Source organism: Bacillus nitratireducens (assembly GCF_036320425.1).
GTDB classification, from domain to species: Bacteria; Bacillota; Bacilli; order Bacillales; family Bacillaceae_G; genus Bacillus_A; species Bacillus_A nitratireducens.
This window is the reverse complement of sequence record NZ_JAUMJO010000002.1, coordinates 1,019,403-1,077,073: the sequence shown is the minus strand read 5'-3', so window position 1 is coordinate 1,077,073 and position 57,671 is coordinate 1,019,403. Positions and strand designations below refer to the sequence as shown.

At 33.5% G+C, this 57,671-nt stretch carries 40 protein-coding genes and 10 pseudogenes (1 of these 50 only partly in view); 12 read left to right on the top strand and 38 right to left on the bottom strand.

Annotation, left to right across the window (positions count from 1 at the left end; genetic code table 11):
- Positions 1-1,059: the 5' portion of an MFS transporter gene (locus tag Q3V31_RS11740; RefSeq protein WP_329765168.1), read on the bottom strand. Its footprint begins 135 nt before the window's first position; the window shows 1,059 of its 1,194 coding nt (coding positions 1-1,059); its start codon is at positions 1,057-1,059; its stop codon lies off the left edge, out of view.
- Between the two features lie 104 nt (positions 1,060-1,163).
- On the opposite strand from Q3V31_RS11740, the gene Q3V31_RS11735 reads away from it, so the two are divergent.
- A complete protein-coding gene (locus Q3V31_RS11735; protein ID WP_098403801.1) occupies positions 1,164-2,039 on the top strand; it encodes a LysR family transcriptional regulator in 876 nt (291 codons plus the stop codon).
- A gap of 547 nt (positions 2,040-2,586) precedes the next feature.
- On the opposite strand, the gene Q3V31_RS11730 is transcribed toward Q3V31_RS11735, so the two are convergent.
- The 11 genes and pseudogenes from Q3V31_RS11730 to Q3V31_RS11680 form a co-directional block, all read right to left on the bottom strand.
- Complete coding sequence (locus tag Q3V31_RS11730; RefSeq protein ID WP_071734948.1) at positions 2,587-2,952, bottom strand: YxeA family protein; 366 nt, start codon at positions 2,950-2,952, stop codon at positions 2,587-2,589.
- A 384-nt stretch (positions 2,953-3,336) separates the two neighbouring features.
- Positions 3,337-3,834 carry a DUF4358 domain-containing protein gene (locus Q3V31_RS11725; RefSeq protein WP_329765167.1) on the bottom strand — a complete coding sequence of 166 codons (498 nt, stop codon included), beginning with the start codon at positions 3,832-3,834 and terminating at the stop codon, positions 3,337-3,339.
- A 163-nt stretch (positions 3,835-3,997) separates the two neighbouring features.
- Positions 3,998-5,134 (bottom strand): DHHW family protein, encoded by a 1,137-nt coding sequence (locus Q3V31_RS11720; protein ID WP_329765165.1) that lies wholly within the window; start codon positions 5,132-5,134, stop codon positions 3,998-4,000.
- A 33-nt stretch (positions 5,135-5,167) separates the two neighbouring features.
- Positions 5,168-6,574, bottom strand: coding sequence for an MBOAT family O-acyltransferase (locus Q3V31_RS11715; protein ID WP_071734951.1), 1,407 nt, complete (start codon positions 6,572-6,574; stop codon positions 5,168-5,170).
- 80 nt (positions 6,575-6,654) lie between these two features.
- Positions 6,655-7,344, bottom strand: coding sequence for a GDSL-type esterase/lipase family protein (locus Q3V31_RS11710; protein WP_329765163.1), 690 nt, complete (start codon positions 7,342-7,344; stop codon positions 6,655-6,657).
- Positions 7,345-7,957: 613 nt separating this feature from the next.
- Positions 7,958-8,800, bottom strand: a complete 843-nt coding sequence (locus Q3V31_RS11705) for a polysaccharide deacetylase family protein (protein WP_071734953.1) — start codon at positions 8,798-8,800, stop codon at positions 7,958-7,960.
- 270 nt (positions 8,801-9,070) lie between these two features.
- Entirely contained in the window at positions 9,071-9,754 is a 684-nt protein-coding gene (locus tag Q3V31_RS11700; RefSeq protein WP_329765161.1) for an N-acetylmuramoyl-L-alanine amidase family protein, read from the bottom strand.
- A gap of 126 nt (positions 9,755-9,880) precedes the next feature.
- Positions 9,881-11,665, bottom strand: coding sequence for a sensor histidine kinase (locus Q3V31_RS11695; protein ID WP_329765160.1), 1,785 nt, complete (start codon positions 11,663-11,665; stop codon positions 9,881-9,883).
- Positions 11,662-12,348, bottom strand: a complete 687-nt coding sequence (locus tag Q3V31_RS11690) for a response regulator transcription factor (RefSeq protein WP_016129841.1) — start codon at positions 12,346-12,348, stop codon at positions 11,662-11,664. Before Q3V31_RS11690 ends, Q3V31_RS11695 begins: the two co-directional genes overlap by 4 nt.
- 384 nt (positions 12,349-12,732) lie before the next feature.
- A complete protein-coding gene (locus Q3V31_RS11685; RefSeq protein WP_016129842.1) occupies positions 12,733-13,155 on the bottom strand; it encodes a DUF1801 domain-containing protein in 423 nt (140 codons plus the stop codon).
- A 304-nt stretch (positions 13,156-13,459) separates the two neighbouring features.
- A pseudogene (locus tag Q3V31_RS11680) lies at positions 13,460-13,725 on the bottom strand (IS200/IS605 family accessory protein TnpB-related protein); the annotation flags it as partial.
- Between the two features lie 1,009 nt (positions 13,726-14,734).
- Here Q3V31_RS11680 and Q3V31_RS11675 point away from each other — a divergent pair.
- Positions 14,735-15,044 (top strand): annotated as a pseudogene (locus Q3V31_RS11675) (DDE-type integrase/transposase/recombinase); the annotation flags it as partial.
- Positions 15,045-15,631: 587 nt separating this feature from the next.
- On the opposite strand, the gene Q3V31_RS11670 reads toward Q3V31_RS11675, so the two are convergent.
- From Q3V31_RS11670 to Q3V31_RS11655, 4 genes are all read right to left on the bottom strand, one after another.
- Positions 15,632-16,021 (bottom strand): YidH family protein, encoded by a 390-nt coding sequence (locus Q3V31_RS11670; RefSeq protein ID WP_061675783.1) that lies wholly within the window; start codon positions 16,019-16,021, stop codon positions 15,632-15,634.
- 490 nt (positions 16,022-16,511) lie between these two features.
- The gene (locus tag Q3V31_RS11665; RefSeq protein WP_090814383.1) at positions 16,512-17,696 is read right to left on the bottom strand and encodes a serine hydrolase domain-containing protein; all 1,185 of its coding nucleotides are present in this window, start codon (positions 17,694-17,696) and stop codon (positions 16,512-16,514) included.
- 28 nt (positions 17,697-17,724) lie between these two features.
- On the bottom strand, positions 17,725-18,960 hold the full coding sequence (locus tag Q3V31_RS11660; RefSeq protein ID WP_071734956.1) for an MFS transporter: 1,236 nt from the start codon (positions 18,958-18,960) through the stop codon (positions 17,725-17,727).
- Positions 18,961-19,185: 225 nt separating this feature from the next.
- A complete protein-coding gene (locus Q3V31_RS11655) occupies positions 19,186-20,367 on the bottom strand; it encodes a CaiB/BaiF CoA transferase family protein (protein ID WP_061675786.1) in 1,182 nt (393 codons plus the stop codon).
- A 129-nt stretch (positions 20,368-20,496) separates the two neighbouring features.
- On the opposite strand from Q3V31_RS11655, the gene Q3V31_RS11650 reads away from it, so the two are divergent.
- From Q3V31_RS11650 to Q3V31_RS11640, 3 genes and pseudogenes are all read left to right on the top strand, one after another.
- On the top strand, positions 20,497-21,399 hold the full coding sequence (locus Q3V31_RS11650) for a LysR family transcriptional regulator (protein ID WP_090814382.1): 903 nt from the start codon (positions 20,497-20,499) through the stop codon (positions 21,397-21,399).
- Between the two features lie 245 nt (positions 21,400-21,644).
- Positions 21,645-22,211, top strand: coding sequence for a recombinase family protein (locus Q3V31_RS11645; protein WP_090814381.1), 567 nt, complete (start codon positions 21,645-21,647; stop codon positions 22,209-22,211).
- Between the two features lie 65 nt (positions 22,212-22,276).
- Positions 22,277-22,517, top strand: a pseudogene (locus Q3V31_RS11640) (DDE-type integrase/transposase/recombinase); the annotation flags it as partial.
- Between the two features lie 214 nt (positions 22,518-22,731).
- Here the strand turns inward: Q3V31_RS11640 and Q3V31_RS11635 are convergent.
- On the bottom strand, positions 22,732-24,777 hold the full coding sequence (locus Q3V31_RS11635; protein ID WP_071734959.1) for a sigma 54-interacting transcriptional regulator: 2,046 nt from the start codon (positions 24,775-24,777) through the stop codon (positions 22,732-22,734).
- A gap of 269 nt (positions 24,778-25,046) precedes the next feature.
- Here Q3V31_RS11635 and Q3V31_RS11630 point away from each other — a divergent pair, with 269 nt between their 5' ends.
- Together Q3V31_RS11630 and iadA are read left to right on the top strand one after the other, a co-directional pair.
- Complete coding sequence (locus Q3V31_RS11630; protein WP_097872470.1) at positions 25,047-26,459, top strand: YfcC family protein; 1,413 nt, start codon at positions 25,047-25,049, stop codon at positions 26,457-26,459.
- 36 nt (positions 26,460-26,495) lie between these two features.
- Positions 26,496-27,668, top strand: a complete 1,173-nt coding sequence (gene iadA / locus Q3V31_RS11625) for a beta-aspartyl-peptidase (protein ID WP_090814379.1) — start codon at positions 26,496-26,498, stop codon at positions 27,666-27,668.
- Between the two features lie 411 nt (positions 27,669-28,079).
- Here the strand turns inward: iadA and Q3V31_RS11620 are convergent, their stop codons facing one another.
- On the bottom strand, positions 28,080-31,361 hold the full coding sequence (locus Q3V31_RS11620; RefSeq protein ID WP_090814378.1) for a VaFE repeat-containing surface-anchored protein: 3,282 nt from the start codon (positions 31,359-31,361) through the stop codon (positions 28,080-28,082).
- A gap of 501 nt (positions 31,362-31,862) precedes the next feature.
- Here Q3V31_RS11620 and Q3V31_RS11615 point away from each other — a divergent pair.
- Positions 31,863-32,108, top strand: coding sequence for a hypothetical protein (locus Q3V31_RS11615; protein WP_000286236.1), 246 nt, complete (start codon positions 31,863-31,865; stop codon positions 32,106-32,108).
- 464 nt (positions 32,109-32,572) lie between these two features.
- On the opposite strand, the pseudogene Q3V31_RS11610 reads toward Q3V31_RS11615, so the two are convergent.
- From Q3V31_RS11610 to Q3V31_RS11565, 10 genes and pseudogenes are all read right to left on the bottom strand, one after another.
- Positions 32,573-33,262, bottom strand: a pseudogene (locus tag Q3V31_RS11610) (IS6 family transposase).
- A gap of 204 nt (positions 33,263-33,466) precedes the next feature.
- Positions 33,467-34,954 carry a sodium:solute symporter family protein gene (locus Q3V31_RS11605; protein ID WP_001017592.1) on the bottom strand — a complete coding sequence of 496 codons (1,488 nt, stop codon included), beginning with the start codon at positions 34,952-34,954 and terminating at the stop codon, positions 33,467-33,469.
- Positions 34,951-35,151, bottom strand: coding sequence for a DUF3311 domain-containing protein (locus Q3V31_RS11600; RefSeq protein WP_000691319.1), 201 nt, complete (start codon positions 35,149-35,151; stop codon positions 34,951-34,953). Before Q3V31_RS11600 ends, Q3V31_RS11605 begins: the two co-directional genes overlap by 4 nt.
- Positions 35,152-35,163: 12 nt before the next feature.
- Entirely contained in the window at positions 35,164-36,351 is a 1,188-nt protein-coding gene (locus Q3V31_RS11595; RefSeq protein ID WP_090814377.1) for an amidohydrolase, read from the bottom strand.
- 168 nt (positions 36,352-36,519) lie between these two features.
- Positions 36,520-37,818: a helix-turn-helix domain-containing protein gene (locus Q3V31_RS11590; RefSeq protein WP_000276611.1), complete on the bottom strand. Its 1,299-nt coding sequence runs from the start codon at positions 37,816-37,818 to the stop codon at positions 36,520-36,522.
- A gap of 659 nt (positions 37,819-38,477) precedes the next feature.
- Complete coding sequence (locus Q3V31_RS11585) at positions 38,478-40,292, bottom strand: acyltransferase family protein (RefSeq protein ID WP_145930528.1); 1,815 nt, start codon at positions 40,290-40,292, stop codon at positions 38,478-38,480.
- Between the two features lie 114 nt (positions 40,293-40,406).
- Positions 40,407-40,742 (bottom strand): annotated as a pseudogene (locus Q3V31_RS11580) (IS6 family transposase); the annotation flags it as partial.
- A 303-nt stretch (positions 40,743-41,045) separates the two neighbouring features.
- On the bottom strand, positions 41,046-41,786 hold the full coding sequence (locus Q3V31_RS11575; protein WP_000529728.1) for a YrrS family protein: 741 nt from the start codon (positions 41,784-41,786) through the stop codon (positions 41,046-41,048).
- Positions 41,787-42,012: 226 nt separating this feature from the next.
- Positions 42,013-42,248: pseudogene (locus tag Q3V31_RS11570) on the bottom strand (sodium:proton symporter); the annotation flags it as partial.
- Between the two features lie 155 nt (positions 42,249-42,403).
- Positions 42,404-42,592, bottom strand: coding sequence for a hypothetical protein (locus Q3V31_RS11565; RefSeq protein ID WP_000632552.1), 189 nt, complete (start codon positions 42,590-42,592; stop codon positions 42,404-42,406).
- Positions 42,593-42,843: 251 nt separating this feature from the next.
- Here Q3V31_RS11565 and Q3V31_RS11560 point away from each other — a divergent pair, with 251 nt between their 5' ends.
- Together Q3V31_RS11560 and Q3V31_RS11555 are read left to right on the top strand one after the other, a co-directional pair.
- Positions 42,844-44,244 carry a zinc dependent phospholipase C family protein gene (locus tag Q3V31_RS11560; RefSeq protein WP_090814376.1) on the top strand — a complete coding sequence of 467 codons (1,401 nt, stop codon included), beginning with the start codon at positions 42,844-42,846 and terminating at the stop codon, positions 44,242-44,244.
- Positions 44,245-44,388: 144 nt separating this feature from the next.
- Positions 44,389-44,574: pseudogene (locus Q3V31_RS11555) on the top strand (CDP-alcohol phosphatidyltransferase family protein); the annotation flags it as partial.
- 13 nt (positions 44,575-44,587) lie between these two features.
- On the opposite strand, the pseudogene Q3V31_RS11550 reads toward Q3V31_RS11555, so the two are convergent.
- From Q3V31_RS11550 to Q3V31_RS11535, 4 genes and pseudogenes are all read right to left on the bottom strand, one after another.
- Positions 44,588-44,827 (bottom strand): annotated as a pseudogene (locus Q3V31_RS11550) (DDE-type integrase/transposase/recombinase); the annotation flags it as partial.
- Positions 44,828-44,850: 23 nt separating this feature from the next.
- Positions 44,851-45,345: a hypothetical protein gene (locus Q3V31_RS11545; protein ID WP_329765158.1), complete on the bottom strand. Its 495-nt coding sequence runs from the start codon at positions 45,343-45,345 to the stop codon at positions 44,851-44,853.
- A gap of 53 nt (positions 45,346-45,398) precedes the next feature.
- Positions 45,399-45,797: pseudogene (locus tag Q3V31_RS11540) on the bottom strand (collagen-like protein).
- 308 nt (positions 45,798-46,105) lie between these two features.
- Positions 46,106-46,339, bottom strand: a pseudogene (locus Q3V31_RS11535) (IS4 family transposase); the annotation flags it as partial.
- A gap of 669 nt (positions 46,340-47,008) precedes the next feature.
- On the opposite strand from Q3V31_RS11535, the gene Q3V31_RS11530 reads away from it, so the two are divergent.
- Positions 47,009-47,650 (top strand): lysozyme family protein, encoded by a 642-nt coding sequence (locus Q3V31_RS11530; protein WP_000792295.1) that lies wholly within the window; start codon positions 47,009-47,011, stop codon positions 47,648-47,650.
- A 393-nt stretch (positions 47,651-48,043) separates the two neighbouring features.
- Here the strand turns inward: Q3V31_RS11530 and Q3V31_RS11525 are convergent, their stop codons facing one another.
- The gene (locus tag Q3V31_RS11525) at positions 48,044-48,328 is read right to left on the bottom strand and encodes a hypothetical protein (RefSeq protein WP_000383520.1); all 285 of its coding nucleotides are present in this window, start codon (positions 48,326-48,328) and stop codon (positions 48,044-48,046) included.
- Between the two features lie 587 nt (positions 48,329-48,915).
- Positions 48,916-49,947, bottom strand: a complete 1,032-nt coding sequence (locus Q3V31_RS11520) for a hypothetical protein (protein ID WP_000668249.1) — start codon at positions 49,945-49,947, stop codon at positions 48,916-48,918.
- 832 nt (positions 49,948-50,779) lie between these two features.
- Between Q3V31_RS11520 and Q3V31_RS11515 the strand changes: the two genes are divergently transcribed.
- Entirely contained in the window at positions 50,780-51,853 is a 1,074-nt protein-coding gene (locus Q3V31_RS11515) for a DUF5105 domain-containing protein (protein WP_329765157.1), read from the top strand.
- A gap of 219 nt (positions 51,854-52,072) precedes the next feature.
- Here the strand turns inward: Q3V31_RS11515 and hblB are convergent, their stop codons facing one another.
- The 4 genes from hblB to hblC all read right to left on the bottom strand — a co-directional run bounded on the left by hblB (position 52,073) and on the right by hblC (position 57,616).
- Positions 52,073-53,473 (bottom strand): hemolysin BL regulatory component HblB, encoded by a 1,401-nt coding sequence (gene hblB / locus Q3V31_RS11510; RefSeq protein ID WP_329765156.1) that lies wholly within the window; start codon positions 53,471-53,473, stop codon positions 52,073-52,075.
- 390 nt (positions 53,474-53,863) lie between these two features.
- A complete protein-coding gene (gene hblA / locus Q3V31_RS11505) occupies positions 53,864-54,991 on the bottom strand; it encodes a hemolysin BL binding component B (RefSeq protein WP_000976168.1) in 1,128 nt (375 codons plus the stop codon).
- 36 nt (positions 54,992-55,027) lie between these two features.
- A complete protein-coding gene (gene hblD, locus Q3V31_RS11500; protein WP_000714427.1) occupies positions 55,028-56,248 on the bottom strand; it encodes a hemolytic enterotoxin HBL lytic component L1 in 1,221 nt (406 codons plus the stop codon).
- A 48-nt stretch (positions 56,249-56,296) separates the two neighbouring features.
- On the bottom strand, positions 56,297-57,616 hold the full coding sequence (hblC, locus tag Q3V31_RS11495; RefSeq protein WP_000791011.1) for a hemolysin BL lytic component L2: 1,320 nt from the start codon (positions 57,614-57,616) through the stop codon (positions 56,297-56,299).
- Positions 57,617-57,671 lie beyond the last annotated feature (55 nt).

The following is a 57,671-nucleotide window of genomic DNA, read 5'->3' as shown; positions in this document are numbered from 1 at the left end:
AATTGTGGTCCCTAAATTACAAGAAGTTAAAAATAATCCATTAGCGAAATCAGGTGAATTAGGTGCTGAAGACATCATCCAATATTGGTTGACATTACCCCCAATCCCGCCAAAAATACCCCAAATTACAATAATAATTGCCGTTGGAATCGCAAGGTCTGCTACAAAGTAGAAGACAATATATAATGCAATTAGAGCAATTGGATAAATGATTACCGTACGGACAGGAGCTACTGTCAGTAATCTCCCTGCAAGAATATTACCGATAATATTCGCCAATCCATAAACAAATAACATAATACTTATCATATACGGCGACATTCCCGTTACAACATCTAAATATTCAGCTAGATAACTGTAAATTCCAAATACTGCTCCATTTAAGAAAGTTACAGCAAGTATTGATAGCCATGTGATGCCTTTTGTTAAAATCTTAAGCTGCGAACCATAAGAAAGCTTTTCCTGAACAGGCATAGAGGGAATAAATAAGATCGTCATAATAAACGCAAAAATATTAACAAGTGCAAAAAAAGCTAACGATATTTCAAGTGTAAATACATTTGCTAAGAAGTTGACAATCGGTACACCTAAAACCATACCAGCTGATACCCCAATAAACACTTTGGCAACTGCTTTTGGAGCTTCTTTTGTACTAACTGAAGTTGCTGCTACTGATAAAGCCATCGATACGTACACTGGATGGAAGAAAGCCGGAATTACCCGTGCAACTAAAGCAACTGTAAAATTCGTTGTGAAAATTGAAATAATGTTACCGATAATAAAGATTGCTAGTACGAACAACATAACTGTTTTTCGATTTACACTCGAAAAAACTAAAGGAAGCGTTGGAGCCGCAATGGCAATGGCGAGTGCAAACAGGCTAATCATTAAGCTTGCCTTCGAAACACTTACATCAAAATGATCTGATAATGCCGGAAGCAGGCCAATGTACCCCATTTCAGTATTAAGAATACCGAAAACCCCTACTGCTAATATAAAAATTAATACACTTTTTGAATTCTTCATAAAAAACACTTCAACTCCTCTTTCATTTCTCATCAATGCTTTTGGTAATGTGATTATAAAATGGTATTATCGATATAACAAATACCTATATTGAATACATTCCTATAACAAATAAGCATACAAAGGAGAAGAGTTTTTTGGACATACGTGTATTACGCTACTTCATTGCGGTAGCAACTCAAGAAAATATATCTGCTGCTGCAAATTCATTACATTTATCACAACCTACATTATCAAGACAATTAAACAACCTTGAAGAAGAGCTTGGAACTACTTTGTTTGTAAGAGGAAATCGAAAAATCACTTTAACAGACGAAGGTATGTTTTTATTAGAGCGAGCAAAAGAAATTGTGGATTTAGTAGAAAAAACAGAAGCTAATTTTAATCAACAATCTGAAATTATTAGTGGAGAAATTCATATTGGAGCTGGAGAAACAGAGGCAATGCAGTTCATTGCACAAACTATAAAAAAAGTTGTTGCCCATCATCCCGGCATTAAATTTCATTTATATAGCGGCAATGCTGATGACATTACAACCAAATTAGATAGTGGTTTATTAGATTTTGGTATCGTTATTGAGCCAACAAATAAACAAAAATATGATTACTTAAAGTTGCCAGCTACTGATGTATGGGGCGTACTTATGCGAAAAGACAGTCCCTTAGCTGAAAAAGCTTATATCCATCCAACAGACTTACTAAATAAACCTCTTATCATATCAAGACAAACCGCTGTAAGTAATGAATTATCAGGATGGCTTGGAGAGGAAATTGAAAACTTAAATGTTATAGGTACATATAACTTACTCTACAATGCCTCCTTACTCGTAAAAGAAAATATAGGCTACGCATTGTGTATTGATAAGCTTATGAATACTTCTGAGGAAAGTACGCTTTGCTTCCGCCCCCTATCTCCTAAGCTAGAGGCTGGACTAAATATTCTTTGGAAAAAACATCAAACATTTTCAAATGCTACAAAGATTTTTCTAACATATTTGCGGGAAGGTATGTAAATATGTTCTTGCAAAAACTGCATGTATGATAAGCGGTATAACCTTATTTTCAGGATACATCTGTCTAGGAAAAAGAAAAATTTCAGTTGAATTCATTCTTATTTAAGCTAAACTTATACAACGTCAAGTATAGTAGTTATTTCTTTTTCTAAAAGCCAGGTGTAGAGATTTTAAAGACTTGCATGCGAAATAGCCCCTATCGAGTTTCATATTTTGAATTAGGCCACTTGATCATCAGAAATAGTATAATTGTAAACGATACCTAATATATCAAAGGCTGTTATTTCTCATAAATGTTGCTTAGAAATAACATTGTTTCTGTAATAATTAAAGAACAACATTAAATAAAGGTTTCCTTCAAAAGAAGAGAGAATAATTCTTACGGTTTTCTTTTGAAGGCTGGAGTTAATATTTTATACAGGATGAATTTTTAGAATGAAACACATATAAACGAAGTGAATACATCAGTGAGATGAAAAAGGATTCCTCCACAAACGGGGAACCCTTTTTATTATATACATCTGGTCTTGAAGTAACTATTTCTTGATTATTTTTTTAATTTTTCTTTAGCCTTTTCTGGAATATCACTTTCTTTTACTTCCTCTAATGAGAAAACATATTTTCCTTTTACTCGAACTTTTATATATGTGTCTTGATATTCAGTTTCGCCAGCAACCCCTACTTTAATTTCCGATTCATTTCCTGATTCATCCACTCCATTTAACACGTACATAAATCTTCTAGGCAAATCAGGATCAGGTTCTGCTGGGCCCTTAGTAAGGACATACACATCTTTTTCTTTCACAAGTGGATTATATCTATCTATAATCTCGTTTTCTGTAAAAGTTAATCCCCAAAATCCTATGATTAGCACTACAATTACTCCAGCAATTTTAAATAATAATTCTTTCATGTGTAAATTTCACCTTTCGTTAATTAATATATTTATGACAACATTTATATCTTTGAATTTTGAAAGGATAAATATGTTGTATAAGACATTTCTAAAGATAATGGGTATATCTTAATAAAAAGTGAATAAATAACTTAAGTTTTTCTTAATATCCCATTTTAATTTTTCAAAAGAATCATTATCATAACGGAAATAGACACTGTAATGGTGAATGAAAACTATCGAAAAAATTAGCGAGCTTCTCAAAGTAGATATCAGTAGCGAAAGAAAAAGCCGATTTCCTTATCGTATAGGAAATCGACTTTTGGCTTAGCTGTTGATTTAGTAATAAAAAATCACGATATGAAAAGGTTTTTATTTAATCCCTTGTTTTTCAAATTCATATTACTTAAAAATTTCATCGAACGTTTTTTCAACTTTATCAGCATCTTTTGATATTGCTAAAAGGATATAATTATCTTTTGTTTTTAAGACACGTTTTTCTATTAAGAAATATTCTTCTGGAAGATAGTCTTTAAAACTTTTTGATTTTTTTTCAATCCTATTTGAAATTTCCTCTTTAATGCTTTCTACATTTTTCATATCTTTTACTTTAATCGCAGCAATTTCATCAGCTTTGATATTTGTAGGAGCAGTATATAGCACAAAACTTTCGACTTCATCAGCATTTATGTTATATAGCTTTTGAAGTTTTTTACTATCTCCTTCTTTCATTTCTTCTAAGTTAGTAACATGTTTCATTTTCTCCCCTATTTCTGTAGCTGAAAGGCTATTGGCACTTTCTTTTTTTCCAAAACAACCACTTAAAGCTCCTAAGGTAATCGTACAAACAATAATAGTAATAACGAATTTTATATTAAAAGGTTTCAACAAATTTATCATTAGTTTAAATTCTCCTTTTCGTTTAGTTGGGTCAAACATTTAATTTGAACCAGGATTGTAACGATTTATATTTAATGAATACGGCCATTGACATAAATAAATTAAAGACGAGGATACTGCTCGTTATAGATAGGATATACATTAAATATATTCAATTCATTTATTAAGATAAATCATTTATGGATACATCTTCAAAGAAGGTATTTCCATTATAAAGCACTAACATATCATTGATTTTATTTTTCTGTACCAACATATTTAGACTATCTGTATAGTATCTAAGGTCGACTATATGAATTTCACTAAAATGCGGTAGTAAAAAAGGCAGTAAAGAATTTGCATAAGAATCTTTGACAACTAATAATTTTTTTCCGTTCGTATTATCAGTTTTTATTTTTATTAATGGATGATTCCCATTGAAAAATACAGTATATTTATCTTTTTTCTTAATGTTTTCCATTTCATAAAGAGATGTTGACGTTTTGCTTTCATCTATATACTCTACTTTATATTTGGTCGCTTTCTTTTGTTCATATAATTCAATACTATCAGGATCTATATTTTTAAAGCCTGCTTTTGAATATAGGGATCCATAAAAGCTATTTGTAATTTGTTTAATGTTGAATGAACTATCTTGATTAGGAGCAAAATTCATATTTTTACCTAGCTCTTGATAGGCATAATATGCGCCTTTAGTAGTCCAATGATGATCGGTTTTATAATATATATATTCATCCTTTTTAGAACTCAATACAGGATATACATCAATAAAGTTTATATCCTTATCTAAAGATTTTTTTACTTTATTAATATACGTAAGCTCATCACTATGAGAAACATAGTTTGGGAGTTTATTTTCTAAAATACTAGTTGCTGTAGGTACTAACATGACTTGCATTTTCACATCAGGATTTGCAAGATGAAAATCATTTATTGCTTCTATTTTGCTATTTACATCTTGTTCTTTAGGCTTACTAAACTTTTGAAGTAAAAAACCATCTTTACCGATATACACACCATTATTCTCTTTCTTTCCTAGTGTGTAGTCCATATCAGACTTCACGTTTATCCAAAAGTCCCTGAATGCAAACTGATCAGAAATATATTTTTCGTAGTTAGAAGTGAACTTTTTCTCTATAAGATTTTGGAAAGAGAACGCCGGAAACTGTTCTAGCTTTCTATTCTCTTCATCTGAAAATGTTTTATTGGGAGTTAGTAAATTTACACTGAACATTCCCACTATAAAGAGTGTCAATAACCCTGCCATTGTGTGTTTGTATATTTTTTCATACTGATTCAAGTAACTCACCCCTTTCAAACTAATGCGATATCATTAAAACCTAAAGTATAAGAATGGATTATATGTGTCATTCACTAAATACGCCGTTGAAAGCACTGCTAGTATGACATACAAAACTGGAATGCCAATAGCACCTAGTAACTTTAGCTTTTCTCTAACATATACAAATGCTCTTTTTGGGAATGGTGTTGAACAAATCGCTAAGACAATAAACAGTATAAAATTAGTTGTTACGTAATATAGAGTTGTATTATCCAAGAAAATGGATTGATTAAAACCAAACATCGTTCCTATGAAATTCATTGCTACCGATAAGTTTTCAAATTCAAAAAATACCCATCCGATTAAAACAATGATAAGTGTATATACATGTCCGATAAAGCTCATTCTATTTTTTAGCCATTTTAAAAGGAATAGTTTTTCTATTGTTACAAATAATCCAAAATACAATCCCCAAATAATAAAATTCCAGTTTGCTCCATGCCATAATCCTGTTAAGAACCAAACTATAAACAAATTTCTAAGTTGTTTGAGCAACCCAGTCCGATTTCCGCCAAGAGGAATATATACATACTCTCTAAACCATGAGCCTAACGATATGTGCCATCTACGCCAAAACTCAGTTACACTTTTTGATATATAGGGATAATTAAAGTTTTCTGGAAAATCAAACCCAAACATTTTGCCTAACCCTTGAGCCATAGCTGAATATCCTCTAAAGTCAAAATATATTTGGAAAGCAAAAGCAATAATCCCAATCCATGCTGTAAGGATCGTAAGTTCTGATATAGAAGTTGTTTTTACACTTGTCCAAAGAAGTCCTATATTATTAGCTAAAAGTACTTTTAATGCAAGGCCTCTAATAAACAATTCCATTCCTTCACCAAAACGATCAAATGTTACTTTTCTTTCTTGTAATTGCTTGTCAATATCACTGTATTTTACAATAGGTCCTGCAACAAGTTGAGGGAACATCGTAACATAAGTACCAAAAGAAATAATATTTTTTTGCGCTTGTACTTTCCCTAAATAAACATCAATCACATAAGACATCGTTTGGAAAGTATAGAATGAGATTCCCACCGGAAGAGGAAGCGCCTCGACCTGAATATTTAAATTGAAAAGGGTATTGATATTCTCTATTACGAAACCATAATATTTGAAGAATCCCAGTATTCCTAAGTTTATTACAATAGAGTTAATAAATATCGCCTTTTTAATACCTTTACGATTTCTATACTTATCGATAAGTATGCCATTAACATAGTCAAATATGGTAGAGAATATCATAATGACTATATACACCGGCTCACCCCATGCATAAAAAATGAGACTAACGATAAATAATATCAAATTTCGAAGAACTTTAGGTGATACGTAATAAACAATAAGTGCTAATGGTAAGAACATGAAAAGAAAAATCAAACTACTGAACACCATTGTTCTTTCACCTCCTACAATTATTTTTTCTTAAAAATTTACAGTCCTTGCATAAGAACTGTAAATTTTAAGTATAGGTACTACTTAACAGAACCTTTCAATTGTTCAAGTAGCATCTTGTAATAATCCGCTTTAAAATGCACACCATCTGAATCATGAACATCTTTGTTTTTTTCAAAGATTGGGGATAAATCAATGTACTCTACTTTCTCAGTTTTTGCTAATTCTTTAAGTTTCACGTTATATTCATCAATATGTTTATATTGCGGATATTCCTGTAATACCTTATCTGCAACTGGTGTAACAGATAAAAGGTGTATGCTTACATTTGGAAGTTTCCCCTTTATTTTTTGTATTAATTTGGAATAGTTATCTATTGAAAACTTAATTGGATTTTCGATAGGTTTTCCTTCGAGGTCCATAGGCATCAGTAAATCATTTGTTCCAAAGCTCATAAAAATATGTTCAGGGTTTTGTTCTACTACTTTGTTAACATCTTCCTCTATAGCCATTGCTGTAACTTTCCCCTTGTCAGCAATAATATTTTTATCTTCGATTAATTCTTGATCAATCATTCCTTCAGTAATAGAATCTCCAAAGAATAAACTGTTTTTAAAAATAGGTTTATACGCACTATCTTTCGATGTTTTTTCATGCGTAGCATTTTGAGTAACCTTATTTGATGGTTTTTCAGCCCCGTTATTTACACAGGCTGCGGAGGTCAATGCAACGGCCCCCGTAAGTAGACAAACACATACTTTCTTTAACATTTCTATCTTCCTCTCAAGTCATTATTTCGTAAGCGATGGTGTATATAGCAATGTTATTTTTGTTTTCAATGCGAACCTTTCGTTTACAAAATATAGATTAAGCGTTATAGGTAAAGATGAGATGCAGATTATATAGATATAATTTAAAGAATCAACAGTTTAAAAATTAGTTATTAAATAACCTCGTAAAAAGAATAGGTAAACGCTTATTTTTTTGAAATTAGGTATAAGGAAATACGTTTTATAATCAATGCAGCGGTTTGTTAATGAATGATTTCAATATAGTAAATACGAGCCAAATAAAGAGGAAATGAAATGTACCAATTGCAATAGTTCACTTCCCTTTATAAATTAGATTTATATAAATTAACAGAAGTCATTTGATAATAAAAACATACTTTTCCTTCGCCAGGCAATTCTCAACAAAAAAAAGCTAATTCCCTGTACACTAAGGAAATTAGCTTTTAGCTTATTTATTGACTTATAAGTTGTTCAAAAAATGTAGTAACATGTACGGTTTTTATGTTTCAGAAAATAATCATACTCCTTGAGAAGTGAATCGGTTACCTACGATAAATCAATACACTACCCTATAACAATCCCTATTCATATGTTATAGACGTTGATCTTTCTGGAAGTTTAGTCCAAAATGATCCGCATCATTGTAAACACCAAATTCATACCCTTGCTCTTTATAAAATTTAATAATTTCAGGAAGAGCTTGTAATGTTTGCGCCTTTTCATGCATTAAAACAACTTCTACTTCTTCTGTTGTCTGTTTCTTTATATTTTCGATAATCTGAGTTGGATTATCTTTTAATTTCCAATCATTTGAGTCTATTGTCCAATCCCAAACTTTTATTGCTGCTTCTACAATTTGATTACGAATTTCCTCTCCCTTTAATCCTGGTGCAGATCCATATGGTGGACGGACTAGTTTAGGAGTTGTACCCGTAATATTATGGATAAGAGCTAGCGTTTCTTTCATCTCTGGTACAAATTGTCCCTTTTTGTATAGTTTATCACTATTGTGTGTCATACTATGAGCACCAATATAATGTCCCTCTTTTACTGCTCGTTTTACGTTTTCCTGAAAACCTGTATTTTGTAAATTACTACCTTGCATAAAAAATGTTGAAGCAACATTTTGCTCTTTTAGTACATCTAAAAATTTCCCAGTCAGTTCGCTAGGGCCATCATCAAATGTTAAATAAACAACTTTTCCTACTGGCTTTCCATCAGGTCTTTTCTGTTTTGCCGGTGATGTTTCTTTTTTCTTTTCTTGTTGTTGCGTATTAACTTGTTTCATACTTTCATTAGCTACTCCCTTCGCTGGGGTAGAGTGCCATTTTCCAATTAAAAAGAATGTGAAAAAGGTCGTTGCTAAAACAACTCCTAGAGATATTATTACCTTAGTTAATCGACTTGTTTTTTTCTTACTTTGTGATTCTTTCATTATTTTCCGATCCTTTCCCTATTAATTTTCATATTCATTATTTATAAGGCTGAGCCTTTACTCGACTGAATCATTCGTTTCAACCGATGTTTACAATAAATAGATTAATAGAGATGGATAAAGATAAAATGCAGATAATGTCGAAATCAGTTAAAGAATAAGGTTAAGTTAATTCTTAAATTTGAAAACTGGATATACACCCAAAATAAAAAATACTACTCTTCCTAATTAAGATTTAGAAAGAATAGTATTTTTCTATTTGTCCATTTATTACATCGTAAAATAATTAATAATGCCATCCACAATACCTTTTTGCGATTTTGTTTGGAATTCTTCTGAATTCATTCTTTTTTCATCACTGGAATTAGATGTAAATCCTAACTCAATTAAGATAGATGGAGAAGGATTTTCTCGTAAGACAAGAAAATCACTTCCATGAATGCCTCTATCACGGCTGTCTATATTTTGATCAAAAATAGCTTCTTGTACGGTCTTAGCTAACTTTTTATCTTTCCTTTTATTAGCTCCATAATGAGTTGTTATTCCTTTTACATTTGTATCCTCAAAAGCATCATGATGAATGCTGATATACAGGTCTGCCGAATGGTCGTTAGCTACTTTGACACGCGCTTGTAATTCTTCCTTTTGCTTCGTTTCTGGAAGTAAGCTTGTATCTTTTTCGCGTGTTAGTATCACTTTTGCATCCGTTCTTTCCTCTAATTCTTTTTTTATATTTTGTGCTACTTTTAAATTAAGATCTTTTTCAATCGTTCCAAATTTCTTTCCTTTCGTCCCTCTATCTCCTCCACCATGCCCCGGATCAATTACAATTGTTTTTCCTCTTAATCGTAAATCCTCTTTTGATATATTTTTATGCCCCTTAGCATGTATGAAACTAACGCCTGTACCCATTATTAATATAATAAACAAAAGCAATATCGCTCTTTTTTTCATTTTAACAATCTCCTTATCAGCTTCTCATTCTGTTTCTAATGAAAATAGTAATGAATGCTGATAAAGATAAAATGCAGACAATGTCGATTTTGTTTAAAATCGACAAAAACGTGTAGAACGAAAATTCTACACGTTTTTATTTAAATAGAAGAAAAATAATACTCCATCTTCTGTATTCAAAACACCATATTCCACGCCATGCAGTTCTAATATATTTTTTGAAATAGCAAGACCCAATCCTGTTCCACCTTTGGAGCGTTGACGAGACGTATCTCCTCGATAAAAACGATCCCATATTTTCTCTAAATGTTCTAGTTCAATATGTGCTCCTTTATTTTCTACACATACTTTTACACGTTCATTCTCTTCTATTGTAGAAATAATAATATTCTCATGTTCTGGTGTATAACGAATCGCATTTGTAATAAAGTTAGTAACCACCTGTTCTATTCGATGTGGATTTGCAACAACTTCAATTTTAGAAAGTTGTTTATGCACATGTAATTGCTTAGCTGTTATATCCGAGGTTAATTGCTCACATATATAATCAATCATCTCGTCAATATGGAAAACATCCATTTCCATTTTATACGTACCAGATTCGAATTTTGCTAACTCCAGCATATCAATAATGAGCATATCCATTTTATCTACTTCTTTTGACATTGCTTTAAAGTAATAATCCTTTTTATTACTAGCAACACCATCCTCCAAAATTGAAATACAGCTCTTCATAATACTTAAAGGTGTTTTTAACTCATGTGAAACACCCGCAATAAATTCTTTACGTGTATTTTCTAATTGCTTTTCTTTCTCTATATCTTGCTGCAATTGATGAATATACGAATGCAACGCTTTAGAAAGTGTATTAATATTTTGTGATAAATCACCTATTTCATCCTTTGTAGTAATAGGTATCATCTCTGAGAAATCTAAGCCTGCGATTTTTTTTGTAGTATCATTTATTTGTAATAGTGGTTTGGCAATTTTCTTTGAGTAATAGAACGATATCAACACGATTAGAATCAATACAAATAGAATTAAATATACATAATAATCCTTTATCATTTGCACAGCTTCATCAACTGGTTGCAATGATGTCATAGCAAATATGTAATTTACCTTACCATCTGCATCTTTTGTTGGTTTGATTAATAGTTTATATTTAATATCATTTTCTTCATAATCGACTATTTCTGTAGAAGTAATATTACTTGATTTTTGATTTAATATTAAATCAACCTGAAATTGTTTTATTCTATCTATTAACACACGATTTCCATAAATAGAGTTAGTTCCTACAGTACCCTCCGGTAACTGCACGTTCTTAATGCTTCCTGCTAAATATAATTGCGAACTTTCTTTTGAAGATGCGTTTTTTTGTCCATATAACATTTCTGATAGTTGCTTGTTCTCCAGCCCAACATTCTTCTCTTTTATTGTTAACATCGCAGGGACCACTATATCCCCCTTCTGTACTCCGTCGATAATAATATGATTCCCCTGTTCTAAACTATATTTTATCCTTTGTATATCTTCTAAATTAATAAAACTATACAACGGTATCTGAATTAAACGTTCAGAAAAGGTCTTATTTTCGTTAGGATCTAACTGAATTTCTAAAGAAAAATCATTTGCATATTTTATATTTCCTACACTATCTAACGTTGTAATCCATGTCGCATTATCTTGGTAGAAATTTTGTTCCAACTCTTGAATCCTTTTCGCGTCATCTCCAGCTTTTATATATGCCTTTTCAAAGGATTGAATATTCGTTTTAATATCATTAACTTTTCGATTCGAATAATATTGCTTAAAAAATATGGTTTGTCCAATAAAAATAGTCACTAAAATAAGTGTGCATAATGCCGTTGTTAATATAAATAGTTTTAATACAATTCCTTTTTTCATACCTGTCCCTCAAATTTATAACCAGTTCGCACAACGGTTACAATACAAGTCGCTTTTTGCCCTAATTTATGACGCAAATTACGAATATGACTATTAACAGTACGATCATCCCCAGCGAATTCATAACCCCAAATTTTAGTGATTAGTTGTTCTCTCGAAATTACAATCCCTTGATTTTGCATGAAATACGTTAATATTTCAAATTCTGTATGTGTCATACTTATGTCTTCCCCATCTACAGTTACTGTACGAGAAGGGAAATGTACATGGATACCACTACTAGTTAATGTGTCTGCAGTAGATACATTAACAGTGGAAGAATATCGGCTTTCAATTAATCGTTTTGCCCTTGCCAATAAAATAGGAGGACTATATGGCTTGGTAACATAATCATCCGCTCCCAGTTCAAATCCGAGTAAGGTATCATCCTCATCCACCCGAGCCGTTAGCATAATAATAGGTACATTAGATTTCTTCCGAATTCGCCGGCAAACCGACCAACCATCTAATTCCGGTAACATAATGTCTAAAATAATTAAATGTACCTCATGTTCTTCAAATATAGATAACGCTTCTTTCCCATCAATCGCCTCTAAAACGTTATACCCTTCGTTTAGTAGGTAATCCTTCATAATTTCACGTAAAATATCTTCATCTTCTACAATTAAAATTGTTCTTTGCATATTTCATCTTCCCCACGATTCATTTTATTTTTATGAAGAAATAGTTCATTTTATATGTTAACCAATTAGAAATCTTTCACTATTTCTGTCACCACTAAATGCAACATAGTTATATAAAGATAATAGTATGCTGATATAAAGATAAAATGCAGAGATAGCCTTAACATTGAAATTCTATTATGAATTTTGTATTTGTAGGTAATGGGCTACCGCCACATCCCCATCAAGCTAAGACAATGAATAATCCCCAAAACGAAATAAATAGTTTGGGGATGTTTATGTTTTATAATTGCTAGATATAAAACATGAATTTTTAAGGACAGTATATAGAAATCTAAAAGAGCTCCTTCCTATTTTATTTTTTAATTTCACCTATAAATTTTATTAATGATTTGGATACGTTTCTTTCAAAAAACTTATAGATTGTTTAATTAGCGCTTTTAGAACATTACTATCAATATCTGCTATTTTATTAATATAAATACACGATTTTCCAGAGGTATACTTTCCAAAGTTTTTTAATAGTTCTTCTCGCTTAGGGTCACCAGTAGCAAAATATAGACTAATTTTAGCTTTTCTCGGGGAAAATCCTACTAATGGAGCATCTCCCTCATGACCGGATGCATATTTATAATGGTACGTACCAAATCCTATAATGCTTGGTCCCCACATTTTTGCTGTATAGCCTGTTGTTTCAGTAAATATATCTAATAATTGATATGCGTTTTCTCGTTTTTTAAGATTTTCAACACTTTCAATAAATTCAATTACACTATTGTTAGTTTCTTTTGTTTTAAGTTTGTACATATTAAAATCACTCCTTTTTAGATATAGGTTTCATAACATATTTAATTATTATATATGGCTCATCATACATGTCTCTCGACTTTAAATGTTTTATGACCCTTAAATACACAAAATCTTTATTATTATGGGGTGGATATGGGAGACGTATATAGTGTAGTAAGATATTTGTTTGTTTTCTACTTGTATCAGTATTTGGTCTGGGATCTTTCGTGAATATCTTACTTTTATTTAGCCGCAGCTTCAAGTGTTTTGCCTTTCTTTTCAAGGTTACCAATCTTTCCTATGACTTTTCGAATAACACTTAATGTGTAGCACAAGAAGTGCAATCCCACTCACGACGATTTAGATTTTTAACGTCTTTGATACAACAATAACTTGCTTCCTGTACCATTTCCCTTTGTAGTTCAACATACTTCTAAACTGTGACCACGATACTTCGTTGATTGCTTTTGCAAGCTTTCTATTTTTGAGCATATTATTGATTTGTAAATCTTCCATACTGGTGACATCGTGATTTTTGATGATCTTAGCAGAAAGTTTATACAAATAAACAGCTCTTGCATTTGTGATTCTCTATACTCTTTTTTCTAGAATGTAGCCTCATTTAGAAAACTTTGCAACAGAACCCGTTAACCGATTGACTCTATTAATACCCTATTCAATATCCTTTCATCTCCGTTAGAGCTTTTATATGTTCTTAAAATTGTCAAAATCACTTTGATTTTTCATAAAAAAATTTTGATATTATATTGGTACAAGGTCATGTGTTCCCTTAACCCAAAACCTTACTGATGCCCTGTAACCCTTGACGGGGCTTTTTATTTATCTTTTTTCTAGAAGTTAAAGATACCTCTTGATGACTGCCACACTATTGTATACTCCCCTAGCTTTTAAATTACGTGTCATTGCTAAGATTTTCTTTCGTTCATATTCGTGCGCGCTGTTCTCTATCCATCCCTCATAATCACTTTTATCTATCCTCTCTATCACATATGCTAATACAACAAGAACCAGCAATATACCAATACCATGATTAGCGAGTTACACCTAGTCCTCACTTGTTGTTACATAGGATATTTTACTTTGAGAAGAATCTGAATCTCTAACTCTCTCATTCGTCAGCAATTTACACTCAATAATTTTGAGCTCGTCCTCATCTAATAAGTTATCAAGCACCCTTTCGACCTCATGCACCGTCCACTTATTTGTATTCCTTGGATTACGCAACTCAGGAAACAAACTGATTATTGATTCCTTCTTGCTGCTCTACTCCACGCTCGGTACGTGTTTTTAAAGTGCGGTCCTCTTTTAAGGTGCTAACTACTTCCTTTTATACCTTCTTCTTCGTTTCTTTGTCCAATATGGGTAATAAAGACAATTGAACCACTTAAAATTCCTATATTTTTAAATTTGTCATTTTAATAATAATTAAGGTACGTGAAATTTTTGCATCCCTAACATTAATGCTCCTATCACTGTGGATTTTAAATAGAAGCATTATGAACAGGAGATTATTCTATTACCAGTTAGATGTTATCTCTGGTACTAAGTTATCGAGATTGGTAGAAATGGATCGAAGCTAAATAAACGCGTTCGTCATCATTTGAAGAAAACAAATAATGACGAACGCGTTTCTATGAAACATATATCAAAGTTAAAGAAAAATGAATATACTTGTATCGAATTGTGGATTCTAGAGGAAACACTGTTGATTTTATTTAAGTAAAAATAGAAAAGCGAAATCAGCTAAACGTTTCTTCAAAAGGGCTGTAGCTTCTTGTCATACCTCAAAACCTCGTGTCCTTACAGTTGATAAAAAAACAGCCTATCCAAAAGCCATAAAACAATCACCAAAAGCAAGAAACCTACCTACAGGACTTAGTGACAGGGTTGCTGCTCTAGACCGAAAAGTAGAGTTTTCATCCTCTATTCAAAAGATTACACTCAAAATAGTGATTATTCTAATGTTAGGGGATTGACAGCTTTATTTTATCATCACGTCAATCTATATGGAACTTTTGAACCCGATATGGATCAGCGAATACCTATTAAGTTGAAAGTGTCATAGTTTCCATCATTTCGATTAGAGATAAAACCAGCTAATATCCCGTCAGATGACCTACTGATATAAGCGGATCAAGATGAGTGTAATCATATTTCCTTAGTTTATTTTAATGACAGGTTTTTTGCCGTTTTTGGTCTAAAAATTTTCGTGATTATAGTATTCTGTTAAATGGGTAACTTCATAAGTGTGAACCGGATTTCAACATCCATTTAATCTTTTACAATTGAGGCGGTTTCTTTAAAAGAATCATACATATTAGTCATGCTAATTTGTATAATCCTTTTAATTGAGCCATTAATAATACTTATTTTGCGTAAATAACAAAATAGTGATCCTTTTATAATATGGCAGAAATTCGCAAAAATCTTTCGAGGATTAATAAATTGGTTTATTTTAAAAATATTAACCAGACTACATAAATAATAAGAAAGAAAGATACATAAAAATAATGAAAATTAAGAAGGAGAATAGGGAAGTTATAAAGAAAATACAGTGGTTAGAAGGAATAAATATACCATTTTGAATTTCTTTCCTTTTCTTTGAATATTGAAGGGTTGCCAATACTCCTATTATAAAACCTACAATACATGCAAAAATGCCTAGGAATGTTGCTACATTATTAATATACTGATTTGAACTAATTTTAATAGTAAAATGCAAAGAAGTTGTCAAAAAACCTACTCCTACAATAGATACAGCAGTCCGTATCCAAGCTAAATAAGTTCTTTCATTAGCTAAATGTTGTTGTGCATATTTTACACTTTCTTCTGTTACTACTTTCATTTTATTTAAACCTTCCATAAATGGTAATCCCCCTTCCTGTAGCGTTTTTGTGAGAGTCTCGTATTCTGTGAAAGTTTATGTTATATGGTGAATACAAGGATAAAGATTTTTTCTTACTTTAGTAAGTTTCTGTTTTCCGTCTACTCCACTAAAAACAGAGTATAGGAAAAAATCCTCTGACAGTTCCTAAAATTATAAATGATTTTTTTACTTTCTAAGCGCTTGTCATCTTATACGATCCATCTAATAGATATTGTTTTGTTGATGTGCATGGGACAATATCCCATGCACATCAACTTAAGAGAAAAATCCCCCATACCCATCAAGCTAAGATATTTAATCATTCCAAAAGTGAAATTTACCTTTCTTCAGTTGTCTATGTAAATCATTTCACTTTCTCTTTTGAAGGTCATTTTTTTCTTAGGCTTGATGGAGATGGTATCACCACAGTATTTAGCGGAAAACATTCGATAATCTTAAAAGCCATCACTCTCAACTTCTATTGGTTTTATTGCTTTAGTACATACTTTATTATCGTTTGAAAAGCAATAGTTTCCTTTGCACGCGGCAGATGAGAAGATAGTTTTACAATTACTATATCAGCTTTAGGTGCAATGTATATTTGCTGGTCAAAACGCCCACGGGCTGAATATCCGCCATATTGATCATGGCTAATCCACCATTGATTAAGGTAAGAGAATTCTGCAAGATGACTATGAGTAATACTTTCTGCAAGATATTTTCGGTTACCACCTTTTTTAATGTCCTTTATTATATGTTCCGGAATAATTTGTTGGCCATTGTAGTAACCATCATTAAGCATCATTTCACCAAATCGTGCCAAGTCACGCAATGTAGCCCGCATTCCGCAATTGGAAATATCCGTACCGATTAAATCTACTTGCATCTCTGCGTTTTCTTCTGCCCCCAGTTTAGACCAGATTTTTTCTTGAATTAATTCCGCCATATTTTTTCCAACCAAGCGTTTGACAATCCATCCCAATGTTTCTGTTTGTCCATTTTCATAATAAAATGCAGTACCAGGTATTTTATCTATTTTACTCGACAGCATAAATTCATAAAGGTTTTCCGGTCCAGTGTAGTTATCAGGTTTTGGCATTGAACCTGATGCAATAAAAATGGGTGTACCCCGGCCTATTCCCCATGGTGTATCGGCTTCCATATATTTCACAGGAACCTGCATATCAAGCAATTGCTGAACAGTCCCTTCACCAAGTCCTGTTCCTTTTAATTCAGGTACATAGAAGGAAGCTTTTTTATTTACATCTAGCAATCCTTCATCAGCAAGCAAACTAACAATCAAACCTACAAAAGATTTTGTAGCAGAGTTCATTGCATGTAGTTCATAAGATTTATAACCGTTAAAATAGTTCTCATACATGACTTTCCCTTTATGCATCACTAAAAAAGCATCCGTATTAGTTCTTTCAAGATAGGCTAAAACACTTTCACCATTATTATCGTTTATTTTTTCTAAATCTAACTGATCTTTAGTATATGATAATTGGGTGGACTTTTGGTTTCCTCTCCATATGATACGGCTAGCGCTTAGTTCACCGCTATGACAATACTGCTGCAAATTTTTTTGAGAAGTAAACCAATTATCCTTCGTAACAATATCTTCTGGACGAGGTGGAAAAACTTTCATTTCATTCTTTGTAATGGACTGCATGACAATCCCTCCTGCTTTTTTATTTTAGTTAAAAAGATTGCTCTATAAACACATTTTCTTTTGCTTCTTTGACGTTGTTTTTAATCGTTAGAGCCACAATTGCCCCTGCCAATGAAGCAGAAATTAAAAACCAGGAAGCAACATTGTAAGAACCGTTAAACACAGTAAGAACGAACCCAATTACGGCTGGAGAGATACCCCCGGCAATTTGTGCGCCAAAACTAATAAACCCTGTAACAGAACCAGTTAATTCCTTTGCTGAGTATTTAATGGTAATTGTGTATAGTGATGTTCCAATAAAAGCAATTGAAATAGAATTTAAGGTCAAATAAACAATTCCATGTGAAACAGACGTTGCATTAAACATCAAATAAAGAAGGATGGCAGATGAAATTGATCCTGCCACTGCCAAGTATTTTTCTCTTCCACTCATATATTTATCTAAAATCCAGCCGCTTACATTAAACATAAGAAAGGAGGCAAGATACGGTATGGCCATCAAGGCACTTGCTGACAATAAATCTAAACCCTTACTTACCCAATAAGTAGGCATCCAGGAAATAATACCCCAGTTCACTATATTTGAAAAAAATTTAGTGAAAAATATCTTCCAAAAATTTTTTGTTTCAAATAACTTTTTATAAGGAACTTTTTTTTGATTTTGCTTCTCTTTATTTATTTGTATATCTTCCGGAGATTTTAGATAAACCCAAAATGCCCATGCTATCAAAACACCTATAATACCAATGCTGACAAACATCCATCTCCACCCAAGGGAAACCACCATAACCCCTATTGTTATTGAGCCTAGCGCACCACCGAACGTTTGTGCAGATAGAAAGAAGGAACTTGCTCTACCCCTTTCGTTTTCGGGAAAGTTTTCGGAAATAGATCTTAAACTGGCAGGAAAAACACTTCCTTCCCCAATACCAAACAGGAAACGAAACAAAAGTAGTGATGCAAATGACCAAGCAAAACTCGTAAGAGAAGTAAAAATCGAAAAAGCTAAGATGGAAAGTACTAAAATTTTACGTGATCCATATTTATCTGTAAGCCATCCTCCTAATGGGTGCATAAGGGCGTAGCTGAAAAAGAAAATACTTATGATCAAGCCTGATTCAAAAGAATTAAGCTGCAGGTCTTTCTGAATCGGGATGATAGCTACGTTTATCGCCGCTTTGTCAATGTAACTTACTGTCATTCCTATAAATAAGAGACTAATAACAATAGATTTACGCTTACGGTCGGTTAAATTATTTTGCATTTATTCACGCCCTCTTCTTAAAAAATGGTGATTGAATCGATCCTCCTTACCTTCTAACAATAAACACTAAATAAAGATCTTGCTCATGGATTAACACAAATAACCGAAGTAAAGCGCTTAAATATCAATTCATATAGTTTTTCTCGCTATCATATTTAACTGATACATTATTCATCTCCCTATACATGTAAGCCTTTACATTTTTTTACGGGAAGTATATTCGTTTTAAATGATATTAGCATTTTTTAACTCACTAAGTTTGTTTTGATCCAAACCTAATAGTTGTTCATAAATTTCATAGTTGTGTGCCCCTACTTCCGGACATAGCCACTTAACTGTACCTGGTGTTTTAGACATTTTGGGTACGATACCTTGTACGGTTACGTTTTTTTTGAGTTGGTCATCAAAAATGGATAGTAAGTTTTCCCTTACTATATATTGTGGATCTTTAATAATATCCACTACGGAATAAACGGACCCATGTGCTACTTTAAAGGTAGTTAAAATAACTACTAATTCTTCATACACATGACTGGAAAAGAAGTCTTTTAAATATTTATCCAGATCTTCTCTATGCTTGACCCTTAATTCATTTGTAAGAAATCTTTTATCATCAACAAGCTCGGGATGACCAATCGCGTTCATAAGACGTTTGAACATGTTGTCTGTAGATGCTGGAATAATAATCCAACGATTATCTTTTGTAAGATATAAATCATTCGGGGCAACACCAGGATTATGGGTTCCAACTCTTTCTCTTACTTTTCCTTTGGTATCATAGTCAACAATAAAATCTTCCATTACTCTAAATAGTGGTTCATACAAGGATAAATCAATTAATTGACCTTCTCCTGTCTGTTTAAAGTGATATAGTGCAAGCATGGTGGAAAATGCAGCATATACTCCTCCGAGACCATCAGCAATTGCGAAACCGGAAGGGATAGGCTTTTCATTAGGATGACCAGTAATGTTCATTAATCCTGAAAAACCCTCAGCCACTCGTGCAAAACCGGGATTTTCTGCTAATGGACCATTTCTTCCATATGCAGAAAAATGCAGCATTACAATATTTGGTTTTACTTTAACTAAGTCCTCATAATCTATTCGCCACTTTCTCAACGTTTCAGGTCTAAAATTCGTTATAACTACATCTGATTTTTCTACAAGTTGATAAAAAACTTCAACAGCTTCTTCCTTATGCAAATCTAATGTAATACATTTTTTATTTCGATTTGTTACCTTCCATGTGTTACTTCCCCAGTTACGGCTGGCATCTCCCTTTTCAGGTTGCTCAATTTTAATCACTTCTGCTCCGAAATCACCTAACAGATTAGAGGCAAGTGGTGCAGCTAATACAGATGATACATCTAAAACTCTTATTCCATCTAAAATCGAATTCGAACTCATAAAAGATCCCCTCCTTATTAATTGTCAGAAAATATTATTTCTTCAAATTTATTTTACAATTGTTTTTTTTGCATGTAAAATATCATTATGTCATATATACTTGATTAAAAATCATACAAAGGAGCCACAATGAATATTGAGCAGTTAGAACATGTTGTAGAAGTTGCAAAAATGAAATCTTTCTCCATTGCTTCTGAAAACCTGAGAATTTCTCAGTCTGGTATTAGCAGATCCATTAGTAATTTAGAAAAAGAGTTAGGTGTGAAACTATTTGAACGTTCAAGATTAGGAACCATACTCACAGATGATGGTGAAAAAATTGTAAAAATAGCGTATGAAATTGTATCAAAGCTCCAACAGTTAAAAGAAGAGGCTAAAATACAAACGACCAGTATCAATGGGAAATTAAGAATCTCAGCTAGTCCGAGTATGTTAATGACCATTTTGTTAAAAGCCATACCACTTTTTAAAAAAGATTATCCCGGTATTGAACTGGAAATAACAGAAAAACCAGCCGATGAAATTATTGAGAATCTGCGAAAAAATAGGATCGATATTGGTTTAACATTCATTAACGAACATATACAAAAATCAAATGATATCAAATTTGGTACGTTAGTGGACGGTAAAATAAATGTATGTGTCAATAAAAATTCCCCTTTATCTTTAAATCACGCGTTAACTCCAAAAGAAGTCTCAATGCACCCCCTAGCTATGTACAACGGTGTGAATATGAAATATTTTATTGATCATTTTTTTCATGAGCATGGGGAAATGGATGTTTTATTTACATCCAACAATATAGAGGCGGTTAAAAGAGCAGTTATTGAGGGAATAGCGATAGCTTTTATTGTTGATTTAGCATTAAAAAATGATATCTACGTAAAGAATGGGGACATCGTTCTTATTCCACTAACAGATTGTGGCATTACGACAATTCCATTTGGATGGATTCGATTAAAAAACCAATATTTAAGCTATGCAGAAAAAGAATTTATTAAGTATTTGCAGCTTGTTTCAACAAATTATTAGCAGGACGCATAAAGCTGGCGATAAGATCCAACTGTTGTTTATAGAAAGTTTAAATCATTTTCTACTGTGTTATTCCACAAACTGGCCCTTTTCTTGAATAACGTGTTTAAACGATCATTTAATTACATTCGAGCACACATAGACTAAATTAAAGAACTTTTTTTACTCAACATGATTACCAAACACCTTTATAACAAAGTTACCTCTAGTAATATGAAAATATACAAGTTTACTGGAGGTTACATATGATTATTGGTTATGCCCGTGTTTCTACTATTGACCAAAACTTAGATCGTCAAATTAGTACTCTTTCTGAATACGGTTGTGAAAAAATAGTAAAAGAGAAGTTTACTGGTACTATTAAAGATCGAAAAGGTCTTCATCAACTTTTTGATATGCTCAGGAATGGCGATACAGTTGTAGTGGAGAGTATCTCCCGTTTAGGACGTAAAACATTAGATATCCTCAACATTATTCAACAGTTGGAAGAGACCGGAATGCAATTCATTTCTTTAAAGGAAAATATGGATACAAGAACCTCTACAGGCAAAGCGATGTTCCAAATGATGTGCATAATTGCTGAATTAGAAAGAAATCTTATTGCTGAGAGAGTAAAAGAAGGACTTGAGGCACGTAAAAAGCATGGAAAAACATTAGGTAGACCCAAACTAGATAAAGAAAAGCTCACTGTTGTACTTCGGATGTATGACAGTAAAGAATATTCTGTTAAAGAGATAGTCTCAGCAACCGGAATATTTAAAGGTTCTTTATATAGGGCAATAAATCGAAGAAAACTAAGAAAAATAAACTAATAAGGAGTATTTTATTATTTCTCTACATTTACTTTGCGGTCTAGAGCAAGAGCCCTGCCATTAAGCCTACAGGAATCAAGTTACTACAGATGAAAGATCTAAACAACATTGTCGAACAAGACCATCGATTTATTAAAAAACGGTTCTAATATATACTAATGTTCAAATTTTTTCACACAGCAACCAAAAACATTTGCTGAAATAGAAGCTATGCATATGATTAGAAAAGGACAGACTTTCCACGGGAAAATATCTGTCCAAATGCAGATACAACTGATTAATATTCTCTTTGGTCTTACCGCATAAACAGTCATTCCATTAGGAATGACTCATTCTTTTTACTCTTCATTATCTTCTTTTACCAGTACCTAAAAAACCGCCATCCTTTCCTATGATTCTACAGAAAGAATAGCGCTTTTTTGTTATCCGGCTATAAAAAATTCAAATATTAGTATTATCCTGTTAAGTAATGGCTAATTATATCATTTCCATTCACAATCAAAATATAGGAATGATTTCTTTAGCAATACACAGCAGACTTTGATTTAAGAAAATACAAATACTCTATTCCGGCATCAGTGATCTTTGTACCGGCCCGCCCTCTGCCTTTTACGACAAATCCTTCACTTTCTAAAATATCCAGGCGGCGACGGATTTGCTGTGGGGATAAAGCAAAGTCTGATTCTTTGCTTTTACTTGAAAGTTGATCTCTGCTTGCCGCCTTTCCTTTTTCGTTACATTGCTTGATTACTTCCAAGATAAAAACATGCTCCTTCATTTCCAGTATACTTCCACATACGGGATATTCGGATTTCACGCTGCCCCCCTCTTGTCCCAGCATGGACGGAAGATCTCCTTTCGTCACGACATTTCCCTCACAAATTGTCAGCATATAATCAATTGTGCTTTTTAATTCTCGTATATTTCCAGGCCATTCATATTGCATAAAATACTCCAGCACATCTTGTTCTATCTTTACCCATTTCCCGCTCTTTGTGATGAAATGCTTAATCAAAATTGGTATATCCGCTCTTCTCTCAATGAGTGGTGGAATGCAGAGATTAAGTACATTCAACCGGTAAAATAAATCGACTTTGAATGAACCGGCCCTTATCTTTCCTTGAAGATCTTTATTTGTTGCGGTAATCACTCGAACATTGACAGGTATAATTCTTACACCACCGATTCTGCGGATTTCTCCCTCCTGCAGAACGCGCAGCAGATGTGATTGAACAGTAAGACTCATGTCCCCGATTTCATCCAAAAAGATAGTTCCGTTATCCGCTAATTCAAACAGACCTTTCTTACCCCCCTTTTGTGCTCCTGTAAATGTCCCTTCTTCGTAACCAAACAATTCACTTTCAAGCAGGCTCTCTGTTAATGCGCTACAATTTACAGCCAGAAACGGTCCGTTTTTTCGCAATGAATGCTCATGAATAGCATGGGCAAACAGTTCTTTTCCTGTTCCTGTTTCACCCTGAATTAAAATCGGATGTTCCGATAAGGCAAGTTTCTTGGCGATTCGCTTACGCTCTTTCATTACAATATGTTCGCCGATAATATCCTCAAATCCGTATTTTGTATGAAATCCTTTATTACGCATTTCTCTTTGCGCTGTTTTTTCAATTTCAAAGGCTTGATGTACACTCTTAAAAGTTGCGACAATTGTATTTTCTTGCATCATTTGCAAACGAAAAATTACGATATCCACGCCATCTATGTCGAAGAACTTGCTTTCATCCTTTCCATTCATGATGAAATCGGTAATATCCCGACGACTCATCACATGTTCTACATACTCATTAACCACATCTTGCGCCACAATATGAAACAATGCCGTAAGACGTTCATTGAATACCGTAATCCGCCCTTCCTGGTTAACGACTAATATTCCATCATCGACAGTTCCTAACACATTTTGGATGTGCTCACTCATCTGCTTAGCATCCCGCTCTGCATGTAATAACTTACGTTGTAATTCAATGATATTGCTAATATACCTTTCTGAAATCTTCGAGGATATATCCTTATTCAAACCACAACATTCTACAACTTCCAGAATTGTTGTCATATCAAAAAGACGTACACCTATATCAATTACTTCTTTTATGTAAGAAGGGCACAGATGTGTTTCTCCTGGCGAAACAGCAATTCGAACATCATCATAAAACAATACCCCCTTCCGAAAAGGGATAAATTGAATATGATTTATACCAAGTTGATATAAGGATTCAATAAGATTTATTGTTGCATCATCATTATCATTCACCACTAGAACTGATGAATCTTCAGGTATTCTTAAAAGTTTATCAATGTATTCATGATGAACTGTTCTCTTTCCCACAATTATTTTCTCAGCATTCACGCTATACATACCTTTTGTTTGATCATAAACAGAAGCTGATGAATACAAAATAATTGTATCTTCAAGAGACTGCGGTATTCCCTCATCCGCAGCATGGCTTTTAATATAAACATAGTCTCCAAGCAATTGTTCTAGTTGCTCCTGTAAGGCTTGCGTTGTTTTTGAGCTTCCAGCTATAAGTGTAAGTGAGGATTTTAACATTAAGACACCTGCCTATATTTAAATTGGTTCTATTATATCGCCAAAAAAGGACAATAAAAACCAAAATCTCTACTCTTGCCATAAAAATCTCCTTAAAAATCACACTATCAATATTGGCACACATATTGCATATATAAATTAATGAAGTGTCCGAGGTTATGAAAAGGAGGGAAACAGCAGAATACGAGAAAAGAACATGGTCTATTAGCGGTATTTTTGTAAGCATTCTATTTCAATCCATTTATTTTAAATACAAAGGAGGAACACATATGAGCCAACTACAAGAACAGGCTGTTTCACTTGGAAAAAAAGAGAAAAAAATTAATGTTTTTGTATTGCTATTCGGCATTCTCGTAATAGCGACTCTATTAACTTATTTTTTACCGACCGGAGAATATGCACGGATTGAAGTGAATAACCGGACTACTGTAGACCCAAATTCTTTTACATCAATAGAATCTGCTCCGGTCGGATTTTTCGATATGATAAAAGCTGTTCATACAGGAATGGTAGAAGCCGGCAATATTATATTTTTCTTATTGATTATCGGAGGATTTTTTGGTGTCTTAAGAGCAACTGGTACGGTTGATGTGCTTATCGCTACAATGGCTAGGAAGTTGGCGACGCGTGAAAAACTATTGATTCCTGTCGTGACGCTGTTTTTCGCTGTAGGTGGCTCTTTAATGGGGATGGCGGAAGAAACACTAGCTTATCTTCCTCTTATCATTCCACTGGCGTTGGCTCTGGGATTTGATGCAATTACAGGAACTGCTATCGTCATAGTAGGAGCATTGTCAGGGTTTACAACTGCCATCATGAATCCTTTCACAGTAGGGCTTGCACAAGGAATCGCAGAATTACCGATGTTCTCAGGCATAGTGTTTCGCCTTATTTTATTTGTTATCATCTACCTTGTTTCTGTTCTTTATATCTATCGTTACGCAATGAAGGTAAAGAAAAATCCTTCTGTAGGAATCTACGGAAAGTATACAAAAGAAGACGCGGAAAAATTACTGAAATCAAGTGGGAAGTTAACAGCAAGACATAAGTTCATCTTAGGAGCTTTTGTAATTAATTATATCGTTTTGGCGTTTGGTGTAATCAAATTCCAATGGTACATTACAGAAATCACATCTTTATTCCTTTTATTGACAATAATAATTGGAATCATCGGAAAACTCTCTGCAGATCAAATTGTTAACTCCTTTATCAACGGCTCTGCATCCTTGCTCGGTGGTGCCTTGATTATCGGTGTATCGCGCGCCATTCTTGTTGTATTGAATGAGGGACATATCGTTGACCCTATGCTGCACCAATTATCTGTATCAATTAAGCATATTCCGGACTATTTAAGTGTTGTTGGCATGTACAATTTCCAAGCTCTTATTCATTTTGTTCTAGCATCTGGCACTGGTCATGCGATGCTGACAATGCCGATTATGGTGCCACTTGCAGACTTATTGGGCATTACGCGCCAAACTGCAGTGTTATCTTTCTCTTTTGCTGACGGAATCGGAAATATGATTTTTCCGACCGCTACGACCTTAATGGCAGGCTTGGCGATTGCAGGAATTTCTTGGACAAAGTGGGCAAAGTGGATTCTGCCACTTGTGTTCATTCACTATCTCATCGGATTAGTAGCTGTTATCATAGCTCACTTCATAGGATATGGTCCATTCTGATATAAAACGGAAAGTATTGACAGGAGGAGACAAGAATTGATTACCTTAATAAAAAATGGAGAAGTATACGCACCCAACTACCTAGGACGGAAAGACATATTAATTGCAGATGATAAAATCGCATTCATAGATGATAGAATTGCAATTCCTACCAACTTTGCTCCTATTCTAGTCATTGATGCGGCAAATCTTTTGGTTGTTCCAGGATTTATCGATTCACACGTTCATATTATTGGTGGAGGCGGAGAAGGCGGATTCAAAACCCGCACACCTGAGCTGATGCTTACTGATATTACAACTGCAGGTATTACAACACTAGTCGGTTTACTCGGTACTGACGGGACAACACGTAAAATGGAAAGTCTGCTTGCCAAGGCGCGGGCACTTGAAGAAGAGGGAGTTTCTTGTTTCATTCACACAGGCTCCTATCAAGTGCCAGTAAAAACGCTAACGGGAAAAATCGAAGATGATATTATTTTAATTGACAAAATTATCGGTGTTGGAGAGATTGCTATCTCCGACCATAGATCATCAGAACCTACATTTGAGGAAATAGTTAAAGTCGCCACTGCCGCACGCAATGGCGGTATTCTGTCAGGAAAAGCTGGCATAATAGAAGTTCATGTAGGGGACGGAGAAGGAAAACTTTCATTGTTACATGAAATTGCAGATAAAACCAACATTCCGATTCGGCACTTCCATCCAACACATATAAACCGAAACGAAGAATTATTCAGGTCGGGTATTGATTACGCAAAACGAGGCGGTTACGTAGACTTTACTACAAGTACTACTCCTCAATTTTTGGAGGACGGGGAAGTGAAATGCAGTGAGGCATTACGTATAATGCTTGAAGATGGGGTCCCAGTCGGACACATCACCTTCTCCTCAGATGGACAGGCCAGCCTCCCCTTCTTTGACAACAATGGGGAGTATGCAGGCCTTCAAGTCGGAAAAGTATCTTCGCTATTTCACGAAGTACGAGAATCTGTTTTAGTGGAAGGTATTCCGTTAGAAACGGCACTAGAAGTCATTACCACGAATCCCGCACAATTGCTGAAACTTTCAAGTAAGGGCTGTATCCAAACCGGGAAGGATGCTGACATCGTATTGTTAGAAAAAAGAACGTTGGACATTCACAGCGTCATTGCAAAAGGAAAGTTTATGGTAGACAATAAAGTTCCGATAGTGAAGGGAACTTTTGAATAAGAAAGATAAGAAGCTTCTATTAATCGTTGGGGTCACGTCACATCGCTATCAAGTTAAGAAACGCATTCTTCCCCAAAACGATAAAAATGAACTTCGGTACTATAAAAAACACAAAATTTCCATTTAGGGGGTACTTTAAAAGCTTAGCTTGATGGTAATGTCGCGGTACTCCTTAATGGAGTATTATCTTTATTTTGAGCATTTAATAAAATTCTCCATGTTGTCCAGTTCTTGTTTTAATAACCTTGATAAAAATAATAGTTGTGGGAATGGCTCTAAAACCAAATCTTTATTAAAATCCTCTTTAATTTTAGCTAATTTTTTGGTTTCAATTTTCATTCTGGATCAAAAATAAATGTAAAAAGATAAGCACATCTTGTTAAAAAACAGATGTGCTTATCTTTTTAATTTCTATGCATTTTTACGTTTTAAAAAAATCACCCCACCAACAATTAACAGTAATGCGCCTGTAGCCATAGAGATCCAACTTGTAAGGTTAGTACCTGTTTGCGGTAACCATCCAATTTTAGATTGAATTTCTTTCTTAGGTTGTGGTTGTTCTTTTACTTGCTCTTTAGGTTGCTCTGATGTTGGAGTATTTTTATCTGAATTCGGCTGTTCTGATTTAGGTTGTTCCGGTTTTGCCGCTTTAAATTTCACTGTTTGACCCTTATCTTCAATGTCAACGTGAATAGCAACTAAGACATTATCTTGATACAGTTCTTCAAACACAACTACTTCTTTACCTTGTAATGCAGAAGCATTAAATATGAAGTCTAATGTGATAGAACCATTTTTTTCTTTTGTAGTAAACTTGGATTCTGCTGTTACTTCTTTACCATCAACTAATAATGGTTTGTTTGTTGCTTTATCCATTAGTTTGCCTTTTACAACGTACTCTTTACCCACGATTAAGTCTTTGTATTCCACTTTATCTTGGATAGTTATAGATTTTGTAGCGTCTAATTCTTTAGAACCATCAGCTTTGTTTGTAGCTGTTGTTTTTATTGAAGGCTCTACAAATCGAACTGTTTGACCTTTATCATTAATGTCAGCGTGAGTTGCAATTACTTGACCTTCATGCAATAAGTCTTCAAACACAACTACTTCTCTTCCTTGCTGTTCAGCACCAACGAAAGTAAAGTCTAATGTTACAAAACCATTCTTTTCTTTTGCAATGAACTTAGTCTCTGCTGTTATTTCTTTACCATCAATTAATAATGGTTTGTTAATAGCTTTGTTCATTAATTTACCTTTTACAGTGTACTCTTTACCAACAACTAAGTTAGTATACTCTACTTTATCTTGAATAGTGATAGAATCCTTTGAATGAATCTCTTTTCCACCATCAGCTTTGTTTGTAGCTGTTGTTTTTACTGACGGCTTAACGAACTTAACTGTTTGACCTTTATCATTGATATCAACATGTGTAGTAACAACTTTTCCGTCTTTCAGTAACTCTTCGAATACTACTACTTCTTTTTCTTCTAAACCAGTTGCATCAAAAGTGAAATCTAGTGTAATAGAACCGTTTGCTTCTTTTGGTGTAAACTTAGTTTCAGCAGTTACTTCTTTACCATTTACAACTAATGGCTTATTAGTCTCTTTATCCATTAATTTACCTTTTAAAGTGTACTCTTTACCTACTTGTAGGTCTTTGTATTCCACTTTATCTTGGATTGTTACAGACTTAGACGTGTGCATTTCTTTTGTACCATCTTTTTTATCAGTTGCTATTGTTTTAATTGAAGGAATCTTCTCATCTTTGACGATGTGTTTAATAATTTGACCATTCTCTTTGATTTCAAAAGAAAACGTCTCTTCATTTAAGATATAACCTTTTGGTGCAACAGTTTCTTTATACGTGTATTTTCCAAATGGTAACTTTTCAAATTTAGCGATACCTTTATCATCTGTTTTACCTTTTACTACTTCTTTCCCTGCTTCGTTATAAATCGTAAATTCTGCATTTGGAAGCTTGTTGTTTCCATCAGCTACATCTACCTTTGTAATTTCCAGATCACCTTTGATAAGATGATTAACTGCTAATAGCTCAATAATTCTTCCATGTTCCTTTATTTCGAACACAATTGGTTCTGTGACAAGAACGTAACCATTTGGAGAAGTCTTTTCTACAAATGAATACTTACCATACGCTAAATCTTTAACGTTAATCTCGCCATTTTTATCTGTCTTATAATCCCCAATTACTTTTCCACTTGCATCTTTTAACTCGAATACTGCACCTTCTAATTTTTTACTTATATCCTCATTATCTACTTTTAATAGTTTTACACTACCTTTTACTTCAGTGTTTTCTACTGTAAAAGTAAGTGTTTTATTGTGCTCTTTAATTTCAAAAGGATACTTTGTTTTATTTCCAATATATCCATTTGGTGTTTTTGTCTCTAAGAAATAATACTTACCAAATGTAAGGCCTTCAACATTTGCAATTCCATTTTCTTTTGTTACTGCCTTTTTCACTTCTTTTCCATCTTCAGTAAAAACAGTGAATTCAACATTAGGTAGCACTTTACCTGAATCACTAAGTTTTTTTATTTCAATGTTCCCTTTTGCCTTGTTGTTTACTATTTGAACAGCTCCTGTTTCTCCTGTCTTAACCTCAATAGTTTGTGGTTTATCTCCTAAAACATAGCCTGTTGGCGCTTTTATTTCTTTTACAGTATAAGTACCAATTGGTAGATTATTTAATCCTGCAGTACCATCAGCACCAGTTGTGATTTTTCCAACTGATTCATTATTTGCATTAAAGACCTCAAATACCGCACCAGCTAATACTTCTCCATTTTCTCCAACCTTTTTAATTTTTAAAGAACCAGCAGCTTCCCAATTTACTGCAAGGTCACTACTAAGCTTTTCTTCATTTCTTTCTAATAGTACTGTAGCATTCTGAACAGTATCCGTACCGCGGTAAGCAATTGCTTGAACTTTTGTTAAGTTTGCAGCAACACTTAGATTAAATTCACCTGTTTGTGTATCTTTAGGAATTTGGATACGGAATTTTTCCCCAACTGAAAGCTGATCTTTCACTTCTCCATTTTCACTAACAATTTTAACTCCATTAGGTGCATTTTTCGCCACTACTTTATAAGAACCACTCTTAGCATTTGTTTGTACTGTGTATAGGTTTGTTTCAAAGAACTCACCCTTTAGTTCTGCCTTTTGCTTTTCAGCAGGAATCACATTCATAAAAATATCTTGAGTATCTTCACTTGTATTTGCAGCATTAATAATTGTCTTAGCCGCTTTTTCAACATTTTTATTTTCATGCTTTAATTCATTTACATCAAGTTGACCTAATGCATTCCAAACCGCAAGCTGAGTTGCATAATGTGCTTCATTCTGATTCGCTACCCCCAGTTGTTCTACACTTTTTTGCGGGAAACCATTTAATAGTACCCTATATACTACATTATCCGTCTTCCCCATTTCAGGAAGATCTTCACCATTTGGAGATTTTAATCCAAGAGTTAAGCAATAAGCAATTTGACCGCTTGAATTTTTAATAATTTCTGTTCGGATGTACTTACCTAGGCTATTACTATAGCTCCAGTCCATTGAATATTTTTCATGCGTCATAACCTCTGCACTAGCCCTTGGTAAAAACACATTAAGGCATAATGCTAGTACTGATAATAATGTAAAAACTCTTATAATAACTCTCTTGCCCAATTTTGAAACCTCCCTAAAATAAATTAATCCGATTGCATATCGCAATATCTAAAACATTCACGACCAACCCGAGTATCATTATAAAACAAAAAATTACAAATATTAAACCAATTTAATTAAAGAGTCAAAAAATTTACACATTTTAATGTTTTTCAAGTTTTTAATCACATTAACTATTTACAAATTTCCAAAAAAAACCTTAATTAACAAAACTAATATGTATGTTAAGTATGTAAATACCCAGTTCTTTTTGCTCAAGTTATTAACCTTTTATCCAATACATAAGTTCCTATCTAATTCGATTTTTTTTGAATACGTTATGCAGTTTTCTAGGGACTATTTTGGGGTCCTTTCGTTTGTTACCATCTTCAAGTCCTGCAACATCATAAGCTTTGCTATGTATCTTTAACAACCACCCAAATACGCATGGACAATTGTCCAAAAATATACAAATAAATATAATATCGAGAGCAATAGGATTAAAATAAGGAGTGACTGTCTTTGTATCGTCAAACATTTGAAGATTGTGTATGGGATTGCATTATGAAAGGTGGATATAGGTTTGAATGTGAAGATATATGTCGTATGAATCCATCTAGTGTCAATTTTTACGGATACAACCTTCACTCAATACCAACAACATCTGCACCTATGGCACCTTATGGTAAACCTTGGGCTTACGGGTACAACTCCTACTTACAGCCAACAGTTTATTCTTCCATTTTCCCAATAGATCCAGAGTGCTAAGCCCAGTGCATAAGGAATCGTCATAGTCCCTTGTTCTGTCAAAGTGCTTGCAGAGAGAATCCATGGTAAAAATATTTTAATTCAATAAATAAGTAAAGAAACTATCTTATCTAAGATGGTTTTTTATTTTCACACACAAGATTGTTACGAATTTAGGGCCTATTTTTTACAAATAAAAAAGATGACTCATTTCTGAGCCATCTTGAATAAATAATTCGCTATATTCTTAACTGTTTCCGCAGAATATTCGTTTACAACAATAACTTTAATTCCCCAAAATTCCTTCATTCCGATTTTCCTCTCAACCTTTTTAATACTCTTTATCATTTTAGCCCAGAAGACTCCTTCCTCAAGGAACGCGAAGTGAGTAGGTGGGAGATGAATTGACTAAAATAATAAAATGGTTCTGGTGCAAAAACCATTTGATAGAGACATAGAACCTACATGGATTGTTCAATTACAGATTATGATCCAATTCCAAACAACTTATATATGAATCCGACTTCATTTTGGACAGACTTCACCTGTGGGTGAAGTTGTCCTTTTTCATCATGTGCATGGCTTCAACGCCACTCAATATAAAAGTGGATGTTTCATACGACTTGAATCCTAACATAGAACGCACACGTTTCTTAATGAAACGGTGATCCTGTTCCACTATATTATTGAGATACTTAACTTGCCTTATTTGTATGCCTTCAGGCATACGTTTCTCTTCTTTTAGCTCTTGAATCACTACGGGATAGGCTGGTTTTTTGTCTACTGTTATAACACGAGGTTTACAAATCTGAGAAGCAGCCAAGGCTTTCTTGAAAAAGCGCTTGGCTGTTTGTTTATCTCTTGATTCACTTAGATAAAAATCAATGGTATTCCCTTCTGAATCGACTGCGCGATATAAATACATCCATTGACCTTTTACTTTCACATACGTTTCATCGACTCTCTAGGAATCATTTGTCGTCTTAAGATGACGTCGTACTCTTTCATCTAATTCAGGTCCATATTGATGCACCCAACGCATAATGGTGGTGTGAGCAATAGACAAACCTCGTTCGTCCATCATTTCTACCAAATCACGAAAACTTAGATTGTACCGTTAATAAGATAATATCAGGCTGATATTGCTTCCGTTTGAACATTTTTTCCTTTTCCATACTGATCACACACCTTTTATAGAGTTGTACTATTATTATGTCCAAGATTTAGAGATTCGTTGCAATTTCCCTAGAGTTTTTGCACCAGAACCGTATTTACTATCTTAACGTTTTTACTCTTGTATCTATCTAGCACTAAAAAAGTCCCCAATCTAACTTAGGGACTTTTTCGATATATTTACAGGGATTACCTTTTCTATTAAATTAGATCTTACTCTCTATTACAGTTGTCTTGTCCCGATGAACATTTGAAATATTTTTGGTCATCAAACTGACTATTACTAAAACTACAATATTCACAAATAAAGCGATAATTCCTTCATTCAAATCTTTAATTACCTGAGGAAAATCAGGGAATATTTTGCCAATACCGAGGTTTCCTAAGTCCATAATTGAGACTAACAATCCGCCTGTAATAATCCCAGCAAAAGCCCCTTGTTTAGTCACAAAGTTCTTTCTCATCAAACTCGCAAAAAATGCTGGAGCGAGTTGCGTAATGAAATTATAAGCAATTAGAGCTAGACTAAACAGGGTATTCCCTCCTTTAAAGGTCAAGTAAATTCCCACAAGAGAAATAAACGGAACTAAGTATTTTACCAATTTTCCAAGCTGTTTTTCCGTTACAGATGGATTAAATACTTGATATATATTTTTGGCAAGCAATGTTGATATTGCCATTAATAATAATGAACTTGGTACTAGTGCTGCTAACACTCCCGCTCCGCCAATTACCCCAACAAACCACGGATCAAAAGCTTGTTTAGACAGTTGCAGCAAAATAGAATCAATATCACTACCTCTTAATCCTGGCATCCGTAAGATTGCAGCAAATCCGACGAAAAAGGCAAATAGTAAAATTAATTGATACATTGGCATTAAAATTGCATTTTTTCGTAATGCTTTTTCACTTGATGCAGCAAAAATGGGGGAAAAACCATGTGGCCACATATAAAATCCAATAGAACTTAATATTACCGTCGATATATACCATGATATACTCATTCCCTGTTCAGGTAGTATGGTAAAGTTCGGTTTTACTTTTTCAATTGCCTCATACATAGGTTGAATCCCACCATAATAATGAGTAGGAAAATAAATCCCTAAAAATACGACAATCCCAAGAATCAGAATATCCTTTAGGATCGATGTTTGTGCAGAGCCATGAATACCGGAAACCATTACAAAAATAGTTACCCCTATCGCTCCAAACCAAATGGCTGTTGTAGAAGATATGGCACCGTAAGATGTTGCAGAAACGATATATCCTAGTCCCTTCAATTGCAGCACTAAATAGCATGTACAGGCTATAACACCAATAACTGCAACAAGTACCCCAAGATAAGGACTTTGATATTTTTTAACAAAAAAGTCCGATTGTGAAACTAAATTATGTTTCTTTGCATACCTCCAAATAACAGGAAAGGTCCAGTAGGAGATTACTGTTGCTAAACAACCGTATGTTATAATACTAAAGATAGAGCCTCCCTCCCCATAAGCTGAACCACTTGCCCCTAAAAAGGTAAAGGTAGTATACATTTCGCCTGCAGACAGAAGGAAAATCAACAGGGCTCCCATTCCACGACCTCCAACCGACCATTGCTCTAAATCCATTTCTTGTCCTTTTTTAGCACGAATACTAATCAAAATGGGGATGACGAAAAAACATAAAATGAAAAACACGGCAATATTCATTTTGAATCCCCTTTCTGGTTAACAGGATCTATTTTATAAATAATCGCTAAGATAGCTGTGGTTATAAGTGACCAGAGTACAATCCAAAAGTGGAAGAATGGCATTCCAAAAACATAAGGACTCACCTTATTTGTAAATAAAGCACCTGCAATAAATCCCAAAAATGGAATAATGCTAAGCCAATGTATGATTTTCATACTTTTATCCCCCTAATACGCTAGGTTTAACATCTTATAAGTACCGTGCACAAATAACTGTACTCCATATTGTAAAGCTTGTTCATCAATAGTAAATTTTGGATGATGGTGAGGATAGATAATTCCTTTTTCTTCATTACGAGCCCCTATAAAAATATAAGATGCTGGAGTCATATGTTGATAGGCAGAGAAATCTTCACTCCCCATAATTGGTTTTAAAATCTCTCGATTGTTTTCACTAAATATTTCACATACTGTCTCATCCATCAATCTTGTTACTTCTTCATTATTTATAGTCGGAGCATAGCCAAACTGATAATTGAATTCATATGTAGCTCCATGCGCTTCTGTAATTCCTTTTACTATTCGTTCGATAAAAGTTGGAACCTTTTCTCTCAGTTCCGGATTAAAACTTCTAACAGATCCCCCAATACTTATCTTATCTGGGATAACATTAATCGCACCTCCCGCATTAAACTGAGTCACTGAAATTACAAGCGTTTCCTGAGCATCTCGATATCTCGAAACAATGTGTTGGAGATTGGTAACAATCTGAGTCCCAATTACAATGGGGTCAATGGTTAATTCAGGTTGCGATGCGTGTCCTCCTTCACCCAACACCTTAATATTAAAAGTATCTGCTCCAGCCATCATTGGACCGTAACTCAAGCCAATCTTCCCCAAAGGAAGCGCCGACGAAAGATGACTTCCAATAATCATATCTACTCCATTTAGCACACCAGCTTGCACTAGTTCTTGAGCACCACCAGGTGGGAGTTCTTCAGCGTGTTGAAATATAAAACGCACCTCCCCTTCAATTTGATTTTTTAATTGTGTAAGAACCCATGCCGTACCCAGTAGTATTGCCGTATGTCCATCATGTCCACAAGCATGCATTACGCCTATCTTCTGTGACACAAAATCAAAATCATTCTCCTCCACAATTGGAAGCGCATCCATATCTGCTCTTAATGCAATTACCTTTCCTGGTTGATTACCAATTAAGCGGGCCATAACACTTGTTTTTGTCGGGCGCGAAATTTCTAAATTACCAAAAGTTTGTAGCGTTTCAAAAACAAATTGTGCAGTATTTTCTTCTTGAAATGATAGTTCAGGGTATTTGTGTAAATGTCTCCTCCATCTAACAACTTCGCCTTGAATATTTTCAATTAAATTATGAATTCTTTCTATTTGAGACACATATTTCAGCTCCTTTTCAATTTAAATTTCATTAGAAATTTTATTTTCGGTTTATTTAAGGAAAAAATTCCTTAAATAAAGTATATTAGTTATTTTTATAAATTTCAATATTTTCAGACGAATAAATATTATATTCATTACAAAACAAATAAGCACCCTAATGGATGCTTATAACAATCGATAAATTTTACTTGGTCTTCCACGTGTAGCATAGGTCTCTTGACCAATACATTGTGCCAAATCAACTTCACACATATCCGTAACAATACGTCTCACATTCCGTTCTGTCATCTCAAGATGTGCCGCTAATTCCTTTGTTGTGAAGCAACTCCATTTCATTTTATCTATAAGGGCCGATATTTTTTTGTACGTTTTCACACTGATATTCCCTTTTTTTAATTTCTCTAAAAGGACTTCACTTTGGGTACGACTTGTAAAGCATAATTCTTTTTTATCACCCGGCGATTCAACAATTTTACCATCATCTTGAACGATTACAATCCCACGCTTCTTCATTCCCTTAGAATGCTGAATTGCACGAAAAGCATTAATTTCTGCCGAATATGCAGTCTCACCAAAGCCAATTCCAACGGCAACAGTTGTATCTGCTTCAAACGCTAATTTCTGAACGGCATCTTGCAGCATCTGTATTTCTCTTTCGATTGCGCCACGAGAACTAAAAATCATATATCTACCGTTTCCCTTATCTGAAAAAGACCCTTTAATTGTTTCACCAAGCTGAATCAATATTTCTTTCAATCTAATCTCCAAATATTGCAAATGATATGGAGTCTTCATTTCCTCCGCAACTTTATTAAAATACTCAATTTCAATGATTTCGACACCAATTTGTGCATCTTTAAAATAGGAGGCTTTTACTTTCTCAGAAAGTATTCTAAGCGTCTGTCGAATTTCCATCTTACTCATCGACATCTTGTAAGATGGGATTCCATGCTCTCTTAGAGAATCACATACTGATGGGAAACAAGTTAAGGCTCCTGATGTTTTACCTTTTTCCCATAAATCCATATGAAAATTCAATAATTCCTCCATATCAATATCCAAATCAAATACTTTCGTATAAATCTGTGGTTTCTTTATATGTAACTGTGATAAAGCTTCTTCACTAATATTATTTAAAGACATAGTATCGATACTTAGTTTCTCAATAATTCTCCCTTGTTCATAGACCATCTCTAATAGAGATTTATACAAACCTGATTCTGTTGCAGGAACATAAACCATTATTTTATCGGTGCCTATATATTTTTTTGCAATTTCATAGGGAAGTGGCCCTGAAAAAAGCCATGCATGGACATGGGGAACGTGTTCAATTACAATTTGCTCTATCTCCTCTATTTTTTCATAAGTATAAGGGATAAATTCCAAATCATGTTTGAATTCTTCTACCATGCTTAAAATTTGCTCTATAGAACTTTTTAGACCGACTAATCCGATTTTATACATACTATATTCACTGCCTTTACAATATACTCTTGTAGGCTATACCTCACATTTTATAGGATACATATAGTATACTAAAAAACCTAGACTTACGCTTGCCAAACATTCATCTCTCACCTGAAGTTCCTGTTTTATACCTTTACATTTCCCAATAGAGAATCCTTTCTCAAAAGTATTTTTTAGGACTTCAGATATACCTTTTGCATAATCTGGCATACAAGCACATGCAATTCATCTAACTCCTTCCAACAATCTTCAACATCAGCTGGCCATTTACCCCGATCTATCTATACCTGAGATAAAAAGGTGAAAGAAATTAATCTACTAACCTCCTTTCACCTTCTCTCTAACTCTCTAACGATACCCAATTCTGATTCAAAAATAAGCCCAAAGAATTAAATAATTCCTTGGGCTTATTTTTAAAGTTAGGAAGCTACATTCTTTCTTCCTATTAATAATTTCACTGAACATGACCATCGACATGTATAGCGACAGACACTTTTCCAAATCCACAGGATTTCAAAGCCTACGTCATGACTCACGTATAGTAACAGGCATCGAAATCATTAATTATTGATGACTGTAAAAATTTTGTCTTTCTCAACCATAAATCTTTTATATTTCAATTAACTTTGCAATAGAAGTTTATAAAGCATATCGAATTATTGATTCACAGCTTTGACTACAAGTGCTGCGTATGCTTCTGCACCTAATTTGGTTAAATGCACACCATCAGGTGCAAAGTAGTCTCTCTTTCCAGCACTTGCTACATACCAATCGACTAGATTTACATTCGGATATTTAGATGCTGTCACTTTCAATCTCTCATTCACGATTGATTCCCACGGACGTGGTACCCTCGTATTAATAAATATCATTTTACGTTCATTTCCAATTAATTCTATTAATGATACAAGTTGCTCCGTAGTAAAGGCTCCATTTGTACCTAACCCAATAATGACATAGTTTCCTAAATTCCCTTCATTTTTTAACTGTTCAACTACAGGAATCGCTTTTGACAGCTGGCGACCAATTTGTGCATCAATCCTAATATCAGGAAAAGCATTTTTTAAATATGGAGCAATATCAATCATAACGGAATCGCCTATCGCTGTAACGTTGGGAGAACTTTTAGGTTGCACAGAATTTACTTCTTTTGATTCTTCTTGATTTTTGGGCGTCTCTTGAGCTGGATTTTCCCGAATTGCAACTGGATGTTTCGCTGGTTGTGTTTGTACTGCTTCCACCTTATCTAGTTGAGGATTCTCCTTAGCCTTACTAACTTTTGATAACCCAAAAACGGCTATTGACGAAACGAATACTGCACAAATTAAAGCTAACTTAACACTTAAAGCGACATTTTGAAGCCTTAAATTCTTAAATTGAATATTTCGGAGCGCACCTTGTCGGATTGGTTTTTCAATATACTTCCATGAAATTTGCGCAATCATTATAATTAGAATAAATTGAAGAATTGCTCTTATTAGTGAAAAATCTCCAGCATTTACTTTTGGAGTCGTCAATGTAAGAATTGGATAATGCCAAAGATATATGCCATAGGACCTTATTCCTATCCAACGTAAAGGTCTAAATCGTAAAAATTGAGCGATACGGCTCGCTGGATGAGCAAGATTTGCCACTAACAATGCTGTTGCAATTGATAAGAGAACCATTCCTCCATTGTATAGAAACGGATCATATTGATTCGTCTTCCAAAACATAAGCAAAATAATAATAAGAGCAGTTCCTCCCACTACATCAAGAATGAGACGCGCCTTTGGAATAATTTTATTTGCAAGCCTATTGCTTGGCCAAATTAAGGCAAGTGCCGCTCCAATAAGTAAGGAAAAGGCCCTCGTATCTGTGCCATAATAAATTCTACTCGGATCAGCTCCAGGTTCATACAAAATTGCCATCGCTAAAGCTGAAGCAACAGCTCCCAGACAAATCAATAAAATCATACGGGATTGTTTTTTTATGTGGTAAAGCCCTAAACTAATGATAAACGGCCAGACAACATAGAATTGTTCCTCAACTGCTAACGACCAAAAATGATTCAATGGAGAAAGCTGGTTAAAATTATCAAAGTACGATAATTTATGATAAATATACCACCAGTTACTAACATAAAATAACGCCGCTAATGAATCTCCACGCATTTTCTCAAGTAAAGAGCTATGAAAAATCGTAATCCAGGCCAACGTTATAACGAGCATAACAAACATTGCTGGAAGCAATCTCCTTGCCCTACTAAGCCAGAATTTCTTCAAATCAATTCTCTTATTTCTCTTCCACTCCATCGCTAGAATATCTGTAATTAAATAACCTGAGAGTACAAAAAATACAGTAACCCCTAAAAATCCTCCAGGCATCCAATTAAAATTAATATGATACAAAATAACACCTAGTATAGCTAGGCCCCTTAGACTGTCCAATCCAACCATATAACGACTATTTTTTTCGAAAGGTTTAGTCACCTACAATCACCTCTATTTCTTGAAAATTAGGTAAATAATAGCGGTATAATATGCTATTAATTTCCCGCCTACTCACTTCGCGTTCCTTGAGGAAGGATTCTTCTTGGCTAAAATGATAAAACGATGATTTTGTTCTACTATGTTAATTAAATATTTTATCCTTCGGGTTTTGGTGCCCATTGATATCCTTTTTTCTTCCTTCAACTGTTCGATAGCAATTGGATAAGCAGGACTCTTATCGCCTGTTATAACACGAGGCTTTGAAACATGAAAAGACTGCAAAGCTTTCTTGAAAAAGCACTTTGCAGCCTTATAATTTCTAGATTTACTCAAATAAAAGTCAATCGTGTTTCCTTCAGAATCAACGGCACAATATAAATACATCCACCGTCCTTTTATTTTTATGTATGTTTCGTCCACTCTCCATGAGTTATTCATTCGTTTGAGATGACGCCAAATTCATGCTATCGGTAAAATGATATATGTTGTAAAGAACAAGACACTAAAACATCTGAACACGAACCTATACGGTCTGTCGTAAGTGTGGTGATGGCACACCCCAACCTTGCACGTCAGCGATACCAGAAATGGAATTCGCCTTTGGTAGCAAGAATCCTACTGATGTTAGTCAGCTTGCCCCTTTAGGCATGAGAGTGTCAACTCAAACATCATATAGAACCAAGTTTATTTTATCTAGACTATAATAGCTTAGTCGCTCACAACAAGAGAGGAGAGCATTTACATTTTGCTTATTTATTTTACCACTTGAACAGATACTGGTTTCCAGCCCTGATTCTCTACCCAATCAATATCAATCTTATATTTTTTATTACTTTGCTTATCTCGTACATTACCGTAGGCTTTATTATTACCATTATTCCCAATAAAATCAAAAATCAATTGACTCTCTGGAACATCAACAGCATAAGAAATTGCTTTTTTCATCTCATTCCAATCTACTGTTCCTTCTTTAAATTGCATTGCAGGTTTTGCTCCTTGCTCTGTACCAATTGCCTTCCAAGAAGAATTAGTTTGAGAACCCTTTTCTTGAGATATCGTTTTTTCTCCCTCTTTATTTTCATTTTCGTTCGTTTTTACAGGTTCTTCTATTTTTTGTTTCTCTTCTAAATGTGCTGTTTCTTTATCTTCGTTTTTCTTTTCTTCTACCTTTGTCGCCTTTTTATCTTCGTTCTCCTTCTCTTCTATCTTTGCTGCTTCTTTATCTTCGTTCTTCTTCTCTTCTATCTTTGTCGCCTTTTTATCTTCGTTCTCCTTCTCTTCTATCTTTGCTGCTTCTTTATCTTCGTTCTTCTTCTCTTCTATCTTTGTTACTTTCTTTTCTTGAGCAATTGCTTTCTTTGATGTATCAGAAGTGAAAAACAACTGATACGTCACTATGCCAACTGTTACTATTACCACACTAAATGCGATATTAAATATCCCCTTATTACGACGATTTTGTTGTTTTGCTTGAAACCTGCTTCCTTGTCCCATTTTTCAAACCTCCGTGTTTATTTTCGCAACTAATCTTTACGTATTCTTCCTAAGAATCTTAATATTTTTATTAAATAATGAAAATATTAAGGTTTGTGCGTTTTCAAGTATCTGATATATGTTATTCAAAAATAGTTTAATAAATTAAAGATTAATAAGCCTCTTCTTCACCGATTTATAATTTTTAAAATCAACTGCCCTCTTTAGTTTGCGCTTTCTAATGGATATGCAGTGAAACCAAAAGAGATTTCATCTTCTTTTCAGAATAACTTTCGTCACTAGGGAATTCTATTATTCCTAATCTAACCTTTAATTCGCTTTCATGACAAAACGATTCTTTATGAAGCCCCCTTATCTTTTGTATAAAGCGCTTTTATTTTTTTCAACATAGAGCAATATTTCTTTGTTTATAACCTTCTTAAAAGCTTCTTCTCTACTGTAAAAGTCTTTTAAACTATACAATCCATATCATTTAATATGTAACGTTTCTATTAATTACACCTCGTTTTCCAGATAATAACGTTATTTCTGAATGTTTGATTTATTATGAATACACATTCCTACTTACTTGAATTATAAATTGCGCTTATCTATAATACATTTTATTATTAATAACTTCAATAATGAATATGTACATATTTCTTTTTATAACTCAACTCCTTCAAATCGTATTTTTCTAGAGTTTGCTGCAATTCATTTTGTTCATATGGAATATGTTTATCTGTCTGTACATCTTCAACATCTCCTCCACCTGCTAATAATCTCTTGTACTTAAAAGAGTGCCTTGTTAATAATGGTGTAATCATTTTGTATGGCCTTCCTTTTGTTTGATTACTTGTATCATAAACAAGTATCTGAAGTTGATATGTAGTCTACTTTACTGATAAAACTAACAAATAAATAAGGAAACCTACATGTTCGTAATAGTGATTTTTAAATTATATATATTCATATGAATTTATTAATATGTAATATTGCATATTAGGGGTTGCCTGTATCTTTATGATATTGCTGTATTTATAATACTTATATCTTCATGCTTAGAAAGGAATAAAAAATGAAAAAAATCACATCAACACTATGTATAGCCGGAATGACTTTAACTATTTTAGGAGTAGCTCCTCAAAGTAGTTTTGCTCATCTCGATCAAATTGATTTAACTGAGAATGATCCTATTACCGCTCGATGGTCTGCAGAAGCTCCGTATCATTCTGATAAAAGTACACATTTATGGATTGCAAAACAAGCTATTGAAATTATGAAAACAGAATCTAATGTTGAAGCAAATAAGCAGGCTGTGGACTTCTTAAATTATCCGCAATATAAAGATCTATTTTCTAAAGGATTATATGATGCAGATTATAATGCAGAATTTAACGATGGTGGAACGGGAATAGGTGGCGTTTTTAAAGGTGGATGGAAATCCCATTTTTATGATCCTGATACTAAAGAAAATTATAGAGGAGAAACAGATCCAACCGCTCTTACACAAGGCAAGAGATACTTTTATGAATCTGGAGAACATTTACGAAATAAAGACTATGAAAAAGCTTTCTATTACTTAGGGATAGCCACGCACTACTTTACAGATGCGACACAACCTATGCATGCAGCAAATTTTACCGCAATTGATACGAGAGCTATAAAATATCATAGCTATTTTGAAAATTATATTACAACCATTCAAGATCAATTTGCAGTCACTACTGGAGGGAATTATAACGACTCTCTATCTACACCTGAAGAATGGATTGATTATGCAGCCCGAGTAGCTAAACCTGAAATTCAAAATATCGCTAATGATAAAACATTTGAGTATTACAATAGCGGTAAGGCGCAATTGTGGCAAGAAATGGTTACCCCAGCTGTGCAGCGAAGCTTAGGAGAATCTCAGCGTAATACAGCAGGTTTCCTAAATCTTTGGTTTAAAACGTTTACTAAAAATGTGCAAGCTCCAAGTTTAGAAACTGCACAAATCTATGATATAGCAGGAAATGTTATAGAAGCAGGGAAAAACTATTATATCGTACCAAGTGAATCTCCTTTTCAAGGTCTAACGTTTGAATGGTATGTAGCAAATCGTTACGATTATGTTTTACTTGCAAATAATAAGAACAATGCTTTATCTGGTACACCTATAGAATTTGTATTTTACAAAGATAATGATGCAAAGCTACACCACGGTGAAAGCGTATACCTTCGCATGAAGCATTCTAATTATGATCAATATCAATATTTAAATTGGTCCAAATATTCTAGTTGGGTTCACCTTGCTAAGAAATCTGATAGTTTAGCAGACTTTAAAATTCAAATTAACCCGGATAACCCTACAGAATATAATATTTTTACAGATGGTTATCCATTAAATTATGAGAATATAAATGCAGAGAAAAGTTGGATTGTACTAGGTGAAAAAACACAAAAACCTAGTACATGGAAGTTTGTACCTTTCAGATAACCTAAACACACTCGTTCCTAATCAGAACGAGTGTGTTTTTTGTTTTGAGGTATTTGTTTTTCTTAAGTTGATGGATGTGGGATCACCATACATGCCCATCAACTTAAGAACGGAAACAGTTTGATCAACTTAGGGGGAACAACCTTGTTCAATCAGATGGTAAAAGCTGTACCGAATTTATTTGCGATTGGAAATTTATTGGGCGGTGTTTTTTCAATTACCATGAATATGAGTGACTACTTGGGAGTAGCCTTCATTTTAATTTTCTTTTCAGCTGTTTTTGATCTTCTTGATGGAAAGATTGCGAGAAAATTAAAAGTGAACAGTAAATAAGGAACAAGGTTTAAGCATTAGCTAGTAATTGTTGAAGTTCATTGTACATTGAAAAGGCGGAGTCTCTTTGAAGACTTCGCCTTTGTTTATATAGGGCATGAATGGTCTCGATACCTTTTATCGTACGTGAAGCATGACTAAGATTTTGAAATCCTGCAGATTTGGCAAAACGTCTCTTTACATGCCAATGATCCTGTTCAATAAGATGGCTTAAATTTTTGAGTCTACAATGGATTGTAGTTTGATAAACCGAGAGACCCTTTAGAATAGAAATCACTTTTGACACAAAACAATGATTCTATATGGTGTAGTTTGAGCTGGTATACTCATTGTTGTAAAACCATAAATAGCTATTAAATTTCGATTTACAAGATTACCTGTGAAGACTTGACCATTTGTTAATAAAATTTGAGTAGAAGGAGAAATATTTAATTTTAATTTTCCATCACTACTCTCCAACTGTTCATTAAAATAGTCTACTTTTACATTTTGATGGGGTGTATATTTTGCCATAACAATCGCTTGAAATTGTGGTGGGAAAATGAGAGGCGCAGGGACGTTGGCATCGTAAAACCCAGTTACTTTATCTCCTACTACTACCGTTGCAAAGTCGATAAAATACGTATTTGGTTTCACTACAAAATTTATTAGATTCCCATAACCATTATCTACGGACATTAATTTATTACATCCTATATCTTCGTTTGATCCTGTTACAAAATCGTTAATCATAGTTATTGTACCTTCAAATGATTGAAATTTTTTCATTCAAATACCTCTTTTGTTTATATAATTAAACCTCTATCGTTACTCTATAATTTTTAAAAACATGTAAATAAAATAATCCTTCTCGTATCAATTCCAAAAATAACCCAAAACCTACCGTTCCATCTAAAACCAGCAACAGACCTTGGTCCTACAAAAATTGGGAAATACCAAAACTGTTCACCATTACTAAGCCATATATAAGTATTTCGAAATAAACATAATGCAATTGCTCCTGAATCAACAGCAAATGGTGAAGCTGTTGATTGTTGAGGAATAAATGATGGGGGAGGAGATGTTGGAGCTTGTGAACTTTGCTGTCCTGGAAAACTTGGTGCACCCGGAAAACCTGGTCCTCAGATTCCAGGTATACCTGGAATCTGAGGACCAGGGAATTGACGATCGAAGTATTGATCATAATTTATATAAGGATAATATATTGACTCATTATACATTTAAAAGTCACCTCTTTATTTTTAAAACCTTCTAAATTATTAATATGTAATGTTGTTCGTATAGGATGCTTATTCGCTTCCTATACGAACAATATTTTAAACAAAACAAATATCAAACAGGAAAGTATACCCCTGCCCTTTGTTTTTCGGTATGAAGTAATGATATAAAATTTTTGTTTTGGGGATACTTCAAAATATTAGCCTGATGGGCATGGGGGACCGCCACATACCCATCAAGCTAAAGATGGGTATTCCATGAACTTCCGTTCTTGATGCCCACATGCTTGATATTTTTTTATTTGTTTTTAAAGTTTTCTTTTGATTAAAAGGGAAAATACACGCTGTAAAAATAAAACAGCACATCGGTTAAAACGTTGATTAAGTCTTTCTGAACTCATAATTGTAGCTGTATTTGCACAAAGCTGACTACATAATCGAGTAAGAGAATCGCTTGCTACATGTTGACTAATCCAGATACATAAAGCAGCTAAATCTTTTGCGCCATACTTACTTTTACGTTTTACAAAACCTGTCTCTTGTGCAAAAGGTTATCTTAGTTGATTCACCGCAATACAAAATCCACAATAATTGAGGGCAAACGTTTTATGTTACAGCTAGTAATGGATATATAATTGTACTCTAATAAAACAATCAACCGCTAGAGATAGTATAGTGAAAAATCGAATAATTTAATAGCATTGCGGGGCAAAACTTTATAGAAGAGCAGTAAAATAAATAACCGGTTTCTTAAGATACAGGGAACAGGTTATTCTGTGCCAAAACGTATAATTTTCTTTTTGAGCTGGTGCCTCTTCTTCGTTGACTACCTAAAAACAAGCCGAAAAATTTACATCTGGATGTGAATTTTTCGGCTTGTTTTTGAATTGAAGAAATAATAATAAAACTCTATTTTGTTATTATTTTTGACAGTTTACTATATAGCAAGGTAGGAGATAAATAATTTGAATCCTAGACATGGTCTGTTAATCTCCCCTTTATACCAATATCCTTTTAAATTACTCTAATAAATGAACTTTATTTTATTTTTATCTTATCTTTACCTTATCTTTAAAATTTTATATTAAACTTTACATCTAAAAGAAAAGATTTCGAGTCTAAAAAAGCAGGGGTAAAGGTGATTATTGCATCTTTTATAAATAACCAACCACCACCATTGAAAATGCAATTTTTTATACAAGGAGGAGTAATATATGAAGAATAAGAGTAAAAAACAAGTTATTATATTATTTTTTATTAGTATTTTAGGTTTAGGAACAATCATTGGGATACTATATTTTAATCATAAAACTAATATTCATAGAAATAAAGCGCTCGCTACCGAAGAACGTTTATTGCAATATGAGCCCATTATGAAAAAAGAATTAGAAAAATATAATTTAGGAGAAAAAACAGCACTTTTGTTAGGAATTATGTACCAAGAGAGTAGAGGTGAGGGCAACGACCCTATGCAGTCCTCTGAATCACTTGGATTAAAGCCAAATGAAATACAAGAGATAAACTTGAGCATTAAACAAGGGGTAAAGCACTTTGCTCAAATGTACAAATATGGAACAGAAAAAGGTGTTAGCATGGATACAATTATTCAAAGCTATAATATGGGACCAGGGTATATTGATTTTATTTCCAGTCAAGAGGCTAAACAACACTCAGACGATTCGGCTAAAAAGTTTTCTAAGATGAAAGTTGATCAGAATCCAGACATATACACTTGTGGTGGAAATAAACAAAATTTTAGGTATCCATATTGTTATGGTGATTTCACATATACAACAAAGGTGAATGAAAAAACAAAACTTATTGAAGAACTTCTCCAAAAAAAAATTAAAATATAATTCGAAAGGTTTTAATGCAAGAACTTAAAGTTACGTGTAAGAAATCTATTAAATTAGGTCGTATTTATCCTCGTATTCTAAAAATAGTATGATTACATACCCATTAGGCTAAGATAAGTTTGGATTGATATAACAAAAACGTTATTCTTTCAAATTTATCTTATCTAGAAAGAATAACGTTTTTTTACTTTTTGGAGTAGTTTTATATCCTTAAGTTGATAGAAATGTAAGATGCACTTAATAGGTTCTTTGACAGGGATATTAATCTTTATTACTCTGATGGAATGTTTTCTTGAACTAATTCCAGTTCCAACTCATTTTTTGTTTCACTCTTTTTAAATTTATATTGTGTCCCAATTTCAGATTCACTGAACTAATTCAAGAGATCTCCCCCTATCCACCAAAGAAATGATATTCGTATTGTCCATTCATACCATCTTTGACAGCTATAATATTAGTAAGCTTGTAGTTAAGTGAACCATCCCCGTAGTAAACCTCTACTAATACCTGTTCTCGTGACCAAAGAGCATCATAGTACTTTTTAACTCTTTCGTCAGTTCTAATAATAAACCCATCTGCAGTAGACATTTGCTCCTGATAATTCAAAGTTTTTGCTTCAATAAATGAAAGTTCTTCACTATCAACAAAAATCTTTTCAATTTCTTTCGTCACATCCATATAACCTCATCCCCTTTCCTCCAGAATACCATATAAATAATCGTTGACTTAAGGGACAAATTTAAAAGATCAGCTTAAAACCAAGCCGACCTTTAGGAGAACCCTACCGATTTTTTTCCTTTAACTCTTATCCCTTCCCCTATTATGCAACTAGATTGTTAGGCTATTCGAAAAAATTTATCTATTTTATTAAACCGGTCACATTTGCTCATACTAAGATTGTAAACACTTATACTAGGATCTGAGCACGTACCAATCTTGGAAAACAACCGTACACGTTGTGTCGTCATCCCCGAAAGCAATGAATGATGTATATAAAGTGAAGTGTAAAATAAATGAAACGTATTAGTAAATCATTCATGACGTACAGGTGATATAAGTCAGAAATAAGATAAATTAAAGTGAGTTTTCTCCTCACTTTTTTCTTTTGAAGCGTGATGTGAAAATAATTGTAATTCATCAGATACAGAAATAGACATACAAAAACGCCACCCTTTCCTATAATTCTACAGAAAGAATAGCGTATTTTTTGTATTTTATTTTGCTAGTTTGATAGCAATGTGGCTATGCCCATTCTAAGAGGGGCTTTATACTGCAGGTTCTGTTGGAGCTGGTTGAACAGGAGTTACTTCCCCGCCATCCATGTTATCATACCTCATAGATTGATTCATAAATTCACCAATCATTTTTTGTAACTCATCCATTGGGACAATGTTCTTTTCAGAAGTATCGAATGTGAATTTGATTGGTTTATCGATAGATTTAATATCAGAATTAATATTCATATCAAATTTAATTGTTTCTTTTTCGTCTTTAGAATTTTTTGCTTCGACATGAATTGCTGCATCCTGTTTTTTAATCGTTGTTCCATCCATTGTATAAATTAAAGAAATAGATGATTTATCAAGATTTGCATCTTTTAATTTTTTCTTAAAGTCTGCAATTTCTTGTTTTGTTCCAGTGAAGTTTTTCATTGTAGACATTTCATCAAATACCTTTTCAATCACTGTTTTTAAATCTTTACCTGTTAATTTCACAGTATATACATCTTTTTCTTTTGTAAATTTGTCTTCAGGAAGTGCTTTGATTGCATCTAATAACGCTTTCTGTACTTTCTCTTGGATTTCCACAGATTCTTTTGTATCCACTTCTCCTAAATCTTTCATATCCATTTTGATAACTTTTCCTTCTAGAGTAGAAAAACTATCACCAGGAACGCCAGCTAATTGTAATAGTGATTTTACATTATTCGCTTTTACATATAAAGCCTTTTTCCCTTCATCCATAAACATTGGAATCGATATATCCATTTTCATTCCATCTGTTTTAATATTTGCACCAATTGTTATTTCATCTTTTTTTGCATCTTTATCTGTTTTTGAATCAACTGTAAATGATATGTTTTTTAACATATCAATTGCCGCTTTATCTTCTGTTTCCATATCTTTCGGATTAGAATCGAATTTAAAAGAAATTGAACCGCTTGATTCCATTTGTTTTGCATTTAAAATGTTTTCTGTTGAAGAAACAACTGTTTCTTTTGCAGATTTTCCACACGCAGATAAAGCAAAAAGACTTAAACTTGCTGCAACAACTAATCCTATTTTACCAAACTTCATAAAATCACCCTTTCAACTCATTAACATATCAATCATAGCATGAAAAATAAAAAATAGTAATATTTGGATAGAAAAATATTACTACTCAGCTACCTTCTTGATTTGAGGGTTTCTTATTTTCTGTATCTTTTAGGTTTCCCTTTTTTCCGTTAACACTTGAATTATCAAGGTTAGGAGGTGAAATATCAGGTAAACTAATCGGTCAAAACATAGAGGTGAAAATGCTTGTATCATCCATTGTATTAGAAAAAGAAGGTGCTTTCGGACAGAACCATGTACCAACAATGCGGAATGAAAAAAACTACCTACTAATAAACGGATTTCAGTGAAATTACTTTCTTTATTCAATAAAACAAATGATTATAAGCGGATAAAAGAAAAATTAATAGGCAAAACATTAACATTTGTACCCGACCATCCCATAGTCATCAGGCTAAGATTTTAAGGTATCTCCTAAATGGAAATTTTGGGTTTTTTATAGCACCGAAGTTCATTTTTATCGTTTTGGGGAAGAATGTGTTTCTTAACTTGATAGCGATGGGGCGGGACACCATATTGAGGAATCTGTTTTAAGATAATTTTTCCACGAAACTAAAACTTCCCACAATATTCTTCTGTTTTAATTATTACTTTATATCTATTTTAACAAAATCTTAATTGAACTTTTAGCAATAACCACTTCTATGCATGGTTATATGCCCTTGGTCTCCCAAAATGAAAGAGAGTATTATATGGACTTTTTTATTTAAGAATATATGGTTTTAGAAATAACAAGTAGGAATTTATGGTAAAATGGTAAATATTTTCGAATAAAGGAGTGGAGGGGTTTTAATTGAAGCTTAGAAAGTTTTTTATGCCTTGTTTTTTATTTATATTCACATTAACTATTGTGACTGGTTGTAGTTCTTCACAAAGTTCCACAGTTGTAAAAAATGGAAAGGCATCTTCGTCTTCGAAGAATGTGGAAATTGAAGTTGAAAATGCTGAGTATGTATTACCATTAAATGGGTTAACAGGGGGGATAAGTAAAGATAAAGTATTAAAATCCAAAGTGAGTGTGAAAACTAAAGGGGATGAAATGTTAGAGATATCACCCTATCTCTTTACACTATATCAAGGTGATGAAAAAATGAAGAAATATGATAAGGCTGATTTAGATAAATTACGCTTAATAGAATTAGAACCTGGTAAAAAAGTATCGGGGACCCTATACTACGAAGTGAATAAAGCCTCATCATATGAGCTTGTTTATTCCAATGAGGAAACAAAAAAAAGAGACGAGGAAACAGAAAATGTTTCTTTCAAAATTGATACGAAGGAAATAGAAAAGAATACAAAAGACTTAAATAAACCGGCTGAAGCTCTAATAGCTTATATAAATGCTATTTATTATGATAAAGATGTAGACAAGATTAATAAGTTATCCGGCGAAGATGGCAAGCAATTTACTGAGAATATACTAAAGGAATTTAAAAAAGATGCAACGTCCAGTACGCATAATGAAATTAGTGACCAGGAATTTGAAAGTTATTATAAAAAGTTGAAATCTGCACTACAGGAAAAAGTTACATTTAAAGTAAAATCAGCAGGTTCTTCACCTGAGGAAGATAAAGTTGAAGTAGAATTAAAAGTGAAACCCTTATTATTAAGTGAATTGCAGCCAAAATTAAATAAGGAAAATGAAAGATTGCTAAGAGAAAATCCAGGAATCGAACAGTCTAAATTATTTAGTCAATCGTTTGATTACTTTATATCTATATTACCAGAAGCAAAAGTTTCAAATAAAGAAAAAGTAATAAAAGTTGAGATGGAGCGATACGGAAAAGACCAATGGCGCTTTTCAAAAGATAAAGTAAGCGATGCAGAGGACATAATGGAAATAATGGGAGAATTTTTAAAACAATAGATATAAACGAAAACGAAGTTTGCAAAAACCAAACTTCGTTTTTTTCGATGTATAATGAATTGCAACGATTACTAAGGGTTGCATAAAATCCATCTGCAATCATACCAACTTTTTATCTATTAAAAAACTTTGCAACAGAACTCTCTGAATCATCTTTTCCACTTAACTTAGTGTACCATCTCCAATTGCTGCATAATTTTTCTTTCTAACTTTTCGGTTTTAGTTCGTTATATTTTCTATTTTGTCTTTATATACAACATATTCTTTCCCATCTACTACTGCTACCACTGCAAATTCATCTTTTGGATTGAATGAAAGCCAGTCAGCCCACATATTTGTATTTGGTCCTCCACTCCACATATTATAAACAGTGTTTTTAGTTAAATTCATAACTTTATAAGACGCATTTGGCGCATTTGTTCCAGTCTTTATTTCAAATGTATATGCGTTATGAATTTTTTTATAAAAGTAGAAAACGTTTGATGGACGAAGCTGATTTATAAAATCCTGCTCCTTTTTCTCTGCAATTTTTATCCCTTCTTGTAATGTGACAACATCTGTTCTTAATGTTTTCCAACTGTCTTTCGCCGCATTCAAGTTAGGGATTAAGAATTTATATCTATTTTGATCAGCTTTTTGATCAGCTTTATCAATATGTCCCAGTACGCCCGTATATTGAGAGTCTAAATCATCCCATTGCGTGGACATATAAGTAAGAGCAGTAATAGCATTATCAATCGCACTATGCATATCACTAATATTATGAAACGCAACTCCAACCACACGATTTAATGTTATTTTATAATCTACATTCTGACGTAATTTTGCTAATTCTGGCTCTAGCCAGCCTAACTTACCTCTTGCATCACCTATCATTATACCACCAGCAATCAACGTGGGAAGAAAGGGGATTTTTACCATGTCCAATCCCTTAGATTCTATGTCTTTCTGATAGTTTACTTGCCCTAAAAGGTCCTCTAGTCGCTTTTGATCATCCTCAACCGCAGCTCCTTGAATTTTTAAAATAGACTGCAAGAGATCCTTATTACTTCCAAATGCTCTAACATCTTGTCCAATATTTTCATTTAAATTAGTTAATTCTTCTATTAATGCTTTTGCAGACTTTTGATTTTGTTGAATTTCCCCCCGTAAATCTGTAATCCCTTTTTTTAAAGTATCTCCATTCCCAGTATTGATCGCCTCTACTAATGTTTCATATTGGTTTTCAAATTTTTTATCGTATTCAATAATGCCTGTCAATGTATCTAAAAGCTGCTTTTTTACTTGCGTATTCCATGTAACTGCATGTGCTCTTGCATTCTTTTGATCTTGTACAATTTTATTAGGTAAATCTTCATACCCATTAATAGTAATTCCTTCAAAACTCACATCAGGATTATTGATTAACAGATAAGAATATTCATTCATAGATTTCAAAAATAAACCAGCATCTTGTAAAGCTTTTTTCATCTGTTCTTTATTTGCTGAAAGAGACATATCTCCATTGTTAGTTTGTTCAATTTCAATTGCAAAAGCTGCTACTGGTGTGACTGCATAAGTAGTTGTCATAGTTAAAAACGTTGATACAGTGAGTATTTTGTAAGGGATTTTTTTCATCATTACATATTCCTCCTATATAGGGTTTGATTTCAAGTTCTATTCTTCTTTAAAAGTGATGTCTTTCGAAATGAGTTATACATCTATGAGTATCATTCTAACTTTCTTTAGCAGCCTTTAAATCATCAAGTATTAAAGAGACACTATGTTGTTACATAGAGTCAATATTATCAAGCAAATTTTTATCATCCGTTCAGTTGCAAAGTTTAAAAAAACAAGTAAAACTGCACAGTTATTTGGATGGAACTTATATAGATATGTGAAAGGCGAAGTCTTTAATGAGACTCCGCCTTTCTGGTGTATAAGGATTTATTAATTGTTGCATTACTGTTTAACAGTGTAATCATAGACTCTCTATGTTTTTGGTCACTTTGCAACAGAATTTATATTTCCCTATTTTTGTGCAGTGACAGGTTCCACTTTTAATTCTTTTATCCCTTCTTTTAATGTGACAGCATCTGTTCGTAATGTTTTCCAACTGTCTTTAGCTGCATTCAAGTTAGGTTTTAAGAATTTAAATTTATTTTGGTCCGCTTTTTGAGCTGCATTTTCAATATGCCCCAGTACTCCCGAATATTGAGAATCTAAATCATGCCATTGCGTGGACATATAAGTAAGAGCATTAATAGCATCATCAAGCGCCTTATGCATTTCACTAGTATTATTGTAAGCAACTCCAACTACACGATTTAATGTTACTTTATAATCTACGGTCTGACGCAATTGTGCTAATAAAGGCTCTAACTTACCTAAATTATCTCTTGCAACTCCAACTATGATACCGCCGATTATCGGTAGGCCCAAAATGGCACCCTTCATTACATTAAATCCATCAGATTCTAATTGTTTATAATAGTTTACTGATCCTAAAACTTCATCTAGACGCTTTTGATCGGCCTCAACATCTACACCTTGGTTTTTCAAAATCGACTGCAAGAGATCTTTATTGCTTCCAAAGGCTCTAACATCTTGTCCAATAGAGTCTCTTAATTTAGCTAATTCTTCTATTAATTGTTGTGCAACCTTTTGATTTTGTTGAATTTCACCTCGTAAATCTGTAATCCCTTCTTTTAAAGTATCTCCATCACCTGTATTAATCGCATCTACCATTGTTTCGTAATAATTGTCAAATGTTGTATCATATTCAATAATACCCGTCAATGTATCTAAAAGTTGTTTTTTTACTTTCGTATCCCATGTAATAGCATGTGCTCTTGCATTCTTTTGATCTTGTACAATTCTACCAGGTAAATCCACATATCCATTAATAGTAATTCCTTCAAAGTTCACATCTGGATTTTTAATTAACATATAGGAATAGGCATTCATAGATTTTGCAAATAAACCGGCCTTTTGCAGGGTTTCTTTCATCCTCGCTTCATTTGCTGAAAGAGCCGTATCTCCATTGTTAGTTTGTTCAATTTCACTTGCAAAAGCTGCTACTGGTGAGACTACAGAAGCTGTTGTCATAGTTAAAAGCGCCGATGCAACGATCAGTTTGTACGGGATTTTTTTCATCATTTTATATTCCTCCAATATAGGTTTTGAGTTTAATTTCTATTCTTGTTTAAAAGCAATGTCTTTTGAAATGAATTCTGCATCTTTATGAATGTCATTCCAACTTTGTTTAGCAGCTTTTAAATCATCCGGTATTAAAGAGAATTTATGTTCTTGCATAGAGTCGATATTATCAAGTAAATCTGTATAGTTGGCCCCCATTGTATTCCATTGCTTTTGAATATTTGTTAGAGACAGTATCGCTTGATCCACTGTTTGATACAGATATGCCAATGTGTCTTTCGCGTTAGTAAGCGAAATAACTGCTTGGTTAGCACGATCAGCTTTCGTACCTAATTCTCCGATTTTTTTAGAGATTTCGTTATAGGAGTTCATATGATTAGACGCTGTGACACCAGCTGCTGTTCCTAAACCAATTCCAGCTGCACCAAGAGCCGAAAGGCCACCAACAACAGCAGGTGTTGCTGTACCGCCAGTCACAACAATTACTACCGCTCCTGCAATAGCTCCAATAACTAAAATGACTGCTCCCAATCCACCACCAATTGACCATGCTAATACATCGTCAAAATGTTTTTTCTGAGTAGCACTTAGTTGCTCAATTTCAGCTTGAAGTTGTGGAATCAGAGCTTGTTGTCCCGCTAATATTGCCGTTAATCCACCTTTCCCATCCGGGCCACCAACATTATTTTTAAAATCTGTAGAATTTGTATACAGTTTTGATTTGAAGTCTTGTAACATCTTAATTACATCTGTAACTTCTTTTGAATTTGTATTAATTGTAGTGATTAAATCATTTATGCCCTCTTTCAGGCCTGCCTTATCTCTCTTTTGTACAGTATCTACTAATGTGTCATAATAATTTTGAAATTGTTCATCGTAATTTACAATATTACGTGCTGTTTTTTGAATCTGTGGCTTCGCTGTATCTAACCAATAATTCGCGTTGATTCGCGACAGTTCTTGATTAAGGTGAATATTTTTGAGTAACTCTCCACCTCCTGAACCTAAATCGATATCAGATAAATTAACATTCGGTTGTTTAATCATTGTTTTTGCGTACAAATCCATTACAAGAATATGAGATCCTGTTTCAGCTAATGCTTTCTTCAGTCCTTCAGGTCCTAATGTATAATTCCCTACTTTTTGTTCTTGAGCGTTCGTTTCTTGTGCAAATGCATGAATAGTGTTACCGGTAGTAGCAGTTATAACCGTTGCCAGAGTTGCTAAAGTCAACACTTTAAATGGAAATTTTTTCATAACTATTCTCCTTCTCATTCTTTCGTTAGATTTTTAGAAAACATAATATTAAAATTTATAAACTTGTTCTTCAAGATAACTTATTCCATTTTTTAATTGTCTTAATGTATCTTTTTGAGACTGCTGGTTAGTTGTATCAACATTAGTAGATAATTTTGTAATGCTATTTTTTATTAGATCCAAATCTTCTTTATAGCGTTTTAGTAGGCCAAGTTCTACATCCACTTGATTTGCAAATGTATGTAAATCATTTTGCATAATTAGGAGCATTGATTTTTGTAAATCTGCTATTTTTAGGTTCTTTGTTAAATCATAAAATTTTTGATTTTGTGTCTCTAAATCTGCTAAATGTGTTCGCTGTTCTGCTGTTAGTTTATTTACTTCAGCGAAGGCACTATATGTTTTCTTAATTTTTTCAGGGTCAATAACTTTTGTAAGGTCATACTCTTTTGTTTGTGCAACTGCAGCTGCAGCTATTTCAGCTTGTTTGCTTTTCTCAATTGCTTCACGGGCTTCTTTTTTGGCAGCTTCAATCTCTAGAGCAGATTTACCCTTTTCTTTCGCTTCTTGCTCTGCTTTTTTCTCTGCTTCTAAAATAGAGTTGTTAATTTCTTTGCCTTTGTTATACGCTGCTACTGCTGTTTGAGCAGCTGGTTCAATGATATCTTTTGAAAGGTTATAGACTTCTTTGAAAATAACAAACCCTTGTTCATTTAAAGCTCCTGGTAATAATGCTATTTGTTGTAAATCATTTTGAATTGATTTTTGAGTATTTTGTAATTCATTTTTTAGCTGATCTATTTTCCCTGTTCCATCTGAACTTAGTACACCCTGCGCTTTTGTCACATCAGTATCGAGATCTTGAAGTTTTTTATCAAGCTGTAATTTAAGATCTGTTAATTCGTTAATCTGTCTTTGTACGTTTTCTTGGTTCGTCATAGTCATAACTTGAAGAACTTCAAGTCTATCCAAAAACCCCTCTTTATCTTCTTTATTGTCTACAAACTCTTTTAATGCTGGATAATAGTTATTAAATTTAGTTACAAATCCTTTGCTTTTTGAATTTAATAGAATTAAATTTGGATAAAGTTCTGATGACCATTCTTTCATATCTTGCTTGATTAGGAATTGATTTGTATTTAATGCTGGAACTTCCTCTATTTGTACATTAGGGCTCATTAAACCTTGATCAATATATGTTTGGATTAATTTAGATTGTGCACCTAATTTTCGTAAGGATGAGGAAATATCCATGCTTTCCTGTTGAGTTTCTGCTTGAACGATTGGTGTTGCGAGAGTATTGATAGGAATAATCGACCCAGTTACAATTGATGTCATTAAAAATCCTGTCATTATTTTATTTTTCATTCCGTACACCCCTTCACTATTATTCTTTTACAACTTTATTCATACAACTTGTACG

Bases quoted from the DNA above. Each gene is read 5' to 3' on its own strand.
- Q3V31_RS11730 (WP_071734948.1), bottom strand. From the start codon at position 2,952: ATGAAAGAATTATTATTTAAAATTGCTGGAGTAATTGTAGTGCTAATC.
- Q3V31_RS11725 (WP_329765167.1), bottom strand. From the start codon at position 3,834: ATGATAAATTTGTTGAAACCTTTTAATATAAAATTCGTTATTACTATT.
- Q3V31_RS11715 (WP_071734951.1), bottom strand. From the start codon at position 6,574: ATGGTGTTCAGTAGTTTGATTTTTCTTTTCATGTTCTTACCATTAGCA.
- Q3V31_RS11710 (WP_329765163.1), bottom strand. From the start codon at position 7,344: ATGTTAAAGAAAGTATGTGTTTGTCTACTTACGGGGGCCGTTGCATTG.
- Q3V31_RS11705 (WP_071734953.1), bottom strand. From the start codon at position 8,800: ATGAAAGAATCACAAAGTAAGAAAAAAACAAGTCGATTAACTAAGGTA.
- Q3V31_RS11700 (WP_329765161.1), bottom strand. From the start codon at position 9,754: ATGAAAAAAAGAGCGATATTGCTTTTGTTTATTATATTAATAATGGGT.
- Q3V31_RS11695 (WP_329765160.1), bottom strand. From the start codon at position 11,665: ATGAAAAAAGGAATTGTATTAAAACTATTTATATTAACAACGGCATTA.
- Q3V31_RS11690 (WP_016129841.1), bottom strand. From the start codon at position 12,348: ATGCAAAGAACAATTTTAATTGTAGAAGATGAAGATATTTTACGTGAA.
- Q3V31_RS11685 (WP_016129842.1), bottom strand. From the start codon at position 13,155: ATGTACAAACTTAAAACAAAAGAAACTAACAATAGTGTAATTGAATTT.
- Q3V31_RS11670 (WP_061675783.1), bottom strand. From the start codon at position 16,021: ATGGAAGGTTTAAATAAAATGAAAGTAGTAACAGAAGAAAGTGTAAAA.
- Q3V31_RS11665 (WP_090814383.1), bottom strand. From the start codon at position 17,696: ATGCAGTCCATTACAAAGAATGAAATGAAAGTTTTTCCACCTCGTCCA.
- Q3V31_RS11660 (WP_071734956.1), bottom strand. From the start codon at position 18,960: ATGCAAAATAATTTAACCGACCGTAAGCGTAAATCTATTGTTATTAGT.
- Q3V31_RS11655 (WP_061675786.1), bottom strand. From the start codon at position 20,367: ATGAGTTCGAATTCGATTTTAGATGGAATAAGAGTTTTAGATGTATCA.
- Q3V31_RS11650 (WP_090814382.1), top strand. From the start codon at position 20,497: ATGAATATTGAGCAGTTAGAACATGTTGTAGAAGTTGCAAAAATGAAA.
- Q3V31_RS11645 (WP_090814381.1), top strand. From the start codon at position 21,645: ATGATTATTGGTTATGCCCGTGTTTCTACTATTGACCAAAACTTAGAT.
- Q3V31_RS11635 (WP_071734959.1), bottom strand. From the start codon at position 24,777: ATGTTAAAATCCTCACTTACACTTATAGCTGGAAGCTCAAAAACAACG.
- Q3V31_RS11630 (WP_097872470.1), top strand. From the start codon at position 25,047: ATGAGCCAACTACAAGAACAGGCTGTTTCACTTGGAAAAAAAGAGAAA.
- Q3V31_RS11605 (WP_001017592.1), bottom strand. From the start codon at position 34,954: ATGAATATTGCCGTGTTTTTCATTTTATGTTTTTTCGTCATCCCCATT.
- Q3V31_RS11600 (WP_000691319.1), bottom strand. From the start codon at position 35,151: ATGAAAATCATACATTGGCTTAGCATTATTCCATTTTTGGGATTTATT.
- Q3V31_RS11590 (WP_000276611.1), bottom strand. From the start codon at position 37,818: ATGTATAAAATCGGATTAGTCGGTCTAAAAAGTTCTATAGAGCAAATT.
- Q3V31_RS11575 (WP_000529728.1), bottom strand. From the start codon at position 41,786: ATGGGACAAGGAAGCAGGTTTCAAGCAAAACAACAAAATCGTCGTAAT.
- Q3V31_RS11565 (WP_000632552.1), bottom strand. From the start codon at position 42,592: ATGATTACACCATTATTAACAAGGCACTCTTTTAAGTACAAGAGATTA.
- Q3V31_RS11560 (WP_090814376.1), top strand. From the start codon at position 42,844: ATGAAAAAAATCACATCAACACTATGTATAGCCGGAATGACTTTAACT.
- Q3V31_RS11545 (WP_329765158.1), bottom strand. From the start codon at position 45,345: ATGAAAAAATTTCAATCATTTGAAGGTACAATAACTATGATTAACGAT.
- Q3V31_RS11530 (WP_000792295.1), top strand. From the start codon at position 47,009: ATGAAGAATAAGAGTAAAAAACAAGTTATTATATTATTTTTTATTAGT.
- Q3V31_RS11525 (WP_000383520.1), bottom strand. From the start codon at position 48,328: ATGGATGTGACGAAAGAAATTGAAAAGATTTTTGTTGATAGTGAAGAA.
- Q3V31_RS11520 (WP_000668249.1), bottom strand. From the start codon at position 49,947: ATGAAGTTTGGTAAAATAGGATTAGTTGTTGCAGCAAGTTTAAGTCTT.
- hblB (WP_329765156.1), bottom strand. From the start codon at position 53,473: ATGATGAAAAAAATCCCTTACAAAATACTCACTGTATCAACGTTTTTA.
- hblA (WP_000976168.1), bottom strand. From the start codon at position 54,991: ATGATGAAAAAAATCCCGTACAAACTGATCGTTGCATCGGCGCTTTTA.
- hblD (WP_000714427.1), bottom strand. From the start codon at position 56,248: ATGAAAAAATTTCCATTTAAAGTGTTGACTTTAGCAACTCTGGCAACG.
- hblC (WP_000791011.1), bottom strand. From the start codon at position 57,616: ATGAAAAATAAAATAATGACAGGATTTTTAATGACATCAATTGTAACT.